54 protein-coding genes, 2 pseudogenes and 1 riboswitch (1 of these 57 running past the window's edge) are annotated in these 56,672 nt (G+C 62.1%); of the genes and pseudogenes, 21 read left to right on the top strand and 35 right to left on the bottom strand.

Features of this window, described 5'->3' with window-relative positions:
- On the top strand, positions 1-70 hold the 3' portion of the coding sequence (locus SB772_RS23305) for a hypothetical protein (RefSeq protein WP_410835556.1). Its footprint begins 974 nt before the window's first position; 70 of the gene's 1,044 nt are visible here — the last part of the coding sequence; the start codon falls outside the window, past its left edge; it ends in the stop codon at positions 68-70.
- Positions 71-253: 183 nt separating this feature from the next.
- The gene (locus SB772_RS23300) at positions 254-1,309 is read left to right on the top strand and encodes a Cj0069 family protein (RefSeq protein ID WP_410835555.1); all 1,056 of its coding nucleotides are present in this window, start codon (positions 254-256) and stop codon (positions 1,307-1,309) included.
- A gap of 58 nt (positions 1,310-1,367) precedes the next feature.
- Here SB772_RS23300 and SB772_RS23295 read toward each other — a convergent pair.
- A pseudogene (locus SB772_RS23295) lies at positions 1,368-1,493 on the bottom strand (anti-sigma factor); the annotation flags it as partial.
- 13 nt (positions 1,494-1,506) lie between these two features.
- Here SB772_RS23295 and SB772_RS23290 point away from each other — a divergent pair.
- Positions 1,507-2,262: a hypothetical protein gene (locus SB772_RS23290; protein ID WP_410835554.1), complete on the top strand. Its 756-nt coding sequence runs from the start codon at positions 1,507-1,509 to the stop codon at positions 2,260-2,262.
- Positions 2,263-2,408: 146 nt separating this feature from the next.
- Here SB772_RS23290 and SB772_RS23285 read toward each other — a convergent pair whose 3' ends face one another.
- Positions 2,409-4,892, bottom strand: coding sequence for a putative bifunctional diguanylate cyclase/phosphodiesterase (locus SB772_RS23285; protein WP_410835553.1), 2,484 nt, complete (start codon positions 4,890-4,892; stop codon positions 2,409-2,411).
- 270 nt (positions 4,893-5,162) lie between these two features.
- Positions 5,163-5,429 (bottom strand): hypothetical protein, encoded by a 267-nt coding sequence (locus tag SB772_RS23280; RefSeq protein WP_410835552.1) that lies wholly within the window; start codon positions 5,427-5,429, stop codon positions 5,163-5,165.
- 1,576 nt (positions 5,430-7,005) lie between these two features.
- Here SB772_RS23280 and SB772_RS23275 point away from each other — a divergent pair.
- Positions 7,006-9,294 carry a hypothetical protein gene (locus SB772_RS23275; RefSeq protein ID WP_410835551.1) on the top strand — a complete coding sequence of 763 codons (2,289 nt, stop codon included), beginning with the start codon at positions 7,006-7,008 and terminating at the stop codon, positions 9,292-9,294.
- A 99-nt stretch (positions 9,295-9,393) separates the two neighbouring features.
- On the opposite strand, the gene SB772_RS23270 is transcribed toward SB772_RS23275, so the two are convergent.
- The 3 genes from SB772_RS23270 to SB772_RS23260 all read right to left on the bottom strand — a co-directional run bounded on the left by SB772_RS23270 (position 9,394) and on the right by SB772_RS23260 (position 12,100).
- Complete coding sequence (locus SB772_RS23270) at positions 9,394-10,557, bottom strand: patatin-like phospholipase family protein (RefSeq protein ID WP_410835550.1); 1,164 nt, start codon at positions 10,555-10,557, stop codon at positions 9,394-9,396.
- Between the two features lie 128 nt (positions 10,558-10,685).
- A complete protein-coding gene (gene chrA / locus SB772_RS23265; protein WP_410835549.1) occupies positions 10,686-11,921 on the bottom strand; it encodes a chromate efflux transporter in 1,236 nt (411 codons plus the stop codon).
- Between the two features lie 53 nt (positions 11,922-11,974).
- Positions 11,975-12,100 (bottom strand): hypothetical protein, encoded by a 126-nt coding sequence (locus SB772_RS23260; protein ID WP_410835548.1) that lies wholly within the window; start codon positions 12,098-12,100, stop codon positions 11,975-11,977.
- Between the two features lie 309 nt (positions 12,101-12,409).
- On the opposite strand from SB772_RS23260, the gene pstS reads away from it, so the two are divergent.
- Positions 12,410-13,447, top strand: coding sequence for a phosphate ABC transporter substrate-binding protein PstS (gene pstS / locus SB772_RS23255; RefSeq protein ID WP_410835547.1), 1,038 nt, complete (start codon positions 12,410-12,412; stop codon positions 13,445-13,447).
- Positions 13,448-13,463: 16 nt separating this feature from the next.
- Here the strand turns inward: pstS and SB772_RS23250 are convergent, their stop codons facing one another.
- Genes SB772_RS23250 through SB772_RS23240 form a run of 3 tightly spaced genes read right to left on the bottom strand, consistent with a single transcriptional unit; the run spans position 13,464 to position 15,764 of the window.
- The gene (locus SB772_RS23250; protein ID WP_410835546.1) at positions 13,464-14,357 is read right to left on the bottom strand and encodes a DMT family transporter; all 894 of its coding nucleotides are present in this window, start codon (positions 14,355-14,357) and stop codon (positions 13,464-13,466) included.
- Positions 14,350-15,165, bottom strand: a complete 816-nt coding sequence (locus SB772_RS23245) for a DUF2182 domain-containing protein (protein ID WP_410835545.1) — start codon at positions 15,163-15,165, stop codon at positions 14,350-14,352. The genes SB772_RS23250 and SB772_RS23245 overlap by 8 nt, the downstream gene beginning before the upstream one ends.
- A complete protein-coding gene (locus SB772_RS23240; protein ID WP_410835544.1) occupies positions 15,162-15,764 on the bottom strand; it encodes a DUF1326 domain-containing protein in 603 nt (200 codons plus the stop codon). Before SB772_RS23240 ends, SB772_RS23245 begins: the two co-directional genes overlap by 4 nt.
- Before the next feature lie 368 nt (positions 15,765-16,132).
- Between SB772_RS23240 and pdhA the strand changes: the two genes are divergently transcribed.
- Genes pdhA through SB772_RS23225 form a run of 3 tightly spaced genes read left to right on the top strand, consistent with a single transcriptional unit; the run spans position 16,133 to position 19,311 of the window.
- Positions 16,133-17,221 carry a pyruvate dehydrogenase (acetyl-transferring) E1 component subunit alpha gene (pdhA, locus tag SB772_RS23235; RefSeq protein ID WP_410835543.1) on the top strand — a complete coding sequence of 363 codons (1,089 nt, stop codon included), beginning with the start codon at positions 16,133-16,135 and terminating at the stop codon, positions 17,219-17,221.
- The gene (locus SB772_RS23230; RefSeq protein ID WP_410835542.1) at positions 17,214-18,194 is read left to right on the top strand and encodes an alpha-ketoacid dehydrogenase subunit beta; all 981 of its coding nucleotides are present in this window, start codon (positions 17,214-17,216) and stop codon (positions 18,192-18,194) included. The genes pdhA and SB772_RS23230 overlap by 8 nt, the downstream gene beginning before the upstream one ends.
- A 4-nt stretch (positions 18,195-18,198) precedes the next feature.
- A complete protein-coding gene (locus tag SB772_RS23225; protein ID WP_410835541.1) occupies positions 18,199-19,311 on the top strand; it encodes a dihydrolipoamide acetyltransferase family protein in 1,113 nt (370 codons plus the stop codon).
- Between the two features lie 36 nt (positions 19,312-19,347).
- On the opposite strand, the gene SB772_RS23220 is transcribed toward SB772_RS23225, so the two are convergent.
- On the bottom strand, positions 19,348-20,184 hold the full coding sequence (locus SB772_RS23220; protein ID WP_410835540.1) for a DUF2182 domain-containing protein: 837 nt from the start codon (positions 20,182-20,184) through the stop codon (positions 19,348-19,350).
- An 8-nt stretch (positions 20,185-20,192) separates the two neighbouring features.
- Positions 20,193-20,963 carry a DUF899 domain-containing protein gene (locus tag SB772_RS23215; protein WP_410835539.1) on the bottom strand — a complete coding sequence of 257 codons (771 nt, stop codon included), beginning with the start codon at positions 20,961-20,963 and terminating at the stop codon, positions 20,193-20,195.
- A gap of 130 nt (positions 20,964-21,093) precedes the next feature.
- Here SB772_RS23215 and SB772_RS23210 point away from each other — a divergent pair, with 130 nt between their 5' ends.
- Both SB772_RS23210 and SB772_RS23205 read left to right on the top strand, forming a co-directional pair.
- Positions 21,094-22,314, top strand: coding sequence for a helix-turn-helix domain-containing protein (locus tag SB772_RS23210; RefSeq protein WP_410835538.1), 1,221 nt, complete (start codon positions 21,094-21,096; stop codon positions 22,312-22,314).
- 45 nt (positions 22,315-22,359) lie between these two features.
- Positions 22,360-22,992: a DUF5074 domain-containing protein gene (locus tag SB772_RS23205; RefSeq protein WP_410835593.1), complete on the top strand. Its 633-nt coding sequence runs from the start codon at positions 22,360-22,362 to the stop codon at positions 22,990-22,992.
- On the opposite strand, the gene SB772_RS23200 is transcribed toward SB772_RS23205, so the two are convergent.
- The 9 genes from SB772_RS23200 to SB772_RS23160 form a co-directional block, all read right to left on the bottom strand.
- Complete coding sequence (locus tag SB772_RS23200; protein ID WP_410835595.1) at positions 22,932-23,285, bottom strand: hypothetical protein; 354 nt, start codon at positions 23,283-23,285, stop codon at positions 22,932-22,934. The genes SB772_RS23205 and SB772_RS23200 overlap by 61 nt on opposite strands.
- The gene (atzF, locus tag SB772_RS23195) at positions 23,282-25,087 is read right to left on the bottom strand and encodes an allophanate hydrolase (protein WP_410835537.1); all 1,806 of its coding nucleotides are present in this window, start codon (positions 25,085-25,087) and stop codon (positions 23,282-23,284) included. The genes SB772_RS23200 and atzF overlap by 4 nt, the downstream gene beginning before the upstream one ends.
- Before the next feature lie 20 nt (positions 25,088-25,107).
- Positions 25,108-28,707 (bottom strand): urea carboxylase, encoded by a 3,600-nt coding sequence (uca, locus tag SB772_RS23190; protein ID WP_410835536.1) that lies wholly within the window; start codon positions 28,705-28,707, stop codon positions 25,108-25,110.
- Between the two features lie 174 nt (positions 28,708-28,881).
- A complete protein-coding gene (locus tag SB772_RS23185) occupies positions 28,882-29,523 on the bottom strand; it encodes an urea amidolyase associated protein UAAP2 (protein WP_410835535.1) in 642 nt (213 codons plus the stop codon).
- A 15-nt stretch (positions 29,524-29,538) separates the two neighbouring features.
- Entirely contained in the window at positions 29,539-30,243 is a 705-nt protein-coding gene (locus tag SB772_RS23180) for an urea amidolyase associated protein UAAP1 (protein WP_410835534.1), read from the bottom strand.
- Between the two features lie 16 nt (positions 30,244-30,259).
- Positions 30,260-31,051 (bottom strand): ABC transporter ATP-binding protein, encoded by a 792-nt coding sequence (locus SB772_RS23175; protein WP_410835533.1) that lies wholly within the window; start codon positions 31,049-31,051, stop codon positions 30,260-30,262.
- Positions 31,048-31,863, bottom strand: coding sequence for an ABC transporter permease (locus SB772_RS23170; protein WP_410835532.1), 816 nt, complete (start codon positions 31,861-31,863; stop codon positions 31,048-31,050). Before SB772_RS23170 ends, SB772_RS23175 begins: the two co-directional genes overlap by 4 nt.
- A 34-nt stretch (positions 31,864-31,897) precedes the next feature.
- A complete protein-coding gene (locus SB772_RS23165) occupies positions 31,898-32,968 on the bottom strand; it encodes a putative urea ABC transporter substrate-binding protein (protein WP_410835531.1) in 1,071 nt (356 codons plus the stop codon).
- Positions 32,969-33,026: 58 nt separating this feature from the next.
- A riboswitch (guanidine-I (ykkC/yxkD leader) is annotated at positions 33,027-33,126 on the bottom strand.
- Between the two features lie 188 nt (positions 33,127-33,314).
- On the bottom strand, positions 33,315-34,259 hold the full coding sequence (locus SB772_RS23160) for an AraC family transcriptional regulator N-terminal domain-containing protein (protein WP_410835530.1): 945 nt from the start codon (positions 34,257-34,259) through the stop codon (positions 33,315-33,317).
- A gap of 185 nt (positions 34,260-34,444) precedes the next feature.
- Here SB772_RS23160 and SB772_RS23155 point away from each other — a divergent pair, with 185 nt between their 5' ends.
- Together SB772_RS23155 and SB772_RS23150 are read left to right on the top strand one after the other, a co-directional pair.
- Positions 34,445-34,906, top strand: coding sequence for a (2Fe-2S)-binding protein (locus tag SB772_RS23155; RefSeq protein ID WP_027776065.1), 462 nt, complete (start codon positions 34,445-34,447; stop codon positions 34,904-34,906).
- Between the two features lie 2 nt (positions 34,907-34,908).
- Positions 34,909-37,119, top strand: coding sequence for a molybdopterin cofactor-binding domain-containing protein (locus SB772_RS23150; RefSeq protein ID WP_410835529.1), 2,211 nt, complete (start codon positions 34,909-34,911; stop codon positions 37,117-37,119).
- A gap of 144 nt (positions 37,120-37,263) precedes the next feature.
- On the opposite strand, the pseudogene SB772_RS23145 reads toward SB772_RS23150, so the two are convergent.
- The 6 genes and pseudogenes from SB772_RS23145 to SB772_RS23120 all read right to left on the bottom strand — a co-directional run.
- Positions 37,264-37,473, bottom strand: a pseudogene (locus tag SB772_RS23145) (SDR family oxidoreductase); the annotation flags it as partial.
- A gap of 193 nt (positions 37,474-37,666) precedes the next feature.
- The gene (locus SB772_RS23140; protein WP_410835528.1) at positions 37,667-38,155 is read right to left on the bottom strand and encodes an NUDIX domain-containing protein; all 489 of its coding nucleotides are present in this window, start codon (positions 38,153-38,155) and stop codon (positions 37,667-37,669) included.
- Positions 38,156-38,512: 357 nt separating this feature from the next.
- Positions 38,513-38,680: a hypothetical protein gene (locus tag SB772_RS23135; protein WP_410835527.1), complete on the bottom strand. Its 168-nt coding sequence runs from the start codon at positions 38,678-38,680 to the stop codon at positions 38,513-38,515.
- Positions 38,681-38,895: 215 nt separating this feature from the next.
- Positions 38,896-39,924: an alpha/beta hydrolase gene (locus SB772_RS23130; protein WP_410835526.1), complete on the bottom strand. Its 1,029-nt coding sequence runs from the start codon at positions 39,922-39,924 to the stop codon at positions 38,896-38,898.
- A gap of 34 nt (positions 39,925-39,958) precedes the next feature.
- Positions 39,959-40,384, bottom strand: a complete 426-nt coding sequence (locus SB772_RS23125) for an organic hydroperoxide resistance protein (protein ID WP_410835525.1) — start codon at positions 40,382-40,384, stop codon at positions 39,959-39,961.
- Between the two features lie 171 nt (positions 40,385-40,555).
- A complete protein-coding gene (locus tag SB772_RS23120) occupies positions 40,556-41,122 on the bottom strand; it encodes a TetR/AcrR family transcriptional regulator (protein WP_410835524.1) in 567 nt (188 codons plus the stop codon).
- 247 nt (positions 41,123-41,369) lie between these two features.
- Here SB772_RS23120 and SB772_RS23115 point away from each other — a divergent pair, with 247 nt between their 5' ends.
- The 4 genes from SB772_RS23115 to SB772_RS23100 all read left to right on the top strand — a co-directional run bounded on the left by SB772_RS23115 (position 41,370) and on the right by SB772_RS23100 (position 45,126).
- Positions 41,370-42,260 carry a LysR family transcriptional regulator gene (locus SB772_RS23115; RefSeq protein ID WP_410835523.1) on the top strand — a complete coding sequence of 297 codons (891 nt, stop codon included), beginning with the start codon at positions 41,370-41,372 and terminating at the stop codon, positions 42,258-42,260.
- Between the two features lie 168 nt (positions 42,261-42,428).
- A complete protein-coding gene (locus tag SB772_RS23110; protein ID WP_410835522.1) occupies positions 42,429-43,595 on the top strand; it encodes a CaiB/BaiF CoA transferase family protein in 1,167 nt (388 codons plus the stop codon).
- Positions 43,592-44,356: an enoyl-CoA hydratase gene (locus SB772_RS23105; protein ID WP_410835521.1), complete on the top strand. Its 765-nt coding sequence runs from the start codon at positions 43,592-43,594 to the stop codon at positions 44,354-44,356. Before SB772_RS23110 ends, SB772_RS23105 begins: the two co-directional genes overlap by 4 nt.
- A gap of 86 nt (positions 44,357-44,442) precedes the next feature.
- Positions 44,443-45,126 carry an MFS transporter gene (locus SB772_RS23100; protein WP_410835520.1) on the top strand — a complete coding sequence of 228 codons (684 nt, stop codon included), beginning with the start codon at positions 44,443-44,445 and terminating at the stop codon, positions 45,124-45,126.
- Between the two features lie 173 nt (positions 45,127-45,299).
- Here the strand turns inward: SB772_RS23100 and SB772_RS23095 are convergent, their stop codons facing one another.
- The 3 genes from SB772_RS23095 to SB772_RS23085 form a co-directional block, all read right to left on the bottom strand.
- Entirely contained in the window at positions 45,300-46,787 is a 1,488-nt protein-coding gene (locus SB772_RS23095) for a sugar ABC transporter ATP-binding protein (protein WP_410835592.1), read from the bottom strand.
- Positions 46,788-47,940: 1,153 nt separating this feature from the next.
- Positions 47,941-48,213 carry a hypothetical protein gene (locus SB772_RS23090; RefSeq protein WP_410835519.1) on the bottom strand — a complete coding sequence of 91 codons (273 nt, stop codon included), beginning with the start codon at positions 48,211-48,213 and terminating at the stop codon, positions 47,941-47,943.
- A 64-nt stretch (positions 48,214-48,277) separates the two neighbouring features.
- Entirely contained in the window at positions 48,278-48,400 is a 123-nt protein-coding gene (locus SB772_RS23085) for a hypothetical protein (RefSeq protein ID WP_410835518.1), read from the bottom strand.
- A gap of 323 nt (positions 48,401-48,723) precedes the next feature.
- Between SB772_RS23085 and SB772_RS23080 the strand changes: the two genes are divergently transcribed.
- On the top strand, positions 48,724-48,936 hold the full coding sequence (locus SB772_RS23080) for a GDCCVxC domain-containing (seleno)protein (RefSeq protein ID WP_410835517.1): 213 nt from the start codon (positions 48,724-48,726) through the stop codon (positions 48,934-48,936).
- Positions 48,937-49,228: 292 nt separating this feature from the next.
- The gene (gene pal, locus SB772_RS23075; protein WP_410835516.1) at positions 49,229-49,798 is read left to right on the top strand and encodes a peptidoglycan-associated lipoprotein Pal; all 570 of its coding nucleotides are present in this window, start codon (positions 49,229-49,231) and stop codon (positions 49,796-49,798) included.
- A gap of 100 nt (positions 49,799-49,898) precedes the next feature.
- Here pal and SB772_RS23070 read toward each other — a convergent pair whose 3' ends face one another.
- Together SB772_RS23070 and SB772_RS23065 are read right to left on the bottom strand one after the other, a co-directional pair.
- Positions 49,899-50,138 carry a hypothetical protein gene (locus SB772_RS23070; protein WP_410835515.1) on the bottom strand — a complete coding sequence of 80 codons (240 nt, stop codon included), beginning with the start codon at positions 50,136-50,138 and terminating at the stop codon, positions 49,899-49,901.
- 35 nt (positions 50,139-50,173) lie between these two features.
- Complete coding sequence (locus tag SB772_RS23065) at positions 50,174-50,308, bottom strand: hypothetical protein (protein WP_410835594.1); 135 nt, start codon at positions 50,306-50,308, stop codon at positions 50,174-50,176.
- On the opposite strand from SB772_RS23065, the gene SB772_RS23060 reads away from it, so the two are divergent.
- The 3 genes from SB772_RS23060 (at position 50,258) to SB772_RS23050 (ending at position 52,256) form a co-directional block, all read left to right on the top strand.
- Positions 50,258-50,407 (top strand): hypothetical protein, encoded by a 150-nt coding sequence (locus SB772_RS23060; protein WP_410835514.1) that lies wholly within the window; start codon positions 50,258-50,260, stop codon positions 50,405-50,407. The genes SB772_RS23065 and SB772_RS23060 overlap by 51 nt on opposite strands.
- 251 nt (positions 50,408-50,658) lie before the next feature.
- Positions 50,659-51,507, top strand: a complete 849-nt coding sequence (locus SB772_RS23055) for an urea carboxylase-associated family protein (protein ID WP_410835513.1) — start codon at positions 50,659-50,661, stop codon at positions 51,505-51,507.
- A 74-nt stretch (positions 51,508-51,581) separates the two neighbouring features.
- Positions 51,582-52,256, top strand: a complete 675-nt coding sequence (locus tag SB772_RS23050) for a GntR family transcriptional regulator (RefSeq protein ID WP_410835512.1) — start codon at positions 51,582-51,584, stop codon at positions 52,254-52,256.
- Positions 52,257-52,307: 51 nt separating this feature from the next.
- On the opposite strand, the gene SB772_RS23045 is transcribed toward SB772_RS23050, so the two are convergent.
- The 4 genes from SB772_RS23045 to SB772_RS23030 form a co-directional block, all read right to left on the bottom strand.
- Entirely contained in the window at positions 52,308-52,709 is a 402-nt protein-coding gene (locus SB772_RS23045; protein WP_410835511.1) for an ectoine synthase, read from the bottom strand.
- 87 nt (positions 52,710-52,796) lie between these two features.
- The gene (locus SB772_RS23040; RefSeq protein ID WP_410835510.1) at positions 52,797-54,134 is read right to left on the bottom strand and encodes an amidase family protein; all 1,338 of its coding nucleotides are present in this window, start codon (positions 54,132-54,134) and stop codon (positions 52,797-52,799) included.
- Between the two features lie 53 nt (positions 54,135-54,187).
- A complete protein-coding gene (locus SB772_RS23035; protein WP_410835509.1) occupies positions 54,188-55,693 on the bottom strand; it encodes an amino acid ABC transporter permease/ATP-binding protein in 1,506 nt (501 codons plus the stop codon).
- A 76-nt stretch (positions 55,694-55,769) separates the two neighbouring features.
- Entirely contained in the window at positions 55,770-56,615 is an 846-nt protein-coding gene (locus SB772_RS23030; RefSeq protein ID WP_410835508.1) for an ABC transporter substrate-binding protein, read from the bottom strand.
- Positions 56,616-56,672 lie beyond the last annotated feature (57 nt).

Below are 56,672 nucleotides of genomic sequence, written 5' to 3'. Positions count from 1 at the left end.
CCGCGCCTACTTCCCGCTCAGAAATGTTCACGGGCGTGCGACGTTGCGCATTATGGCGCCTCAAGACTGAGGCCGTGGCGCGCTCGTGGCGGTCAAATACTTCGGCGGATGGCGGAATCGCTCACTGCACCCGGAAAGACAGGCAAGCGGCGGTAAAGACAAGGGAGTCGGAATGCGTAGTGCCAACCCGACTGATCGCGAAGTGGTTCGCGCCTAAGTGACGTCCTGGATGCAGGCGAGTGCGGAGGATGAGATGAGTCAAACTGAAACGGCCAGGGTGGCCGTACTGTGGCGCGGTGATCGTGAGGCGCGCAAAAGTGCGACACCGAGGAATAATCGCTTTTATCGTATCTTCGAAGAACTGGCGGCGATCGGTATCCAGGCGCAACCCGCCGTCTATTCCGACGATATGGTTGACGAAGTGCGTGATCAACTCCTGAACGTTGATGGTGTACTGGTATGGGTCGATCCGATTCACGACGGGCAGACCCGCACAGTTCTCGACGCAATGTTGCGGGAGGTGGCGTCGCGCGGACCTTGGGTCAGCGCCCACCCTGACGTTATCCTGAAGATGGGCGTCAAGGAAGTTCTATATCGCACCAGGCATCTCGGCTGGGGAACGGATACCCATCTCTATCCCAACAGATCTGCGTTCCAGTCCGAGTTCCCACGCCGGCTAGAATCGGCAGGGCCGCGCGTGCTCAAACAGAATAGGGGAAATGGTGGTCAGGGGGTCTGGAAAGTCGAGCAAATCTCACCGCCGGGCGGCGATGCCGTATTGGTTCGAGTTCTGCATGCACGCCGTGGAAGCGTGCCGGAAGAGACAACGCTTCACGATTTCATGGCGCGCTGCGAAGCATACCTCACACCCGATGGTTGCATTGTCGATCAACCTTTTCAGTCACGCTTGCCCGACGGCATGATTCGCTGCTACATGGGAAGAGAGAAAGTTGTCGGGTTTGGACACCAGTTCATCAAGGCGCTGATACCGCCGCCACCCGAAGGGCCCGACTCTGACGCTGCACAGCCTGGCCCGCGCATCATGCACCCCGCCTCAGCGGAACCGTTCCAGGCGCTGAGGGCGAAAATGGAATTGGAATGGACGCCGCAGATGATGGACGTCCTGAAAATCGACATCGCTTCGCTGCCGATTATCTGGGATGCTGACTTTCTTTATGGGCCGCGTACCGAATCGGGCGAGGATACCTACGTACTCTGCGAGATCAACGTCAGCTCTGTTTTCGCCATACCAGACCAGGCACCGGCAGCCATTGCTCGCCTGGTGAAGGAATGTCTGCGTAAAAAATAGCCATCGAACTGCGTTCCAGCAGATGGCAGGCATGATTTGTGCGGCCAAAGTTGTCATCGAATTGCGCGGCAGGGCCGGACTCGCCGGGCAGCAAACGACCGCCAATCAGCCAATACCCGTATTCCCGAAGCGCGAAAGATGGAATAGACGCCCCCGCGGAATCGTTTAGACGACATACGAACCAACGGCAGACTTCGATGAGCACTCGACAACAGCACGTCATCCGTTCTGTCAGCGCAGGGCTGCTAGTTGCATCCGTTGCGTTGCTCGCTGGCTGCGGCGGCGGAGGAGGCGGTGGTAGCACAAGCAGCACGTCGATGATTTCGATCGCCGGCACGGCGGCAACTGGCAAGGCACTTGCGAATGCGACAATCAGCATCGACTGCGCGCGAGGCTCGATGTCAATCGCAGCAGATGCGAACGGAAACTACCACGCGACGTTCGGCGCAGCGTTGCCGTGCGTGATCACTGCGACTTCGGGCGGGACGATGCTGCATTCCGCGGCGTTTGCGGGCGGCACGTACAACGTCACGCCGGAGACGGATCTGTTGCTGTCGTATCTGGCGGCGCAACTCGGTACGAATGAAAGCGCGCTCATCGCCGGCTTTGCGGCGAACACGCATTTTCAGCAGACGCTGCAGAATCAGACCGACGTTCTGACTGCGCAGGCCGCTGTCGTACAGAATCTGCAGCAAAAGTACAGCGTTACGCTTTCCACCCCCAATTTTCTGACCACCGCATTCACTGTCGGCCAACCAGGCGAGGACAACGATCTCGAAGCGCTCCTCGCTCTCGGCGCAATCGACGCCAACGGCGAACCGGACGCAGTCGCCGTCACACTTATGGCCATGATGGGAGCCGCACATCCGATTGCGACATCGCCAGGTGCCAGCACAAGCGGGACCGGTGGGGCCGGCGTGGGTGGCACTGGGAGCATGGGCGGCATGATGTGAGACGACAACACAGATGATGCCCGTGGATCGCCATTCGACGCATCTGAAACCATGGGTCTTGTCACGCCGTACGCATGGCGGTTCGTGAGATCGCGATGCGGCAGAGGTGACCGATACACGCTCAACCTGCAGCACCCGCTCATCGGTCAGAGCAGTTCCGTGGCGAAGTCCCCCGCGGAATGGCTGCGGCCGTAACCGGGAGAACGCGGACGAAACAGGGCGGTGAACTCCTCTGCAGGCAGAGGCCGCGAAAAAAGATAACCCTGTCCAGCCTGGCAGGACCATTCCCGAAGGAGCCTTGCCTGGTCGCTCGTTTCAATGCCCTCCGCCGTGACGGACAGTCCAAGCGACTGCGCCATGGAAATGATGGCTCGAACGATTGCGTCGTCCTCGGCACTCGTGCCAATGCCCTGAACAAAGGATCGGTCGATCTTCAGCACATCCAGCGGCAGCTTGCGAAGATAACTCAGCGATGAGTAGCCTGTACCAAAGTCGTCGATTGCGATCGTTACACCAAAATCTTTCAGTTTTCGGAGCGTCTCGATGCTCTTTGCCGTGTCCCGCATGATCAGGCCCTCTGTGACCTCTAGTTTCAGCGAGGCAGCGCCGATGTGAGCACTGGACAGCGCCGCAGCCACGTCGGCAACGAGGTTGGGATCATCGAACTGCCGAGACGAGAGATTGACGCTGATCTGCAGTGACGGCTCTGTTGGGAACTCCCGCTGCCAGCGGGCGACTTGCTGGCAAGCCTCTTCCAGTACGTATCGTCCGAGCGGAATGATCAGGCCGCTTTCTTCTGCAATCGCAATGAACTCGGACGGCGGCAACAAACCTCGCGTGGGGTGCTGCCACCTCACGAGCGCTTCCATTTCCCGGCACCCTGCCGACTGAAGCTGCATGATGGGCTGAAAATACACGCGTAATTCGCGATGCTCGATCGCGTAACGCAGGTCCGTTTCAATCTCCAGCTTTTTGACTGCTTCAGCGTGCATGTTCTCTTCGAAAACCACGTAGCGGCCCTTTCCGCCGTTCTTGGCCCGGTACATGGCGACGTCGGCGTCCCGCAACAACGTGTCAGCATCGCCGCGGCCGCAGCCAGCTTGTGCGAATGCCAGCCCGACGCTCGCGCTGACGATGTACTGTTTGTGGTCGAGATCGAACGGTTGACTGAATTGCGCAAGAATGTTGTCCGCGACCAGGGTCCCTTCGCTCGTCGCTTCACTGCCCAGGTGTTCCAGCAGGATGACGAACTCGTCCCCACCCAGCCGCGCGACGGTGTCGGTCGGGCGAACGCATCCTTCGAGGCGCTTGGCCGCTGCGATCAGCAGCCGGTCTCCCACGTGATGCCCGAGACTGTCGTTCACCCGCTTGAAGTTGTCCAGGTCGATGAAAACGACGCCGATCATCGCGTTACGTTGACGCGCGCGTGCTTCGGCCTGGCTAATGCGATCCAGCAGCAGTGCGCGGTTCGGTAGCGAGGTGAGCGTATCGTAGAACGCCCGTCGCGCGAGTTGCTCTTCGAAGTTCTTTCTTTCGGTGGTGTCGCTCGCTGTCGCCACGATTGCGCCGACAGCCGGTTCGTCGAGCAGATTCGTCAAGGTAAGTTGAATATAGCGCCACGCATCGCCCTCGCCTCGAGTACGGACCTCGATGGATTTCGTGGATTGAGCCGTCGACGACACGGTCTCCAACAGTCCCTGCAGCGTGGGACGGTCAGTGGGATGGATCGGATCGAGCAGACTGGTGCCGACGAGCTGGCCCATGTTGTTCAAGGGATCCGGTCTTCGCGTCGGCGCCTCGTAGGTCACCGTCCCGTCGACGTCGGAAACGAGTATCGCATCCGACGTGTTGGCCACAAGCGCCTGAAGCCTCTGTTCGCTCGTGCGCAGCGCGTCCTGGGCCGCCGCATCGGCGTTCTTGCGAATACGCCGCAGCATCTGAAGAAACAGCAGCGTGAGCCCCACGCCGATCGCCAGGACCACAGGGGTCGATATCAGGACGATCCGTTGCACGGCAACGAGCCGGTCGAGTTGCATCGTCGCATCGTCGCGGTGCCGTGCCGCTGCTGCGAGGACTTTTTGCTCGATACCGTCAAAGAGCGGATCGGCCGAATCCTTGTCGATCTCATTGGCTCTTGCGATGTCGTGATCGTCGACGGCCTTGAACATCGGCTTGGCGAACGATTGATACTTCGCGTGCTTCTCCAGCAGGCCGAGCAGCATCGTGCTGCTGCCAGGTTCAAGTGCCATCGCCTTCTTCAGCGCCGCATCAAGTGCCTGGCCGGCCTCGCGGTGCTCGCGTAGAACCTCCGGACGTGGGTCCAGGAAGTACTTGCGTTCGGCCGATTCCTCCCAGGCGACGCAGTAGCGGGCTTCCTCGAACGCTTTATCCGCCTCGTTGGCAGCTTGCGCGGCGAAACCCGCGCTCAAGCTTTCATAGGCGCCCCAGAAGGCCAGAAGCGGCACGCTCAACAGAACGAGCACGAGACCAAATATTGCGGTGCGCCGCGCGGGGTGCACGTTCAACGGCGTCTGCTCAACCTGGTCTGCTCCTGCGTTGCGTCGCCACAGGTATCGACGCCTTGGGCTACCTTTCTGTCTGGCCACGATTGCTCCGATGTGGAACAGCACGTCGACGGGGTGATCTGTTCGAGCAGATTGGGCAGAAGGAAACTGGAGAGGTCAGTCTGCCCGTAGACGACGTGCGCATCCGGAAGTCGTGGCCCAAAGCATGGCTCGGTTCGTTGGTTGACCCCGAACCGTGTAATTGACGAACGACTCCGATCCCGGTCCACGTTTTGTTGGACCACCGCTTGTTAACGGCACGCTCTGGTCTTTCTAAAGGTCTCGCGCGGGTGGATTGCAATGGCTGGCGTGTCGTCCGCCTGGAGCCTCCCCACATTACAGATCATCGGCCGAAAGCATTATCCGCTCGCCGCTGCCAGGTAACGCTTTCTTCGCAACCGCGTTCAGGAGTCGGCGCTTGCCAAGTTCAAAGGCGAGCATCAATTGTTTCGGGGTCTCGTTCGCAGCGCCGAGTTTTTCGCAAACCACCTCAGCGGGCAACTCAAAGGCACTGTATCCCCAGCCGAAGCCATACGCCGAAAACCACACAGCCGCTTCCGCGGAAAGGATGGGTGCCGTGAGGTTGGTACCGGGTTTATCCATGGCTGTCACCGTCCTGTCCGATCAGAGCAAGCCTGAATTTTCGCACAGTCAGCGACTGGCCGGGACGCCTCGGCGACAGGCGGCAACCATCCGTGAAGGGGCAGCCGCTTTGATACGCCGCCAGAACGCGGCAAATTTGCGCGGTTCGTAGCATGCGGCGCGGGTATGGCGTCGTAGTGGATGCGCGCAATCGCTGCGTCCGGATGGCGCTAATCAAGATGCAACACCTCGAACATCAGGAATCGATCTACCCAGTGGGTTTATGATCAATCAGTTCGCTTATATGAAGTAGTCCTATCTACTTTACATCGGGTAGCGCGAAAAAAAGACGTCGTGAAAACCTTGGACTTCATTCCCGGCTTGCTCATCGTCGCCTTCGGCGCTTGCGGCATCATGCCAAGTTCGTTTTTCCGCGACGCGCTGATCGAGCAGAGCATGCAGGATTAATGATGCAGAGGGATTATGTTGATCTCAAAACGGTCGATTAGTTAGACGATCGGTTGCAATAAATGATCTGATGAAACACGATGTGAAGCGCTTTATTGAATTCATACTCTTCCATCACGACTACAGATTTACCAGGCGTGTACGTCAATTTATATTAATAATACGAAACACGCGTAAATGTTGCTTGCTTCGGTCAAGTTATCGCCATCCCTCAGATAAAAATAAAGATCTGCCTTTTCCGCGTACAGATGGGGGCAGCTCTTCCGTTTTCCCTCGTTTCGGAAAACTCTCGGACGCGTACTGCGGACGATTCTTCGAATTATTACTTATCGTTACCAGCCGCCACCACGTTACGCAAATGAAACGTTTATAATTCCTCTGCCGAAACAGCCCGTAACTAATGCCGAGCGCGTGCTGGCGTTCTGCCGATCCAGTAGGAATTGCATGGACAGGCGCGGCGCCGGGTAAACCCTTCCTTTAGGCGAAACGGGTTGGCGATCGAACCGGGTTGTCAAGAGTGAAGAATGACGGATTTGGCCAAGCTGTCAGGTGTCCTCAATTTCCTGATTGCTTGTGTTGAGCGAATGTCTGTTTGTCACATATAGGGTGCGCTGGACTGCCAGCGCGATCCTTACCAAGTGTTGCTGTCGCGTCGTCTGCATGTCATGACCCCTTGTGCCGGTTTTTTGGCCGTGCGCTCGAAGGTTCGTTTGAAGCTAGCTGGGAAGTCGACTGAGCCCTTCATGCATTGGGTGCCTGCGGTCGACGCTACATGCTGCGCTTGATGCCCGGCGTTGCAGATCCAAGGGTGTAGTCACTGGTAGCGCTTTGCATAGTGAAACTTTCGAAGTAATTAGTAAGGAATACGTAATATTAGTGTGCTTCGCCGGTACCGCATCGAAATGTTGAACTCGCTGTCGTCTGACAGCGGTCAGCGCAGCTTCGAATATCCAACGGTATCTGCTGCCGGGTAACGGCACATCGAAGCACCAGCTTCATCAGCAATGAACGCAATCAGCGCGTTCTCAGGTTCACCTCTCTCTGTACTCAACAACGCCAAGGCCGGACGACGTTGATCGATCTTGCTGCCTCCTCGGGGAAAACCTGCTTTTAGCGATACATGCGGATAATGATGAGATATTTGAAATTACTAGGGATTGCATCAGCAACGATGTTGGCATCGTTTGGTGCGGAAAACGCGCAGGCTCAGGCCAGCACGATCACCGTCGCAGGCCAGCAATACAAGTTGTGCGGAGTAGAGAATGGCAATTGCTCATTCCTCGGAACAGGCTCGGTGGTGTTCGGTGCGGTTCCGCCTGACGCGCCATCGGCGATGTTGACAACGCCGCGTACCTTTAGCAACGGAGTCGGTTGCTATGTCGGCGCGGTTTCGCAGGCAGATCCCGCATTCGGCTACGGCAAGGCATGCTGGGTCAGAGCGGTTGCCGGCACCCCGACTCCAACCCCGACCCCGGCTCCGACACCAACCCCGACACCAACCCCAACCCCGGCTCCGGCTCCGACTCCGACTCCGACTCCGACTCCAACCCCAACCCCGGCTCCGGCTCCGACACCAACTCCGACACCGACTCCGACTCCGACTCCGACACCGACCCCGACCCCGACTCCGACTCCCGGCAGTTCGACCATGTCGTGCAGCGCACCGACACAAACAGCTGGCGGAAATGCCAGCGGGTCGATCAGCGCCGACACCCCCACCACCGACGGCTTGCGCGTTTTCCAGAACAACGCACCGTTCAAGCTGGCGATTACGACGAACGCACCGAGCGCGGATACGGTCGTCTGGTCTGTCGCGGACTCGAATGGCGCGATCAAGACGCAAGGAAGTTTTGCGGTTAAATCCGGCGTGCAAACCAGCACGATTCCGTGCACCTCGACGTGGTCCGGCTATGGCGCGCTTACCGCGACGCTGCGCTCGAGTGGCGGCACGTTGCCGAGCACCGGCACGCGTCCGATGGGCATTGCAACGTTCGGTGTGTTGCCGAACCTCGCGCCCGTGCTCGGCACCGTGATCTACGCGCATCAGGATCAGCACCGCTTCGGCATGCAAGGCTTCAACGGCAATATCGCCGCGCTGCACGCACTCGGCATCTCGTGGACGATCGACGACCGTCAGCAGTCGACGATGGAGCCCAACGGTCCCAACTCGTACACGCCGAACGTGAACGACCTCGATCCGTTCTACAAGGCCAATCCTGATCAGATGCGCATTGTGCGTCTTGATGGCCTGCCTGCCTGGGATTCGAAGACGGGCCAGTTCAACGACAGCTACTATGCACCGTCGAACATGCCTGAGTTCCAGAGCTTCATGGCCAAGGTCGGTACCGATACGAGCCTGATCCGTGCCGCAAACTACCCGAACCAGCAAAAGAACTACTACCAGGTGACGTGGGAGCCGAGCCTCGGCTGGGCCGATAGCGACGCGAACTTCGTCGCCATGTACAAGGCGGCTTACCAAGGCATTCATTCGACCGATCCGAATGCCGTCGTGATGGGCACCGGCAACCCGTTCGCGTCGAATTGCGGCACCTGTACAACCGGCTATCTGCAGAAGTTCGGTGCGCTGGGCCTGTGGAATTACATTGATGCAGTCTCAACGCATGGCTACTGGAATGCGGGCACCTTTCCGGCTCATCCGCCTGAATTGCAGGACTCCGATCCGGATCCGGCGAACCAGGCAAACGCGCTCGACAACCAGATGACGCAGTTGCGCTCGGTGATGCAGGCGGGCAAGCCGAACATGAAGCTCTTCTTCACCGAAGCAGGTACGAGCTACGATCCGGGTCTTAACTACGGTCCCACGGTGCCGTCGCAGAACCAGTTGTTTGCTCATGCCGCGGTTGGCGTGCGATCGCACATTATCGTGCTTGGCGGTGGCGCACAGTTGACGACGCTTTTCTATGGTCCTGACTATCCGGGCGAAGTGGGATACGGCTCATTCTTCGACCTGAACGACGCACAAGGCGCGTTCGGCGCAACGAACCTCTCGCCGAAGCCCGAAGCGATGGCCTTCGCCACGATGACCCGTGCCCTCGACGGCACGAATACCTTGGGCCGGGTCACAGGTACGCCGTCCGGAACCTTTGCGTATGCGTTCCAGCAACTCGGCAACGGCAAGGTGGTGACCGCTGCGTGGGCGCACAACAATGCGCAGTGGCCTGCGAGCAATGGGCTGTATAGCCAGACGTACTCGACCACCTATTCGCTTCAGGTCGACAACGCCGGCACGTCAGGCAATGTGACGAAGATCGACGGTTACGGCAATACCAGCACGGTTGCCTATACCAACGGTAAAGTCACGCTGACCCTTACCGAGGTGCCGCAGTACATCGTGTCGAGCAACGCGACGGTCGCCAAGGCCAATGCGACTGTTCCGCTCGGCTATACGGGGCAGTAAGCACTGGAGACTATCGACGCGCCGCCGAAAGAATAGCGGCGCGTCGATAAGCCTTTTAACCGGCAGAACTGCCGTGTCTGATTGTCGTGATGACGCGAGTTATCTCTGGCCTTCCACAGAGGCCATTCGAAAGACCGAAATGCCCTCCATAGGGTCCAGTGTTTCGCGCCAGGGCGCCCGCTCCAGCAAGCGGGTCGTGTCTTCATAACCGGCGGCCCAGCGCTGCTCGATGCCATTCGACGAAAAGTCGATATCCTTGTTCAAGTCGTCGTTATTGAATGCCGGCGCATCGAGTTCCAATACCTGCATCGTCGTGCCACAGCCCCAGCCCATGAGCTGCTGAACCTCCGGCGTATCGCGTTTCTCTTCGGGGATGTATTGGCTGAGTTCGCGAATCACGTGACGCAGCCGGTGAATCTGCTTCTGCCGGTCGAGGTGGCTTTCCGCGCGACTCGAATACTGAATGTCGCGCTGCCGGCTCATGACCTGCAAGATAGATTCGGGTTCCGGACCGCTCGAGGGCCACAGCTGCACCGCAAAAATCACCGAGCTGCGCCGCGGACGGTCGTCGAGCACAGCCTCGAGCGGCGTGTTCGAGTAGATGCCGCCGTCCCAGTAGGATTCGCCTTCCAGTCGCACCGAAGGAAAGCCAGGTGGAAAAGCCGCGGATGCCATCACGTGTTCGACGTCCATCGGCGCGTCGCGATTGGTGAAATACCGCATACGTCCGCTGCAGACGTTGACCGTGCCGACAGTCAATCGCGTCATCTTCCGATTCAGGTAATCGAAATCGACCAGTGAAGACAAGGTTTCACGCAGTGGCCCCGTCGAATAGAATGCCGCCCGGTCGGCGCCAACGTGCGCTTGAATACTTGCCCAGGACGCCAGCTGTGGTGTGAAGAACGACGGCACGCCTCGAGTGACGATCGCCAGGTCGCGCGCCCAGTTTGCGAGTCCCGGCCAACAGCTTGCCGCATCGACGCCATGACGCGCCACGCCGTTCCAGAACTGGGTTAATCGCGCAATGCGGTTCTCGGGCGGATTGCCGGCGATGATCGCGCCGTTTATCGCGCCGATCGACGTGCCGATCACCCAGTCGGGTTTGACTTTGCCGTCATGCATCGCCTGATAGACACCCGCCTGGTACGCGCCGAGGGCACCGCCTCCCTGAAAGACCAGCACAACCTGACCGGGAATGTCCGGTGCGGCCTCCGACCGGCCGGCCGCGTTAGCGTCGCGTTCGCCGTGCGTCTTGTTGCCCATATCAGGTCTCCCGGACGAATGCTGCCGTGCCGCTGATTTTGCCACGGGCACGGTTGGCGTGGCGTGAAAGCCGATTTTGTGGAGAGTGCGCCGCGTGGTCGGCGCGCCAGGCAACGAAACGCATCCGCTCAGTGAAGTGCTCCCTCGGCAATCCCGGCCAGCGCACAGAGCACGACGACAGCAAGCGGTGGAATCTTCCACCGCGTCAGCAGGAAAAAACACACACCTGCGATGGCAAAGTCGAGTTCCGAGAGAACCGCGCTGGTCCAGACCGGCGAGTACAGCGCGGTCGCCAGGAGTCCGACGACCGCGGCATTCACGCCGGCAAGCAGCGCAGCCATCGACGGGCGGGCACGCAGCGCTTGCCAGTACGGCAGCGCCGCAAGCACGAGAAGCAGACCTGGCAGGAAGATGCCTGCGGTGGCGAGCAACGCACCGGTCCAGTGATTCGGCGCTTCGGCCATCGTCCAGCCGAGAAATGCAGCGAACGTGAACAGGGGCCCCGGGACCGCCTGCGCGGCACCGTAGCCCGCGAGAAAATCATTCGACGAGACCCAGCCGGTCGCGACGGTTTGCTGTTGCAGAAGCGGGAGCACGACGTGTCCCCCACCAAACACCAGAGCGCCCGACCGGTAGAACGCCTCGAAGACCTTGACGGCCTGGCCCGCGTGGAGTCCGACCAGCGCCGGAAGCCCGAACAGCAGGACACAAAAGAGGATCAACGCGATGACACCCACCGTGCGGGAAACGCGGAATTCGTGAGCGTCTTGCGCCGCGCGACCGGTGTCTGACGATGTCGTTGTCCGGCACAACGCGAGTCCGAGCACCGCACCGAGGCCGATAACGACGAGTTGCGCATAAACGGTGGTCAGCATGCTGAGTACGGCAATGGCGATGAGCGCGATGGCAGCCCGGCGGTGATCTGGACACAGGCGCCGCGCCATGTCCCAAACCGCTTGGGCGACAATAGCGACCGCGACGAGCTTCAGGCCATGGACCAGGCCGCCGCCGACCGGGCCGCCGAGACGCGGGGCGATGGCCGCAAAGCCGATTAGCAACAGGACTGAAGGCAGCGTGAAGCCGCACCAGGCCGCGAGTCCCCCAAGCCACCCTGCGCGCAAAAGTCCGATCGAGAATCCCACCTGGCTGCTGGCCGGTCCCGGAAGGAACTGACAGAGCGCGACCAGATCAGTGAACGTTTCGTCGTCCAGCCAGCGGCGGCGCTCGACGAACTCGCGCCGGAAGTAACCCAGATGGGCGACGGGACCGCCGAAGCACGTCAGCCCCAGCTTGAGAAAGACCGCAAGAACCTTCGGCGCGTGACCCAACCGGGTCGAGTGCGGTGAGGCGATACCCGTTTCCATAAATTGCCAGTTTTCCAGATTGAGAAGATCAGCACATCCGCATGATCCGACGGTTACCCGACTTCGAACAGCTCGCCGAAAAATTCACGAACCTCGTGCTTCGCCGCGATCAAGACCCGGCGCCCCGGCGCGGCGATGCGATGCGATGCGATCGCGACAGACGTGGCGGCCGCTTCCACCCGAGCGTTCTACCACGGATTTCAGATTCCCCTCCAGTCTTCAGCAGCAGTAGAACATCCGCCCCGCTCAGGTAAAGGCCCTTCGCAAAAGTCAGGATCATCGGACCATCCTGGAGCGCCCCGCGATAGTCCGATTCAATTGGCATCCAGACTGCCATCGTCCTGTAATGGGTGTACCCGACCATTCCTGAGGCATAGGGGCGAGCGGGGACGATGCCGAAAAGTCCGCCGACGCACGCGCCCTCTCCGGGACTCTTCACTTGGCGACGCTTGCTCAGATGTCCCATAACAACTCAAAGGGAGATTGTCGTGAGACCATTGCCAATATTGATTGCCGGCCTGACTGGCGGGCTTTTCGTCCTCGCCGCCCACGCCATCGATATCACCGGCGCCGGCAGCACCTTCGCTGCTCCCCTTTACACCAAATGGGCCACCGGATACCGGAAGTCTGGAGGAGGCAAGGTGAGCTATCACGCCATTGGCTCGTCCGAAGGTATCAAACAACTCCTGGCAAATGAGGTCGACTTCGCGGGGTCGGACGCACCGCTCACGGACGATGAACTGAGAAAGGGCGGGTTACAGCAGTTCCCGACGGCTATCGGCGGTGTGGTGCCGGTCGTCAACCTGCCGGGCATCAAGCCGGGTGAGTTGACGCTGTCGGGTCCGGTACTTGCCGACATCTTCCTCGGCAAGATCCGGTTCTGGGACGACGCCGCGATTGCTCAGCTCAATCCGAAGGTCAAAATGCCTGACACCCCCATTGCCGTGGTGCACCGTCAGGATGGTTCCGGCACCAGCCTCATCTGGACGCACTACCTGGCGCAGGTCAATCCCGAGTGGAAACACAAGGTCGGTGAGGGCACCAGCGTGCACTGGCCCCTTGGTATTGCCGGGAGGGGGAATGAAGGTGTCGCCACTTTCGTCGGATACCTGCCCGGCGCCATCGGCTACGTCGCATGGGACTTTACCAAGCAGAATCACCTGACGTACACGGCCATGAAGAATGCGTCAGGCACCAGCGTCGAGCCTGGCCCGCGAACATTCCAGGCGGCTGCCGCCGGTGCCGATTGGTCAAGGTCGCCCTATCGGATCCTGACCAACCAACCGGGCAACGACGCGTGGCCGGTTACGGGCGCCACTTACGTGCTGCTGAACACGACGCGGGACAAGCCGGATCACAGCGAAGAAACGCTGAAGTTCTTCGACTGGGCATTCACGAATGGTGTACAGACAGCGCAAGACCTGGACTACATCCCATTGCCCGACTCCGTTGTGACGGAGACCCGCTCACAATGGCATGCCAAAGCAGCGGATGACGCGGTGCGCAAGCCAGTTCTCGGGCAATGATTCGATAGCCTCATCTTTAAGAGTTCGGCAGTCTCTTGGAGCGCGGCCGCTGCGCTCTGCTGAACAGCACCATCGCAATGCCGCCGAGGATCGCCGCGGACGCGGCAGCCAGGCGCGGTGTGATCGCTTCCGACAGGAACACCACGCCGCCAAATGCAGCAATCAGCGGCACCGACAACTGCACGGTGGCGGCTCGCATTGCGGAAAGCTTGCTCAGCGCGGCATACCAGAGGACATACCCGATGCCGGACGTGAGTGCACCGGATGCAATGGCCAGGGCGACCCCGGCTGCGTTCGCATAAGCGTTGGCGACGAAAAGCAAACTCAGCACGAGGGCGAGCGGCGCCGCCCGTAAGAAGTTGCCTGCCGTGGCGGCTAACGGATCGGCCACGCTGCGACCGCGCAGCGAATACACGCCCCACGCCACGCCGGCGATCGCCATCAACGCAGCACCGAGTGGCGCAGGCGCAGCGACACCCGGCGACACCAGGTAGACGAGTCCCGCGACAGCCAGAGCGAGACCAAGCCATGCGATGGATCCGAACATCTCGCCCGAGCGCAAGCCCCCGCCTAACATCGTCAATTGAACCGCGCCGAACAGAATCAATGCGCCCGTGCCCGCGGGCAAGGTTAGATATGCGAAGGAGAAGAACGCGACGTACGCAAACAGCATGGCCGCGGCGCGCCAGTCGGCATGGCGGGGCGAGGACCGTTCCGACCTGAAGCGCATGATGACGGCGAGCGCGATCGCTCCGGACACCAGCCTGATGCTGGCGAAGCTGGCCGGATCGATGCCTCGTTGCTGCAAGGCGAGTCGGCACAACAGTGAATTGCCCGCGAAGGCGAACATCGCCGCCGCGGTCAGGACGATCGTCTGAAAGGTGGGCAAGCCGCTGCGCGCTTCATGCATGGCTCGCCACCAGGACGACGGCCCAGGACAGCAGTGCGACACCGAGCGGCTTGCCGAGCCGCCGGCCCCATGGAACGTTTTTTTCGATCGCCATCACGGCCGCAAGCAGGAGCATCCAGCCGAGACTGCCGGCGCCGAGTGCGAACATCAACAGCATCAGCGCCCAGCAGCATCCGACGCAGAACAGGCCGTGCTGCACGCCAAGCACGAACGCGTGCCGCGCTTGCGCACGCCCACGCCAGTGCTCGATCACGAAACTCAATGGCGTGCGGCACTTTTCCAGGCACTGGTACTTGAGCCGGCTGAACTGAAATGCGCCGGCCAACGCAATGGTCGCGGCGCCGATCACCCAGCCATGCCAGGCCAATGTGGGTGCGCTGGCGAGCAGGGCCAGCACGGTACTGTGAAGTGCATGCGCCAGCAGCCCGAAGGCGCCCCACACCGTCATGTAACCGAGAACGAGCAGCATGAGGAGGCGCCCATGGTCCGGGCGCTGGGCCGTCAACCGGTCGAAGATGTCGAACAACGGCAAGATGGTGGGCAGCATCATGGCCGCAGTCATGAGTATCCATGCCGCGGCGTAGAGCAACACAGGCACGATCACATCGCCGCCGGGAACGGCATGGCACAGAAGCGCCGCCGGCCCTGACGCGGTCCAGTCACCGTGCTCGAGATAGCGTCCGTACGGGCTGCGCGCCCATGCCCACAACGTCAGCCACGCGAGCGCGATCAGCACGGCCAGTACCGGCACGAACACGTGATAGTGGCGCGACGCGCCGGGCGGCAGCGCGGCTGGCGTCGGGCTCATGCGTCGAACACGAACGTGCTCTGCAGGGCGTTGTGGTTCTTGATGTCGAGGTCGATGCCGAGGGCGGCGTTTTTAGATCGATAGCTCGGGGCCTTGCCGACAAACACCGGAGCCCCCGGTACCGTCGAGAACACTGTCTCCGAGAGGGTGGTTTGGCCACCGGTCGGGCCGAGATAGGGCTCGAGTTCGGCGTAGTAGTTCGTGCCGATCTCGAGTTCGCCCTTGCCTGCGACTACGGTGAAGCGGATCGGCGCCCGCTCCACCGAGACGACCTCGCCGATCAGCTTGGCGAGTTCGGCGACGGGTCCGCCGGCCTGCCCGGTGTACACCTTCAGCAGTGCCTCTTCCTGCGCCTTGGAGGCCTGATCGTCGACGTAGATCGCGGCGGTCCAGTTGCCTTGCAGGATGTTGCCAGGCACATGAGCCACGGCTGCGATGGTCGTGCCGGCCACATCGACACCTTCGATCGTTCCCTTGTCCACATGCCACGCGACGATGGTGTCGCAGGTGCCGTTGTCGGGATCCTCGCCGATCCAGCAGGGGCATAGGACGTTGCAGTTACAAACCTCGAGCAGACGACCTTCCAGGTGATAGCTCATACGGACCTCCGTTGAAGGCACGCGCGCACCCACTCGTCGCCGTCGGTCACGGCAACGGTGCACACGTCATTTCCCCAGAAACAATGGCTTTGCTGCGCGGTAGGTTTCAGCCGGACAATCACAACTGAAAGCATAGTTAATCTAATCCATCTATCAAGCTATCAAGCCGGATGCGCTCAGGCGCGTCTCTTATGTCAGACGATAGGCGGCGTCCTCGTCGCGCCGAGGTGGAAAAGCGGGACCTTTGCGTGCGCTGCTGTTCGAGTGCGTGAGCACAGCAGTGTTCGTGCGGTAACGCTCGTGCGGTAACGCTCGTGCGGACCGGCTCCCGCGCGTATACGATAGCTAGATGAACATGGAGGTCGGTCATGAGCACGGCTGCCAGTTTTCATATCGGCTGCACGCAATATCTTGGCCCCGACGGCGAGCCTGCTCAGCCGTTGCCCGCGTTTGCGCGGGACCCGACGGCGCTGATTCCGCTCTATCGCGCGATGGTGCTGACGCGCGCGTTCGACACGAAGGCGGTTGCACTGCAACGTACCGGCAAGCTCGGCACCTTCGCGTCGTCGGTCGGGCAGGAGGCGATTGGCGTCGGCGTCGCCAGTGCGATGCAGTCCGACGACGTGCTGTTTCCTTCCTATCGCGATCACGCCGCGCAATTGCTGCGCGGCGTCACGATGACGGAAAGTCTGCTGTATTGGGGCGGCGACGAGCGCGGCAGCGACTTCAGCGTGCCCCGCCACGATTTCCCGAACTGTGTGCCGATCGGCACGCAGGTGTGCCACGCCGCCGGCGCGGCCTACGCGTTCCAGCTGCGTCACGAGCCGCGCGTCGCGGTGGCGATCTTCGGCGACGGCGGCACGTCCAAAGGCGACTTCTACGAGGCGATGAACATGGCCGGCGTCTGGCAGGCGCCGCTTGTACTCGTGGTCAACAACAACCAGTGGGCGATTTCGGTGCCGCGCAGCCGCCAGAGCGCTGCGCAAACGCTCGCGCAAAAAGCGATCGCCGCGGGAATCGACGGGCTGCAGGTCGACGGCAACGACGTGATCGCGGTGCATCATGTGGTCCACGCGGCGCTCGCCAAGGCGCGTCGCGGTGATGGCCCGACGCTGATCGAAGCGCTCAGCTATCGCCTCGGCGATCACACGACAGCCGATGACGCGACGCGCTATCGCGACGCCGAGGTCCTCAGCAAGCAATGGGAATACGAGCCGCTGCTGCGGTTGCGCACTTATCTGATGCGCGCGAACGTCTGGGACAAGGCGCAGGACGAGCAACTCGGCCGCGCGTGTCTTGCGCAGGTCGAGCAGGCCGTCGATGCGTATCTGGCGATACCGCCGCCGGACACGTCCGCCATGTTCGATCACCTGTACGAGACCTTGCCGCCGGCGCTGCGCGAGCAACTCGCAATGGCACAGCGTTTCGCACCGGCTACGGGGAACCGCCATGGCTGACCTCAACATGGTCGAGGCGCTCAATCAGGCGCTCGCCTACGAACTGGCGCACGACCCGGCCGTCGTGCTGCTCGGCGAGGACATCGGCGTGAACGGCGGCGTGTTTCGCGCGACGGTCGGGTTGCAGGCTCGATTCGGCGCGCAGCGGGTGCTCGATACGCCGTTGGCCGAAACGGCGATTGCCGGCACCGCGATCGGCATGGCGGCGATGGGCCTGAAACCGGTCGCGGAGATGCAGTTCAGCGGGTTCATCTATCCGGCCATCGATCACGTGCTGAATCATGCGTCGCGTCTGCGGCATCGGACACGCGGACGACTCACCTGCCCGCTCGTGATCCGTGCGCCGTGCGGCGCAGGCATTCACGCACCGGAGCATCATTCCGAAAACCCTGAAGCGTTGTTCACTCACATACCCGGACTGCGTGTCGTAACGCCGTCCTCGCCGGCACGCGCGTACGGCTTGCTGCTTGCGGCAATCCGCGATCCGGACCCGGTGATCTTTTTCGAACCGACGCGACTGTACCGGCTCTTCAGGCAACCGGTGGAGGACAACGGCGAAGCACTGCCGCTCGACAGTTGCTTCACGCTGCGCGATGGGTCCGACGTGACCCTGGTGAGTTGGGGCGGCGCGGTGCAGGACGCGCAGGCCGCGGCCGATCTGCTCGCGCAGGAAGGCGTGATGGCCGAGGTGATCGACGTGGCGACGCTCAAGCCGCTCGACATCAACACCATTCTCGCGTCGGTCGCGAAGACCGGCCGCTGTGTAATCGTGCACGAGGGCGCGCGCACCGGAGGAGTGGGCGCGGAGATTGCGGCCAACATCGCCGAGCGTGGACTGTATTCGCTGCTCGCGCCGGTACAGCGCGTCACCGGATATGACGTGGTGGTGCCGCTGTATAGACTCGAGAATCAATATATGCCGGGCGCGGAGCGCATCGTCGCCGCGGTCAGGCAGGCTCTGGAGGCGTCGTGAGGCCATGAAAATCTTCAAACTGCCCGATCTCGGCGAAGGCTTGCAGGAAGCGGAGATCGTCGAGTGGCACGTCAGGAGCGGCGACGAGATTCGCACGGATCAACCGCTGTTGTCGGTCGAAACGGCCAAAGCGATCGTCGAGATTCCATCGCCTCAATCCGGCCGCATCGCGAAACTGTTCGGACAGCCAGGCGACATCGTGCATCTGGGCGCGCCGCTCGTCGCCTTCGAAGGCGCGGACGACGAAGCCGATGCCGGCACCGTGGTCGGCCATATGGAAGTCGGCCAGCATGTCGTGCAGGAAGCGCCGGCGGCGGGCGGCGGCATCGGCGCGGGCGCCGGCGTGATCAAGGCGATCCCGGCAGCGCGGGCGCTCGCGCGCAAGCTGGATGTCGATCTGGCGATGGTCACGCCATCGGGTCCGGAGGGTGTCATCACGGCGGCCGACGTGCAACGCGTCGCGAAGGTCCTTGCCGAGCTCGGGCCGCCCGAGGTGCTGCGCGGCGTGCGGCGTGCGATGGCGCAGAACATGGCGCGCGCGCAGAGCGAAGTGGCGGCGGCGACCGTCATCGACGATGCCGACATTCATGCGTGGCCGCCGCATACCGATGTCACGATCCGCCTGATCCGCGCGCTGGTGGCGGGATGCCGCGCCGAACCGGCGCTCAACGCATGGTTCGACGGACATGCGGGACGGCGCCACGTGCTGCAGAAGATCGATCTTGGCATCGCCGTCGACTTGCCGGATGGCCTCTTCGTGCCGGTGTTACGCAACGTTGCGCTGCGCGACCCGGCGGATCTGCGCGGCGGGCTCGACCGGATGCGCGCCGACATCCGGGCACGCAAGATTCCCCCGGAAGAGCTGCGCGGCAATACGATCACGCTGTCGAACTTCGGCATGATCGCCGGTAAATATGCGGCTCCCGTGGTGGTGCCACCGACTGTCGCGATTCTCGGAGCAGGCCGCATTCACGAGCAGGTCGTGGCGGCAGCCGGCGTTCCCGCCGTGCATCGGATCTTGCCGCTGAGCCTGACGTTCGATCATCGCGTTGTTACGGGCGGTGAGGCGGCGCGTTTTCTTGCCGCCACCATTGCGGATCTGCGGATGGCGCAGTAGCCGTGCCCGTCTGTTCGGATGCTTGCGCACGACGAATCACCCGAGCCCGACTGCTCGCGCGATCATGAACATCCCTGCCCCGACGACAACAACTCCGATGGCTCGCGCGACGCGCTCACCGGCCGGCGCGAGACGTTCGACGGTGATAGCAGCGGTCACGAGCGCCATCGCGCGCAGGTCCATCATCCCGACGACGAGCAAAATCGCTGTCAAGCCGGCACAGCAGTAACTGCAGTGGACGCCGAGGCGCAAGCCGTGCCGCCAGGCCGAGCCGGCGTCCGCCTGCAATGTGCGGCCGCACCCCGGTGCCGCCTGGCAGCAGGCAAGGTGATGCGCCTTCCACGCGGTGAACTGGAGCGCGCCGCCGATCAGAACGACCACACCTGCCGCAACCGGTACGGCGCGCGCCAGCGCCGGGACCTGCATCTCGAGCGTTGCCAGCGCGGCGCCCAGTGCAAAGGCGGCCAAGCCGAACGCGGTCCACACGACGAAGTACCCCACGCCCACCAGCACGGTCAACCGACCCAGGCGCGTCTCGCCTTTCCTGCCGACAGCCCGGCGATAGCGCCACAGCATGGGCGTGAGAGACGGCAGCATCATCGCTGCCATCATCACGATCCACATGCCGAGGAACGACGCCGCGACGCCCGGCCATGTCTGCCCGCACATCCGCATCCACGCCATCGACATCGTCCAGCCGCCGGGCATCGGCATCCCACCCATCGCCGACATGGACGCGCACCAGACGATCGTCGCCGCTGCGCTGGCAGCGAAGAGCAGCGCCGAGACGCCGAAGAAGGCTCGCTGGGAAACACGCTGGGAAACCCCATTTCGCGAGATCTCCCGTCCCCCGGTTGCGCTAACGTCACCCATGACCCGGCTCAACCTTTGTCGTACTCGTCGTGGCGCTTCCACCAGACGCCCGTCTCGTTGCGCCCCTTGGGCGCGCGGTCGAGCCACTGGTACATGCCCCAGATGCCGTCCACGCCGCGCGCGTAGGTGGAATACGCGTGGTAGACGACGCCGTCCTCGAGTACGAACGTGCTCAAGCCCGGCCTATCGCGCGTGTATGTCGCCGCGTCGGTTCCGCAGGTAGCCGCGAACTGGGCGACCGGCTCCGGGACCTGGCTCGTCGCATCCATCGCGTGGCCGCCGCGCTCGTAGTTGTATTCGATGCTCCCTTCGCGCTGTTGCTCCTCCGTGAACGCGATGTTGAAGTCGAAGTTGAAATCGCTGCCATATGAGGATGCCCAGGGAAACGTCCACCCCATCCGGCGTTTGTACGCTTGCAGCTTCGCAAGCGGCGCCCGCGATACCGCCGAAAGCATGACGTCATGGTTCGCCAGGTGCACGACAAACCCGTCGAACCCGTCCGCGATCGCCGAGCACGACGGGCACCCCGCCTTGTAGTCGGGCCCGAACATGAAGTGGTAGACGAGAAGCTGCGAGCGTCCTTTGAAGAGGTCGGCCAGCGAGGCGCTTCCTTCATCGGTCTCGAACCGGTACGTCTTGTCGATTCGAACCCAAGGCAGCGCCTGCCGCTGCCGGGCCAGCTCGTCGCTCTGCCGTGTCAGCGCCTTCTCCGCCTCGAGCAGCTCGAGCCGCACGGCGAGCCACGCTTCACGTGAGCCGGTCATATGTGTCGTCATCATGCTTTCCTCCGTTAGGTGTCCTGCGTCGTTCGTTCAGTTGTCGATACGACGTACGGGTGGGTGGTCGTGCTAGATTAGTACCGGACATCGGACAGTGGGAGTGACAAGTGTGGCGGGATTTAAATAGACGATGGACTCGCTGATCACGGCCGCGGCGCGTGCGCTCGCGGCGGGGGACCCACTCGGCGCGCTGAACCGGGTCGCCTTGCGCGACGACGCGCCTGCGCTCGCGCTTCGCGGCATCGCAATGGCGCAGCTCGGCGATTTCGTTCGAGCAAAAGCCCTCGTGCGAAGCGCGGCGCGCGCGTTCGGCCCGAAAGAGGCCGTGGCCCGCGCAAGGTGTGTGGTCGCCGAGGCCGAGATCGCACTCGTCTCGCGCGACCTGAGCTGGCCTGAGAAGGCGCTCGACGCAGCGCGGGCGACGCTCGAAGCGCACGGCGACCGCGTGAACGCCGCGCATGCCCGATATCTCCAGGTCCGGCGCCTCCTCCTGATCGGGCGCCTCGACGAGGCCGAGCATGCGCTCGCCGAGCTCGCCCCCGCGCCTTTACCGCCCGCGTTGAGGGCCGCCCACGAGCTGGTCGTTGCAGGAATTGCGATGCGCCGCCTCCGGACCAGGACTGCGCGGCCCGCGCTCGCCCGGGCCGAGCGCGCGGCGCGCCACGCAGGCATCCCTGCGCTGACGGCGGAGGTCGAAAGCGCGTCCCTCGTCCTGAACACGCCCGCTGCGCGCCTGATCGCATCCGGCGAGGAGCGGTTCCTCCTGCTCGAAGAGGTCGAAGCCTTACTGGCGTCGAGGGCGCTCGTCGTGGACGCGTGCCGTCATGTCGTGCGTGACGCAGGCACGGTGGTCTCGCTCGCCACGCGTCCGGTGCTGTTCACGCTCGCCCGCGCGCTGGGCGAAGCGTGGCCGGCGGACGTGCCGAGGGACATGCTCATCGCGCGGGCGTTCCGGGCGAAGCACGCGGATGAATCGCATCGCGCCCGGTTGCGAGTCGAAGTCGGGCGGCTTCGCACGATGCTTCGGACGTTGGCCGGCGTGAGTGCGACGAAGCGAGGGTTCGCACTGGTGCCGCGCCGCGCACACGAGGTCGTCGTGCTGGCGCGGCCGGTCGAAGGAGAGCATGCCCCTGTGCTCGCCTTCCTCGCCGACGGTGAATCGTGGTCGAGCTCGGGCCTCGCGCTCGCGCTTGGCGCCAGCCAGCGCACCGTGCAGCGGGCACTCGACTCGCTGGCGGAAGCAGGCAAGGTGCAGTCGTTTGGCCGCGGGCGGGCGCGTCGCTGGATGACCCCGCCGGTGCCCGGATTCACGACGACCTTGTTACTCCCCGCGCCACTGCCGAGTGATTAGGATAGGAGCATGAATCGTCCAAAATCAAATAACCAGGATGGAACCATGAAACGATCAACAGCTGAAATCGTCCGTGAATATGGACCCTTTCCGGGTGTCGACCAGGTGGGTGGCGTCACCTATGACGGCCAGCAAGTCTGGTTTGCTACCGGAAACAAGCTGAACGCCCTCGATCCGGCAAGCGGGAAGACGCTGCGCTCGATCGATGTCGCCGCGCATGCAGGAACGGCCTTCGACGGCCAGCACCTGTTTCAGATCGCCGAGGATCGCATCCAGAAGATCGATCCGCAGACCGGCCGGGTGCTTGCCACGATCCCGGCGCCCGGCGGCGGTGCTGACTCGGGGCTCGCTTGGGCCGAAGGGACACTCTGGGTGGGGCAGTACCGGGAACGGAAGATCCATCAAATCGATCCCCAAACAGGAGCGATTCTTCGCACCCTCGAGTCCAACCGCTTCGTCACCGGGGTCACCTGGAGCGACGGAGAACTTTGGCACGGCACCTGGGAAGGGGACGAGAGCGAATTGCGGCGAATCGATCCTCGGACCGGAGAGGTCCGGGAGGCGCTCGACATGCCACCGGGCGTGACCGTATCGGGACTCGAGGCCGATGGCGGCGATCAGTTCTTCTGCGGCGGCGGAAACAGCGGGAAGTTGAGAGCCGTTCGCCGCCCCAAGTGAGGCACCGGAACGCGCAACCGACCCGCATTGCCGGCAACCGTCAATTGAAAGTCATACCACTGGCTGCTGCATGACAGGTCCCAGTGCGCCTCCATTTGCGTGCCGGTGTTGGCGAACGTCAGCGCATACCCTTGCGCCTGCAACTGACCGTTCACATGCAGTTCGTACGGCAGCGCTCGCGCGGCCTGCGCCGTCGAACGCGCGCATTGCATATCGGCCTGAGAGACGTACGTCTGAGTGCTCGGCAACGGATGAGCGCCGCCGCCTGCGTGTCCGGCCGAGTTGCGCGTCATGTTTGCTCGCTGGCGAGCCATGCTCGCCAGCCGCCAAACTCCGTGATGTCGGTCCCAGACTCCAAGCCATAAAATTCGCACACAAAGCCGGTCACCCACGCACCATTCGCCAGTTCGATCTTTCCAAGCGCAAGCGGAGAGGGAATGGTTGTGATGAACGAGCCCAATTCCAGACTGGGCATCTCCCAAACCTCAATCGCGATCGCCGTGCCGCCGTCCGACGCTCGCCGCATGCCGGGCCGCCTCGTGCCATCCGGTGTGGCTGCCAGAGCAGACAACCGATAATGCGGCGCAGTTTGCGTAGCCTCTACCAAGCGTGCGCCGCGGCAAACCAGGTCACGATTGAGCGGCAAACCCTGCATATGGGCGCCGCACACCGCGACCCGTACCCAATCGTTGACCGCCTTCGGTTGGTCGCCCGCATCGGGCTTGCCGCCCCCGACGCATTCGATTCCGCTCATCCGTTGCAATGTGTCCGCCACGCTCAACAAATACTGATCCGTGAAAGCGCGGCCGAACACGGTGACGCCCCACGGCAGACCATTCGCCATGAACGCGGTCGGCGTCGCGACGGCGGCATAGTCGAGCAGATTCATGAAGTTCGTGTAGTAGCCGAGCAACGAGTTCGGCCGGATGGGATCGCGTTCCAACTCTGCCAGCGTGACGGGACGCGGATACGTCGGCGTAAGAACGAAGTCGAGTGACTCGAGCGCCGCGTCGCAGATCACCTTCAGTGCTTGCAGGCGATACTGCGCACGAAAAAGTTCGACTGCGCTCGCCCTTGGCGCCTTCGCCAACACATCGCGAATGACCGGCAACACGGCGTCCGGGTTCGCTTCCACCAGTTCGCCCACGACGCTATAACGCTCCGCGACCCATGGGCCTTCATAAAGCAGGTTCGCCGCTTCGACGAACGGCGCGAAGTCGATCTCGACGGCCTCGCCGCCTGCCGCTTCGAGCATCGCGCGAGCCTTCGCAAACAACGCAGGGCTTTCAGCACAGCCCGCGAATTCGAGTTGCGACGGCACGCCGAACCGGAATGGGGCGGGTTTGCCGAACGCGCGTGCGTCGTTCCATTGCGGGTTCTTGCGACTGTATGCATCGCGAGGATCGGCTTGCGCGGTGAGTGCGAGCAGTTCGCTGGCTTCGCGCGCGGTTGCCGTGAAGTACGTCACGCAATCGAGCGTGCGACAGGCCGGCACGACGCCAGCGGTCGACACCAGACCTTTGCTCGCCTTAAGGCCAACGAGGTTGTTCAATCCTGCCGGCACGCGGCCCGAGCCCGCGGTATCAGTGCCGAGCGCGAAGCTCGCGACGCCCAGCGCGACGGCCAGCGAAGAACCCGCGCTCGATCCGCCCGATGGATAGTCAGGATGTACGCTGTTGCGGCACTTGCCGTACGGTGAGCGCGTGCCGTTAAGGCCAGTGGCGAACTGATCGAGATTGGTCTTGCCGAGCGGCACGGCGCCTAGCGCGATCAACTGCGCGACGAGCGTCGCCGACTCGGCCGGCGTATAGGCGAACGCGGGACAGGCGGCCGTTGTCGGAATACCAGCCAGATCGATGTTGTCCTTGATCGCGAACGGAATGCCGTACAGCGGCAATGTTTCGATATCCTGTGTTTCCAGGCAATCCAGATACGGCGCGACTTCCGCTTCGCTCAGAAGGTGGATGAACAGATGAAACTCGGGATTCAGCGCAGCGGCTTTCGCAAGCAACTCGCCGATCAGCTTGCGCGGCGTGAGCGTCCCGGCACGGTAAGCGGCGCGCAGCGCGGACAGGCGCAGATCGAATGAAGACATGAGTGTTTTCCCAGGAAAAATCAAAGGCGGTCGATGATGGCAACGCGCTGCCCCGCGCGCACCGGCGAACCGGGAGCCACGTGAATCTCGCCGACCGTTCCCGCACAGGGCGCGCACACGGAGATTTCCATTTTCATAGACTCGATGACAAGCAGCACGTCGCCTGCCTCGACCGTATCGCCGGGCGCCACCCGCACTTGCCAGAGGCTGCCGGCAATCTCGCTGTCCACTGCAATTTCACCCTCTTGCAGCGGCGCCAGTTCCGCGCTCTCGGTGACCGGCGCGTCGAAACTCTCCTCCGCTGTTCCCGCTTCGCGCCAGCGCTCGCGTTCGGCCTGAAACGCGGCTTGCTGGCGTGCGCGGAATTGCTGGATGCCAGCGGATTCGCGCGTGAGAAACGTTTGATAGTCGGCCAGCGACAACTCGGTCTCTTCGATCTTCAACGGATAGCGCCCGAGCGGGAAATCTGCGCGGATACGCAGCAACTCATCGGGAGGGACTTCGTAGAAGCGGATCTGATCGAAGAAGCGCAACAGGTACGGCCGCCCCGCGAAATCCGCGACTTCGCGATAGCGGTTCCACATCTGTAACGTGCGGCCAACGAACTGATAACCGCCAGGCCCCTCCATCCCATACACGCACAGATACGCGCCGCCGATGCCGACGGAGTTCTCCGCCGTCCACGTGCGTGCCGGGTTGTATTTGGTCGTCACCAGCCGGTGACGCGGATCCATCGGCGTCGCGACCGGCGCGCCGAGATACACGTCGCCGAGTCCCATCACGAGATAGCTGGCATCGAAGACGATCTGTTTGACGGCGTCGATCGAATCGAGGTCGTTGATGCGGCGGATAAACTCGAGATTGCTCGGACACCAGGGCGCGTCCTTGCGCACCGTGGTCATGTATTTGTCGATCGCGAGCCGGCACGCGGGATCGTCCCATGACAGCGGCAAACGCACGATCCGCGACGGCGCGCGCAAATCCTTCTGCAACAAAACGTCCTGCCATGCGCGCGCGACGATCGCGAGCAACTTCGACAGCGGCAGGCTTTCAGGCTGATAGTGAATCTGCAGTGAGCGGATGCCGGGTGTCAGATCGATCACGCCAGGCAGGGCCATCGCTTCTAGCGACTGCATCAGTGCATGGCCCCGGAAACGCAAGACGAGATCGAGTTCCGTCGGGCCGATTTCGAGCAGCAGGTGCGTGTCGCCGGAAACACGCGCGACGAGCCGCTCGTGATCCGTGCCCGTATCGAGGGCGATCGGCGATGTGAGCGCGGCTGCCTTCGTGATTGCCGGCTTCCCCTCGAATTCGAGCGTCTGCAATTCGCGCAGACGTTGGCGTGCTGCCTCACGCGCTTCATCGATCTGCACCGGCACGAAGCGCACCTTGTCACCGGCCTTCAACTGGCCGATTTGCCAAAGATCTGCCTCGATGATCGTTACCGGACAAACGAAGCCGCCAAGGCTCGGACCATCGGGTCCGAGAATCACGGGCATGTCGCCGGTGAAATCGACGGCGCCGACCGCATACGGGTTATCGTGAATGTTCGACGGATGCAACCCCGCCTCGCCGCCGTCCTCGCGCGACCACTCGGGCTTCGGTCCAATCAGACGCACGCCGGTGCGGCTGGAGTTGAAATGGATCTCCCATTCGGTGTCGAAAAACTGCCCGATATAACGCGGGCTGAAGTACTCCGGCGCGCCGTGCGGACCGTAAATCACGCGCAGCGTACGCACCGTTTCCAACACAGGGACGTTGGCGAGCACCGCACCCGCACGCTCGTCCTGCAACGGGGGAAGATGCAGGACATCGCCCGCACGTAGCGCTCGCCCCCCATGTCCGCCGAACTGGCCGAGCGTGAAGGTGCTGCGGCTGCCGAGATACACCGCGACGTCGAAGCCGCCGCGCACGCACAGGTAAGCACGCGCGCCCGCGCCGCGAATCGTGCCGAGCGCGAGCGTCGAACCCGCGGCGATGAACAGGGTCGTGTTCAACGGCTGCTCGATATCGTCGAGCAGCGCGGGCAGATTCGCGCCCGTTATGGCGACGACGGCGTCCGCGTTAAAGCGCAAGGTCGGTCCACTCATTGTGATCTCGAGCGCGGCAGCGTCGGCGCCGTTGCCGAGCAGCCGGTTGCCGATCCGCAACGCACGGTCGTCCATCGGACCGGACGGCGGTATGCCGACCGCCCAGTAGCCGAGGCGCCCAGGATGATCCTGCACGGTCGTCTGCGTGCCGCCGCTGACGACTTCGATCGTGCTCGCCCGATACTTGAGCCCTTCGAGGCAGCGCGTCCACGGCTCGCCCGAGGCGAACGGATTGTCGTCGAGGATCTGCCGCAGGTAGTCGCGGTTCGTCTCCACGCCATAGAGGCGCGTGTTCTGTAACGCGTCAGTGAGCGCCTGGCGCGCCGCGTCGCGTGTCGACGACCATGCGATCACCTTCGCCAGCATCGGATCGAAATAAGGCGGCACTTCGCAGCCCGCCTCGATCCACGTATCGATGCGCAGCGTGCGGCCGTCCGCGCGCGGAAACGCCACGTCGGTCAGCAAACCCGGGCTCGGCTTGAAATCGCGGCCCGGGTCTTCGGCATAGAGGCGCGCCTGAATCGCGTGACCCTGCGGCGTCAATCCCGCCGCGAGTTCCTGCAGCGGCGCGAGCGTGCCCGCCGCCAGTTCGATCATCCAGCGCACCAGATCCACGCCCCAGACCTGCTCGGTCACGCCATGCTCGACCTGCAGGCGCGTATTCACTTCGAGGAAATAAAACCGCTGCGCAGCGCTATCGTAGACGAATTCGACGGTGCCGGCGGAGCGGTAATTCACCGCCTTCACGAGCTTCACCGCCGCGTCGCACAAGGCGGCCGACTTGCCGTCCGGCAGGTTGGGCGCGGGCGTCTCTTCGAGCACCTTCTGGTTGCGCCGCTGCACCGAGCAGTCACGTACGCCGAGGGCGATCGCGTCGCCGCCGCCGTCGCCGAAGACCTGCACTTCCAGATGCCGCGCCCGCTCGATGTACTTTTCGAGGAACACACCGGCATCGCTAAAGTTGTTCTGGCCGAGGCGCTTTACCACTTCGAAATGCGCGCTCAGTTCCTCGACGTTCCAGCACACCCGCATGCCGATACCGCCACCGCCCGCCGTGCTTTTCAGCATCACCGGGTAACCGATCGACGCCGCTGCATCGAGCGCTGCGGGCAGATCGTCGAGCAAGCCCGTGCCATTGAGCATCGGCACGCCCAATTCCGCCGCGATTCCACGCGCTGTGTGCTTCAGGCCAAAAGCGCGCAATTGCGCAGGCGTCGGTCCGATGAACGCGATGCCCGCGGCTTCGCACGCTTCGCCGAAGGCCGCATTCTCCGACAGGAACCCATAGCCAGGATGGATCGCCTGCACGTTTTCGCGGCGGGCGATCTCGATGATTTTTTCCGTGTCGAGGTAGGTGGCGGACGCCGGACCGTCGCCGAGGCCGTGCGCGATGGGCGCCTCGCTCACGTGAAGGCTCGCACGATCCGCTTCCGCATAGACAGCGACACCTGTTACATCGAGTTCTCGCAGCGTTCTGAGGATGCGGCACGCAATGGCGCCGCGATTGGCGATCAGGATTTTCTCGAACATGATGGGGAGTCGATTCGTGGGCGGGCCGTCCCGCCACGTGGGAAATGCATGCCGCGGTCGTCCGCGGCAGAGGTCCGTGTCAGTGATCTGCGTGGGTCAGTTGTTCGCGCGTGCGGATGCAGCATCGTCCGGAGCGAACCAGCATGACGAAGTAAAGCCAGTTGCGAATACGCTTCAGTTCCATATCAGCAGCTCCGCGGGCGTGGGGTTATAGGCGTTGCACGGATTGTTCAATTGCGGGCAGTTGGAGATCAGCACGATTACATCCATTTCAGCGCGCAATTCGACATACTTGCCCGGCGCCGAGATGCCGTCTTCGAATGTCAGACCGCCTTCGGACGTCACCGGCACGTTCATGAAGAAGTTGATGTTCGCGCCGATATCCTGCTTCGACAAACGTCCGTCGCATGCACAGGCGCGCAGGTAATTGTCACGGCAGCTGTGCATGTAGCGCTTTTCCAGCGCGTAGCGCACCGTGTTGCTCTCCTGCGCGCAAGCGCCGCCGAGCGTGTCGTGACGGCCGCAGGTATCGGCGACGATCGTCAGCATCGGATTGCCAAGGTTCGAATACAGCACGGTGCCTGTTGTCAGGTACAGGCTTTTCTGCCGGCGCAGCGTGCGTTGCGGGTCGAAACGCTCACGCGGATCGGCGAGACTGTAGAACAGCGTATCGACAGCCTGATTGCCTTCCAGATCGAGAATGCGCAGCGTTTGGCGGGCTTTCAGTTCGTGAAGCCACGGTTCACCGGCCGCGAGTGTCTCGCGAAAGACCGCGTGTTCAGGGCGTTTGTCGCTGACTGTAAGCGTGGTTGTCATGGTGTCAGGTTCCGCTCAAAGAAAGAAGCGATCGGTGTTGATAAAACCGCGCACGTTTTCTTCGCATGAGGTTCGGCAAAGCTCGGCGACGTCGCGCTCCGCGCGGTTCAACGCAAGTTTGACCGGCTTGGGCGCGTATTCCGGATTGGGATCGAGCGGATGCTGGATCGCGGTGAGCACGACGAGCGTGTTCATCGGCGCATACAGTTCGACGTAGTCGCCTGCCTTCGAATTGCCGGGCACGAAATTCAAGGCACCCGCATCGGTGACGTCGACACGGCTAAAGAGATTGAGCGTCATCAGCAGGTCCGAAATGCCAAGACCCCACTTGCCCATCTCGACGAGCAGGTTGTCGGTGCCGTTGCGATAGAACGCATTGCGCAGTTCCTGATAGCGGCCTGTACCGTAACGCTCCTGCACTTCTTCCGCATTCGACACGCCGCCGATGCTGTCGTGCCAGCCACAGGTGTCCGCAACGATCGCCGCGAGCACACGGCCCATATCGGAGTACAGACAATGACCGGCCGTGAGTTTCGCCGTGTGCTGGCACTTCAGCGTATCGGGCAGGTTGAGCCGTTCGCTCTTCTCGGTGGCGTTGATCAACATCACGCTGACGTTCGCGCCGCCGCGCAGGTCGGTGACGCGCAACGACTGGCCGCGCTTGACGATCAGCGATGCATGGCCACCGCCGGGGATCGCTTCTTCGAGTAGCAAATCCATATTGTTCAGATTCCCATTAGGCTGACACCGCTTCGACACGCGATGCGCCTTCCACCACGGCACGGGCCATATGGATGGACGACGCGCAATCGCGACTGTGGTCGAGCGGAATGTTGTAGGTGATGCGCGCGCCGTAGGCGCCGGGCGCTTGAGGATCGACACGGACCTTGTCGAACACCAGCACGCGGCTGCCAAGCGTGAAGCCTTCCTTCAGATCATGCGTGACCATGAAGATCGTCAGCTTCGATTCGCGCCACAGGCCCAGCAGCAAGTCGTGCATGTCCTTGCGGATGCCGGGATCGAGCGCGCCGAATGGCTCATCGAGCAGCAACACGCGCGGCTTCATCATCAACGCCTGGGCAATCGCGAGACGCTGTTGCATGCCGCCCGACAGTTGCTGCGGATATTTATCCAATGCCGCGCCGAGGCCCACGTGCTCCAGCATCGCGACTGCTTCGTCACGCGCCGCACGCCGCCGTGCACCGAACAGCCGGCCCGTGAACTTCGCGCGCGGCAATTCGAGTCCCAGCATCACATTGCGGACCACGCTCAGATGCTCGAACACCGAATAGCGCTGAAACACCACCCCGCGATGCTCATCGGGTTCACCCGGCAAGGGTTCGCCGTCGAGCAGAATCTCGCCGCGCGTCGCGCGCTCCTGGCCGAGCAACAGCCGCAGGAATGTGGACTTACCGCAGCCCGATGCGCCGACCATCGAACAGAACTCGCCCTCATCGATGCGCAAGTTCAATCGTTCGAGCACGACCTGATCGCCGTATTCCTTCCAGACGTTACGAACTTCGATCATCGTGAGCCTCCGCCATACCAGGGAAACGACCAGTGCGTCAGCCGGCGCAGCAGCTCGTCGGTGAGCCACGCGAGCAGCGTGATCCACGCGACGTAAGGCAGAATCACGTCCATCGCCAGGTAGCGGCGCACCAGAAAGATGCGGTAGCCGAGACCGTCTGTCGAAGCGATCGCTTCCGCGGCGATCAGAAACAGCCACGCCGCGCAGAGCGAGAGACGCATCGCCACCAGTAAGCGCGGCAGCAATTGCGGCAGCACGAGACGCAGAATCAAGGTCCAACTGGTTGCGCCAAGCGTCTGTGCCTTGACCCACAATTCGGCTGGGATCTCGCGAGCCCGCGCGTGCAGATCGCGGATGATCATCGGCGCAATGCCGACCACGATCAGCACCACCTTCGACAACTCGTCGAGCCCGAATACGATGAATAGAATCGGCAGCACCGCGAGCGGCGGAATCATCGAAATCACCGTGATGAACGGTGAAAAGGTTGCGCTCATCAGCGGAAAGGCGCCTGTCGCAATGGCCGCCACCAACGCAATCACGGCACTCACCACGAGGCCGATGCCGAGCCGCCGCAGGCTCGATATCGTGTCGGCCCACAGCAGATACTCGCCCGTGCGCTTGTCCTCGTTGAAGGCGACCTGCTTGATGGCATCGGTCATTTGCATCGCGCTCGGCAGCAGCTTGTCATCGGGATTGATCTTGAGCCGCATCGACGACCCGGTGAAATAGACCGCCATCAGCACGATGAACGGCAGCAACAGCAGCATCAGGCCGCCGCTTCGGCTGGGGTGTCGATTGATGAGTCGCATGGACGCCTGCCTTATGAAATGCGTGTTGTTCGGCTCACAGCTTGCCGGCAGCGGCCATTTCCACGTAGGTCGGATCGAAGCGCAGCTTGACGTTGCTCTTGTTGCCGATCACGACGCCCTTATCGAACGCCATGCCGACCACGTCCGCACTTTTGGCGTCCTGTCCGAGCAGACCGTGATCGAACGAGAACTTCGCGACGCGCGTCATGATCTTCGGCATGTCGGGGCTGGTGACGAAATCGACTGCGGCCTTCGGCGTATAGAACAGCGCAGTGGTCGACAGTTGGCCCTTGAAGCCCGCGAGATCGGTGCCCGATGCCTTCGCCATTGCGGTGAGCGCGGCGGTACTGTCGGCGTTATTGGCTCGCATCAGCGCGACCATCTCGAACCATGCACCCGTCAGCGCCTTGCCGAGCGCCGGGTTGTCATTCAAGGTCTTCGTGTTGACGACCATCATGTCCATGATTTCGCCGGGTATCTTGCTCGAGTCGAAGACTTCGGTGACGTTCGGCTGCGCCTTCAGGTCGGCAAGCATCGGGTTCCACGTCACTGCGTTGTGGACGGCGGGCGTGGCGAACGCACCGGAAATGTCGGCGTCGGACGTGTTCACCACTTTGAGGTCGCGCTCGCTCATATGCGCGCTTTCGAGCGCGCGCGCAAGCAGGTAGTGCGATACCGAGAACTGGACCAGATTGACCTGCTGGCCCTTCAGGTCGGCAACCTGCTTGCCCTTGCCCTTGATGAGCACGCCATCGTTGCCGTTCGAATAGTCGCTGACGATCAACGCCGTCGAGTCGACGCCGCCCGAGGCCGGGATGGTCAGCGCGTCCATGTTGGTCATCGCGCAGCCGTCGAACTTGCCGGCGGTGTACTGATTGATGGATTCGACGTAGTCGTTCAGTTGCACGACATCGACGTTGATGCCGTATTTCCTGGCCCACCTGGAGACGATGCCCTGGGTTTTGGCCTGGCCCCACGGCATCCAGCCCGCGTAGATGGTCCAGCACACCTTGAAGTCGGTGCGGCCAGCGGCAAACGAGGAGGTTGAGGTGAAGGCGGCGAGAGAGACCGCGGCGATGCTGAGAAAGCGAACAAGCTTGCGCATGAGGTTGACCTCGGAAGGGACGGTTAGCGACGGCAGGGAGCAGCGCAAACATCGCGTTCTCTCCCGGGCTTTTATCCCGCCGTGTAACCTCGCCTGAGGTCGACAGCTCTCGGACCAGCACCTGCGTGAAGCAGGCCGGAACCCTAGCCGTCCATTTCCAGATTGTGTTTTAAACCGGATGATTCGCCGGCTCCTTGCAGTTCTTCCTCAGCGAGAAACGTGCCAAGCGAAAATCGCCGCAATTTCGACCCGGCGAAGCAGGTTTCCGCCCCGCTCCGGTGACGGCGCGCACCTAGGCATGCCGAATCGGCACCTTATCTGTGCATTGATTAAAAAGCACGCAGCCCTACTCTCCAAAGCCCACCACGTTCCGGCGCCTCAACTGCACCACATCGCGAAGTGGCGGCGCCCCAAATAGCCGGCTATATTCGCGGCTGAACTGGGAAGGGCTGTCATACCCGACCCTGATCGCCACCGACCCGACATCCCCGTTCTGTCCGAGCAACAATTTCCGAGCCTCGTGCAGCCGCAGTTGCTTCTGGTACTGCAGCGGACTCAGCGTCGTGACGCTCTTGAAGTGATGATGAAACGACGACACGCTCATGTTCACCTCCTGCGCCAGTATCTCCACCCGCAAAAGCTCGGTGTAGTGATTCTGGATCCACTCGATCGCCCGCGCGATCCGGTACGTCTGGCTCCCGTTCACGGCGATGTGCCGCAGTCGCTTCCCCTGCTCGCTTGTCATCAGCCGGTAGAGCAATTCCTTCTCGATGAGCGGCGCGAGAACAGGGATGTCACCCGGAGTATCGAGCAATCGCACGAGCCGCAGCGCCGCATCGAAAACCGGTGCCGGCAGCGAGCCCACGGCGATGCCTTCGCCCGCCGACACGGCACCCGGTTCCGGCAGATGCAGTTGCGTCGCCAGTTCGACGATGCGCTGCGGATCAAGCGTGAGCTTCACGCACAGATAAGGCGCGTCGGACGACGCTCGCGTAACCTGCGACGTCATCGGCAAATCGACGGACGTCACCAGGCAATGCAGATGATCGTAGTCGTAAGCCTGCCCCGCGACCACGACCCGCTTGGCGCCTTGTGCCGCGAACACGAACGCGGAGCTCGTCACGCCGCAGCCGAGATCGGCGGGCGCCGAGTATCGGTAGAAGGTCAGCGAGGCAATCGCCGTCTGATGCGCACCGTCCACTGGCGCGAAGCGGCCGATGAGCGCGGCGAGTTCGCGGCGTGCCGTTTCGCGCGACGCCGAAGGATCGAGCCCGGAAGAATTCTGTTTCATGTGCATTGAACTCCGTTGACGGAATCGAGCATACCCAACCGCTACCGGGCAGCCACGGCGGGCCCGCTCAATTTGCAGCATTGTTCAATATTTTTGCAGGATTGTGTAAGCGCAACGGCAGGCGGTCGGTCACACTGCCCCGTACACCCGGCGCCAAGTTCGGGCTTTCCCCACGGAGAGGTTCCATGTCTACATCGTTTGTCCTCAACGGCAAGAACGTTACGCTCGATGCCGATCCCACTACGCCGCTCCTCTGGGCGATCCGCGAGAACGCGGGTCTGCACGGCACGAAGTTCGGCTGCGGCATGGCGCAATGTGGCGCCTGCACGGTTCATCTGGAAGGCGAAGCCACCCGTTCGTGCGTGCTGCCGCTCGCCGCCGTCGCGGGCAAGCGCATCACGACCATCGAAGGCATCGAAAGCCGGCCCGCCAAAGCCATTCAGGCCGCATGGGTCAAGCTGCAGGTGCCGCAGTGCGGCTATTGCCAGTCCGGACAGATCATGTCCGCGACAGCCTTGCTCGAACATAACGCCACGCCCACCGACGCCGACATCGACGCCGCGATGAACGGCAATCTTTGCCGCTGTGCGACCTACACCCGGATTCGCGCGGCCATCCACGAAGCCGCTGCCACCCTGAAGGCCTGACCATGACGACCGATCTCGATCTCACGAATGCGGTACACCCGTCGCGCCGGACCTTCCTGAAAGCAGCCGGCGCCGTCGCGGCAGTCGGCCTCACCGTCGGCTTCGAGTGGGCGGGCACGGGGCGCCGCGCGCTCGCTGCCACGATGCCCGAGGCGACGTTCGCGCCCAATGCGTTCCTGCGCGTCGCGCCCGACAACAGCGTCACGGTCATCGCCAAGCACGTCGAGATGGGCCAGGGTGCGTACACCGGCATCGCGACGATCGTCGCAGAAGAGCTGGATGCGAACTGGCAGGACGTGCGTGTCGAAAGCGCGCCAGCCGACGCGAAGCGTTACGCGAATCTCGCCTTCGGCACGATCCAGGGCACGGGCGGCAGTTCGGCAATGGCCAACTCGTGGATGCAGTTGCGCGAAGCCGGCGCGAAAGCACGCGCGATGCTGCTCTCCGCCGCCGCCGCGCAGTGGAAGGTGCCCGCGTCCGAGCTGACGACGCGCGACGGCAGCGTCCACCACGCGGCCACGAACCGGACCGCGACCTACGGCTCGCTGGCGTCGCCCGCAGCCCGCTTGCCGGTGCCGGACAAGGTCACGCTCAAGTCGCCGAAGGATTTTCGTTTGATCGGCCATCAGCTGCCGCGCGTCGACGTGCCGCCGAAAACCGACGGCACCGCGCAGTTCACGCTCGACGTGACGTTTCCCGGCATGCTGGTCGCACTGCTGCAGCGTCCGCCGCTCTTCGGTGCGACGGTCAAGTCGTTCGATGCGTCAGCCGCGAAAGCGGTGCCGGGCGTCGTCTCGGTCGTGCAGGTGCCGGGCGGCGTTGCGGTAGTCGCGAAGGGATTCTGGGCGGCGAAGCAGGGCCGCGATGCGCTGAAGATCGAATGGGACGATTCGAAGGCCGAAAAGCGCAGCTCGGACGCGATCATGGCCGAATACCGGCAGCTCGCCGAGCAGCCTGGCGCATCCGCCCGCAAGGAAGGCGATGCGACGCAGGCGCTCGCGGGCGCGGCGAAGAAAATCTCCGCCACCTATGCGTTCCCGTATCTCGCCCACGCGCCGATGGAACCGCTCGACGCGGTTGTCAAGCTCACTGCTGACCGCTGTGAGATCTGGGCCGGCGACCAGTTTCAGACCGTCGACCAGGGCAACGCTGCGCGCACGGCCGGGCTCGATCCGCAGCAGGTGAAGATTCACACGCTGTATGCGGGCGGGAGCTTCGGGCGGCGCGCGAACACGCAGTCGGACTATATCGTCGAGGCCGTGTCGATCGCGAAGGCGCTGGGTGCGAACGGCACGCCGGTCAAGCTGCAGTGGACCCGCGAGGACGACATCCACGGCGGCCTCTACCGGCCGATGTACTTCCACAAGCTCGACGCGGGCCTGACCGCCGACGGCAAGCTCGTCGGCTGGCGGCATCGCATCGTCGGTCAGTCGATCCTTGCCGGCACGCCGTTCGCAAGCGTGATGGTCAAGAACGGGATCGACGGGACGTCCGTCGAGGGGGCCGCTAACGTGGCCTACGCGATTCCGAACATCTCGGTCGAACTGACGACCACGCAGACCGGCGTGCCCGTATTGTGGTGGCGGGTCGTCGGCAGCTCGCACACGGCATTCGCGGTCGAGGCGTTCATCGACGAAGCCGCGCACGCCGCCGGCAAGGACCCGTTCGTCTTCCGCCGCGATCTGCTCGCGCACGAACCGCGCATGCGGGGCGTGCTCGAACTCGCTGCGCAAAAAGCGGGCTGGGACCCGGCCAAACCGTTGCCGAAAGGCCGCGGGCGCGGCATCGCGGTGGCCGAGGCGTTCAAGACGTTCGTCGCGCAGGTCGCGGAAGTCTCCGTCGATAAGGACGGTAACGTGAAAGTGGAACGCGTCGTCTGTGCGGTGGATTGCGGCACGCCGATCAATCCCGACGTCATCGCCGCCCAGATGGAAGGTGGGATCGGTTTCGGCCTCGGCGCGGCGTTGCACAGCGCGATCACGCTAAAGGACGGCAAGGTCGAGCAGAACAACTTCGACGGCTACCAGGTGCTGCGGATTGCCGAAATGCCGAAGGTCGACGTGCATATCGTGCAGTCTGGCGAAGCGCCGACCGGCGTCGGCGAGCCGGGTGTCGCGCCGGTCGGGCCGGCGGTCGCGAATGCGATTTTCGCGGCCACTGGCAAACGGCTTCACAGCTTGCCGTTTCCGGCCGCTGCGGAAAAGAGCGCCTGACGGTCGTTTCTTCAGGACCGTTCGACATGCGCCGTACCCCGCCGGGGACGGCGTTTTTTGTCGGGCATGCCGCTGACGAGCCAGGTTGCGATACCGGTCAGACCGTTGGCGGTTGCGACTTCGTTCTTGCCAAAGAGAGTCAAACTACAGCGTGGCGGTCACGCCCCCATCCACATACAGAATGTGGCCGTTCACAAAGTTCGAAGCGTTGCTCGCCAGGAACACTGCGGCGCCGACGAGATCCTCCACGTCGCCCCAACGCCGCGATGGCGTGCGTCCGATCAGCCAGTTGCTGAAGGTTTCGTCCTTGACGAGCGCCTCGGTCAACTCGGTTTTGAAGTAACCGGGTCCGAGGCACACGCTATCCGCTTCAGGACACCGGCGTGAACTTGAGCTGGTCGATCGGCGTGACCTTGTCGGTACGGGTCAGGCCATACGGCGTCTTCGGTCCCAACAACGATGTCGCCCGGATTGACCACCATGCCGCCGAGCGGCTGCTTTGCCGTTACCAGGACCCGTCGAGATGTCCCGAAAGGAAAAGGGCCGACTAACAGCAGAGATCTCTGCCGAGATACGCAGCGACCGCCCCCGTCAGCGCGATGCCGGGCAATTCCTCCGGCGATGCCAGATGCGCGGCGATAATCTCACGATTATCAAGCCGCAGCTCGGGTATGCAATCGAGGTGCAGCTCAAAGAAATGCACCCGGTCTCTTCGTCCGTCCCAAATGCCGCAGACGCTGCCCGAGGGGAGTAATGGGTACGACGAGAGACCAATCTCCTCCTCCATTTCGCGCTGCGCCGCTGCATCGGGCGTCTCACCGGGCCGGATACTACCGCCGGGAAAACTCCACTCGGTCCGGTACGATGACTTCACCAGCAACAGCGCCTGCCCGACGTAGATTGCTATTAGCGCGCCCTCATGGCGAGGCCGTCGAAGGTGCCACCAGGCGCGAGCGAGCGGAAATCCGAGGCGAAGCACCATGCGCCAGACAGAGTCGACAAGCGAAGTCGATCGCGCTCGCTCAAGGCTCGGCATGAGGTCTCTCCTTTCCTTTCATAGTCAGAGGATCTTCCGGTTCGCCGCGTTCGTGCGGCTTGGATCATTCAACGTCTGTCACACCACTGCCTGGAAACCGTAGTTTAGCCTGAGGCTGCTCCCGCTCGGGATAGCGGTTGCCAACAATTCAGGGGAAAACACGCTCGCGATCATGAAATGGCGCCTCAGCCAGACTGCGCCATCCGACCGGTGGTACCCGGTGCTGCAAACCTGGCGGGGCGAGTGAACGGACTGGGCGGGAACGCAGGCTCGATCGAACCTTCGCCGCTCGGCGTGCCACCCAAACCGGCTCACGTCCACATCGAGCACGCTCTCGAATTTACCGGCAAGGTCTCTTCACTCGACTACGATCGCTTCGGTGACTTCGATGGCTTCCGGCTGCTTGCCGAGGATGGTTGCGAGCATACGTTCCGAAGCCACGAGCACGCCGTCGAAGACGTGGTCCGGTGCGCGTAGCTCGAGCGCGACGTCGTCACGGTAGTCGTGCATCGCCACGAACCGCATGTTCCGGTATCGATCGTTCTGCGGCGCGCGCCGTGCTCACGTAGCGATACGGCTCACCTGCCATCACCGATTCGTCGAAAAGCTCGTATCACCCGTCTCCGAAGATGCCGTCTGCGTGGATATCCGGATGCCCTGCATGAACGTGAAGTCAAATGCCCTGATAGCCGCGGCACGATGCTGTTACGCAAGTGCGCCGCGGCCGGGGTTTGCGCGGCTTACTTCAGACGCGCTTGCAACGCGTTGGCAAGCTGCCTGGTTGCGGCTTTGGTCGGCGCGTCTCCAGCGAGTGCGTTGAGCAGGCCGAAGTCGTGAATCGTACCGTTGTAGCGGGTCGTGGTGACTTCATTACCCGCAGCATCGAGTTTCCGACCGTAGGCTTCCCCTTCATCGCGCAGTACGTCGAACTGCGCTACCTGGATCAGCGCCGGCGGCAGACCTTTCAACTGATCCACCGAGCCACGCAATGGTGAAGCGTAAATCTCGTTGCGCTGCTTCGGATCCTTTGTATAAGCGTCCCAGAACCACTTCATCATCGGTCGGGTCAGGAAATGGCCTTCCGGATAGGCGTTGTACGAGCCGTCGCTGAAATTGACGTCCGTCACCGGCCACATCAGGCCTTGAAAGCGGATTGCGGGACCCTGCTTGTTCTTCGCCATCAGGGACACAACCGCGGCCATGTTGCCGCCGACGCTGTTGCCCACTACCGCGAGGCGGCTACCATCCACACCGACTTCATTGCCATGTGCAGCGACCCACCTGGTGGCCGCGTACGCCTGGTTGATCGCCACCGGGTAACGCGCTTCAGGCGACGGCGTGTAATTGACGAAAACTGCCACTGCCCCGGATTGCACGACGAGGTCGCGCACCAGCCGCTCGTGGGTCTGGAAGTCGCCAAGGATCCAGCCGCCGCCGTGGAAGAACATGAAGACCGGCAGCGTACCCGTTGCGCCTTGCGGCCGCACGATCGTGATCGGCACGGTGATGCCATCCTGCTCGATGGTCTTGTTCGACACATCAATGCCGGACAGATCGACCTTCACGCTGTTCTGCGCGTCGATCAGCACCTGGCGCGCCTGCGCCGGTGGCAACGTGTTGATTGCCGGTCCTGTGCCGCTGTTCAGCGCATGAAGGAACTGGCTGGTCACCAGATCGGGCGAGGCAGGTGTTGCTGGGCTTGCGGCGATGGCGAGGGTGGCGCTGGCCGCAAGAACGGCTGCGAGCAGCAAGGGCTTGAGGGTCTTCATGGCTTATTCCTATGCGAGTCGGTTGGACGCGTGATTAAACGATCGTGAGGGTGACGTCGATGTTGCCGCGGGTGGCGTTCGAGTACGGGCAGACGACGTGCGCCTTGTCGACCAGTGCCTGTGCCGCTTCGCGTGTCATGCCGGGCAGCGAGATTTTCAGTTCGACTTCGATGCCGAATCCGTTCGGGATCGCGCCGATGCCGACGCTGCCGTCAATTGAGACCTCCGCGGGGATGGCGATCTTGTCGCGCGCGGCCACGAACTTCATCGCGCCGAGGAAGCAGGCGCTGTACCCTGCGGCAAAAAGCTGCTCGGGATTGGCGCCTTCGCCGCCCGCACCGCCCAACTCCCTGGGCGTGGTCAGCTTGAAGTCGAGATTGCCTGCGGGGACGACAGCACGTCCATCGCGGCCGCCTGTGGCGTGGGCATGGGCGCGGTAGAGGACTTTTTCGAGTGACATGTGAAACTCCTTTAAAGAGAACGGTAATCAGATTTTGCTATCTACTACTAGATAGATTTGTCCGTAAAAAAACCGGACGATTTCGACGAAACACCTACCTTTTGCCTATCTATGCAGAGATAGACAAAAGGGCCAAACAAAGAGGTGGCTCACCACCTTACATCGACTGCGTTACCGCGCAATTCTCACCGAAGCCTCGACATCCTCGAGTCGAGCCTTGGTGTGAAACAGCCGGCTTGCCAGGACACTGCCCTGAAAGGCCGCATAGAGGGCGCGCGCCGCGTTTTCCGGTTTGCCGTTCACCGCCAGCGTACGTTCCTGCGCGCCTAGCGCCAGAACCTTGGCCAACCAGCTTTCGTTAGCCTTGAAAAACGCCTGCACCGCGTGCCGGATGTTATCCGGCAGCGACTCGATATCGGCAGCGAGCATGCCGCACAGGCAGATCTGATCGCCGTCACCGAGGGTCCTGCCGAACATCTTCGCGTACTTGCTGAGCTTTGAATCGGCCGGCAACGAAGCGTCGATTGCGTGGACGGCGTTGAGTACTTCGTTGCTGTACTCGTTGACCGCTTCCAGAACCAGATCGTCTTTCGACGGAAAGTAGTAGTGGATGCTCGAGGTCTTTACGCCAACCAGACTGGATAGATCACGGTAGCTAAACCCGTTGTAACCACGCAGCATGATGAGCGTGATTGCATGGTCGAGGATCTGTTCGCGCACTGTCGTTGTCGTTTCCATGGATCGAACTATATCTACTCATAGATAGACTGTCAAGTGACTCGGTCGTCTGGACTCGCATGAACCGTCGACCTGTTGCGATGTCGTCGTGCCGGACCTGCAGATTGCCTGGCATCTGCACAGACGTCAACACACGCTTGCACGCCGCCCGCCCGATATCATGTCCAAAATCGAGGCAGCGCCAGCCGAGCCCCCTTCGTCCAGCGCCCGTCCCCACGCCGCCAACTCCTTACAACCCGGAGCCTCCGTGAAATTCGACACCACCATCATCCGACTGATCCTCGCCATCGCTGAGGAAGGCAGCATCTCCCGCGCCGCCGACAGACTCAGTCTGGCGGTGGCGGCCGCATCCCGCCGCGTGACGGACCTGGAAGATCAACTCGGCGCCAAACTCTTCAAGCGCGTACCGCACGGAGTCGAAATCACCGAATCGGGCGTCAAGCTACTCCAATACGTCCGGCAGATCGACAACCTCATCGACCGTCTCGAAGGCGAGGCGCAGGCTCTCAATCAGGGCCTCGACGGCCGCATTATCATCGGCGCGCCCAAGGCCGTCGTCATCCAGTTCCTGGCCCGCGAGATTTCCGACATCCAGCGCAAATATCCCGGCATCTCCTTGAAGATCGTCGAGGAGAACAGCAAGATCGTGCAGCAACTGCTGCGCGACAAAGTGATCGACGTCGGCATCTACGAGATGAAAAGCGGCTTCCTGGATCTGACGAAGTCCCCGTACAAGGAGGACCGCCTGATGCTGGTCTATAACCGCCCGCATTTCCAGTTTCCCGACGGCCCCGTCGGAATCGACGATATCCTCGATCTCCCTATCGTGAGTCTCGGCAAAGGCTCCGCGGTCCTGTCCGCCGTGCAACGCGCGTACCGCAGCCGCGGGCGGCTGTTCCCCAACAATTTCACCGTCAGCGGTTTCGACACCATGCTGGCGATGGTGCGCCATGGCCTGGGTGTCGGCCTGATGCCGCCCGACGTCCTGCGCAGTTTTCATCCCGAGGAATCGCTGGCATCGGCCGAGCTCAAGGGCGACTGGCACCAGCGCAGCTACGTTCTGTCCTGCGTCGAGGGACACGCTCAGGAGCAGACCCTGCGCAACGTGGTGACCGAGCTCCTCGGTAGACCGGCCTAGTCCCCAGGGGGAGGCGCGCCGCCCGGTTTCGCAACGCGCGAAACCAGACATGATCCAGGCGTTCTTGCGGCGGCCTTGTCTGTAGCGGACAGTGAGAGCAGAAGACCGCTGGCCATGCCCGGCATGGCTAAGCGGTCCCACTCACACCTTCTACAGAGGAGACTCGGGATGAACGAATCGAAGCATCTGCCGCTGCAAGGCATCCGTGTGCTGGACGTCAGCCAGGTCATGGCGGGCCCGTTCGCCTGCATGCTGCTGGCCGACATGGGCGCGGACGTGATCAAGGTGGAGCCGCCCGAAGGCGACCAGACCCGCGGTGCGATGGGCTTCAAGATGAAGGGGCCAGACAGCATGGGCTTCCTGAACATGAACCGCAACAAGCGCTCGCTGACGCTCGACCTCAAGAGCGACGAAGGGCGCGGGTTCTTCTACAAGCTCGCCAAGACTGCCGACGTGATCGTCGAAAACTACCGTCCGGGCGTGGTGCAGCGTCTGCGCATCGACTACGAGTCGATCAAGGCGATCAATCCGAAGATCGTCTACGTCAGTATCTCCGGCTTCGGCCAAAGCGGACCGTGGGCGTCCAGGCCCGGCTTCGATCTCATGGCGCAGGCCATGTCCGGCGTGATGAGCGTGACCGGCTACAAGGGCGGCAAGCCCGTCAAGGCCGGGGTGCCGGTGGCGGACATCGGCTGCGCGCTGTTCGCGGTCTACGGCCTGCTGTCGGCCTACATCGGCGCGCAGAAGACCGGCGAGGGCCAGCACATCGATGCGTCGCTGTTCGATTCGGTCATGGCCTTCTCGATCTGGGACATGTCGGAATACTGGGGCACGGGCGTGCCGCCGACGCCGCTCGGCACCAGCAACAAGATGAGCGCGCCCTACCAGGCCGTGAAGGCGCGAGACGGCTACTTCGTGATGGGCGCTACCAATCAGAAGCTCTGGACTAAGCTGTGCGAACTGCTGGAGCGCCCGGACCTGGTCGCTCACGCCGACTATGCGAGCGTGTCGCTGCGGCTGAAGAATCGCGAGGCGCTGATCGAAGCCCTGGAGCAGGAATTCGCGAAGCGCGACAGCGCCGCCTGGGTCGACGCGATGCTCGCCGCCGGCATTCCGGCCGGCCCGATCCTGTCCTATCCCGAGGCGTTCGAGAGCGGGCACGCTACGCACCGTCGCATGTGCATGGAGATCGAACACCCGAACGAAGGCAAGGTCAAGAACATTGGCTTTCCCGTCAAGATGCTGGGCACGCCGCAGACGGTGCGTCGTCATCCGCCGCTGCTGGGCGAGCACAACGACGAGATCTTCGCCGAGATCGACGGGACGGCGCCATGAGCGAACTCGTCAGTCTCACTATCCATCAGTCGGGCGCAGCGGAGATCGTGATCGACCGCCCCGAGCGGCATAACGCGATGACGCTCGATATGTATGAGGCGCTGTTGGCGCTGATCGCTCAGTGCGCAAAGAACAGCGGCGTGGGCTGCGTCCTGTTCCGGGGCGCGGGCGGTAAATCCTTCATTTCAGGCACCGACATCGCGTACTTCAAGAACTTTCGCGACGGCCGCGATGGCGTGGCCTATGAGGCCTTCGTCGAGCGAGTGATCGACACGGTCGAACGCATTGCGGTGCCCACGGTTGCCGTGATCGACGGGTGGGCCGTCGGCGGCGGCCTGGCACTGGCAACGGCCTGCGATTTCCGGCTCTGCAGCGACGGCTCGCGCTTCGGCGCGCCGATCGCGAAGACGCTCTCTAACACGCTGTCGTCGCGCAACATCGCGCGGTTGCATGCGGCGCTCGGCGTGCCGCAGGTCAAAAAGATGTTACTGCTCGCCGAATACCTCACTGCGCACGAAGCGCTGGCGTGCGGCTATGTCTATGACGTGTGCTCGCAAGACGCACTGCAAGACGACGCCCATACGCTCGCACAACGGCTCATGGCGCTTTCACCGGTCACGCAGAAGGCCGTGAAGGAAAGCCTGCGCCGCATCGTCGTCGAACAGCGGCTCGACGACGAAGATCTGATCGAAGAGGTGTACTGCAGCGCCCGTTTCACGGACGCCGTGGCCGCCTTTACCTCGGGATCGTCGAAAAAATAACAACGAACAACACCGAAAAGCCGGCGGGTCATCCGCGCATCACCGCTGCGGAAATTGAGAGCCTGCCGCCGCCAAGAGTTCGTCCGGTGGAAGTGCCCGGCACCTGGGCGCGTCTCTATCGTCGCTTGGTGCCTGTCTCCGCCGTGTACTTCTGCTACAACTGGATCCTCTGGTTGATGCTCGACTGGATGCCGCTCTACTTCATGCATAGCTTCCATCTGAACATCAAGAAGGCGGTGATTTTCACGTCAGGTGTGTTCATCGCCGGTGTGTTCGGCGATCTGATCGGCGGCCTCATCAGCGATAAGCTGCTTCGACGCACCGGCAATCTGAAGCTCGCGCGCAGCGTCCTGGTAGCGTTCTGCATGACCATGACCGGGTTGTCGCTGATCCCGGTGGTGTTGATCCACGAACCGATGTATTCGCTGATTTTTCTGGCCGCGGCGATGTTCTTCAACGAAATGAATATCGGGCCAATGTGGGCTATTCCGATGGACATCGCTTATGACCGCTCGGGTACGGCCAGCGGCATTATGAGCGGCACGGGCTTCACGGCGGCTATCGTCAGCCCGGTTGTGGCGGGCTATCTGATCGACCGCCTGGGGAATTGGAACGTCACCTTTCTGCTGTCCATCGGCGTGATGGCCTGCGGCGTACTGCCGACTTTTATCATGAAACCGGATATGCCGTTTGTCGCCAAGCTGAAGCGAGCGGCGCCTTCTGAGCACGCAGATCGAGATGCTGCGTTGCCGATTGTCGATCAAAACTGAAAACGCGTAGATGCCTTAGGGGGCTTGTAGCGGGAGTGGATGGGCAAGAGCGCCTGAATGCCCCGGTCGGGCACTCGATACTCGATGGCGCCATCACTAAGCCAAACCGCGGAATGCGGGGCGTGAACGCGTGCCGGATGCGGCGTCTGAAGCGAGAGAGGATGTGCCGGGTTTCATCGATGGATGTGAAAAGTCAGGTCGGTAGTCGGTGTGCGTTCGAGCGTCGCGCGATCGAAGCGCACGACGCGATCCGCGATCTCGAACGCCTCTTCGAGATCGCTGACGAATACGAGCGTGGCGCGTTCATGTGCGTGCCGCCGCAGCGTATCGGCGATGTCGGCGCGCGCGCCGGCATCGACACCCTGAAACGGCTCGTCGAGCAGCAACAGCCGTGCGCGTTCCGCATGCCAACGGGCAAGCACGACCTTCTGCTGATTGCCGCCGGACAGGCGTGTGAGGCGGTCGTCGGGGCCGGTGCAGCGAATGCCGAAATTCGAAATCGCTTCGATGGCGGCATCGCGCTCCCGTTCGCGGTCCACCGCGCCACGCTTGAACCAGCGTGACAGGAACGGAAAGCTGAGCGTGCCCGCAATCGACGCGAACGGCACGCTATCGGGAAACAGCGACGTGCGCCAGCGATCCTCGCCGGCAAGGAACACGCCTGCGCGAATCGCATCGGCGGGCGAGCGCGGACGCCATGGCTGGCCGTTCAGCATCATCGCGCCAGCGGCCGCGCGTGTTGCACCGAAGATCGCACACGCAAGGCGCGACTTTCCTCCGCCCACCGGGCCCGCTATCGCGACAATCTCGCCGCGCTGCACGTCGAGATCGAACGGGATGCTGTGAGGCGTCAGCTGAAAATCGCGCACGCTGAAGCAGGGTTCGAGCGACGCCGCGTCTGCCGCATATTGAGCGCGATCTTTGGGTATAGGCCGCCCGATCATTGTCTCGACCGCGGCATCGAAATCGATGGGTGGCTTCAGGTCGGCGACGATACGTCCGTCACGCACGATCGTCACCCGATCGGCGATACGCCGCAGATCGCCGAGTCGATGCGATACCACCAGGATCGCCACACCCTCCTCGCGCAGCCGGTCGAGCAGCGTGAAGAGCCGTTCGACTTCCGGGGCGGACAGGCTGGCGGTCGGCTCGTCGAGAATCAGCAGCGTGGGATGCGAGGCCAGCGCACGCGCCAGCGTGACGAGTTGCTGAGCCGCGAGCGACAGCGACGCGAGCGGCGCCGACAGATCGACATCCAGCCCGACTCTTGCAGCAAGCGGCCTGGCGGCGTCACGCCGCGCCGCAGGCGGCACGCGCCACGGCGACGCTGGATCGCACAGCCGGTCGAGCAGCAGGTTGTCGGCGATCGACAGCGCCGGCACGACCGCGTCGGCGATCGATTGATGCACCGTCGCGATGCCGAGCTGTTTTGCTGCCTGAGGAGAAGCTGGCCGATACGGTTCGCCGCGCAACGTCAATGTCCCGCTGTCGGGCAGATACACGCCGCTCAGGATCTTGACGAGCGTCGACTTGCCTGCACCGTTCGCGCCCATCAACGCAACGACTTCGCCGGCACGGATCGAGAGATCGAGTTTCGACAGCGCGACGGTGGGACCGAAGTGCTTCGTCACGGCAGCGGCGGTCAGGATCGGCGACGACATCGTGAACCGGCTATCGGGGGTAGTCAGGCTTGTTGAAAGCTGGGAAGCGTTCGTCCACGACGCGCCTGGACTTCGCCGACCGATAGCGCCGCGTGGCGTGCCCATCTGGTTCTCCTCGTGAAGGGCGCGTCGCAACGCTACCCGTTTCCTGTGTGCGATAGCCGACAAGATTACGGAGGCGCGCGGCGCCGGGGAACCAACGATTTTTCATTTGGATTCTTTCGGAACGCCGGATCAGGTCGTTCGAACACGTTTCTCGATGCTTCAGCGGCCTAAGGTACGCGAGCCTCATCAACAAAGAGGGATTGAGGCCAGTAGCCATTCCTATATATCGCCCCCTGGCCAAATCCGCCAAACGGCCGGCGTTTAAAGATCGACTGGCGTTAAAAGCAGCTTGCGAGTTCACGGACTGAGTTCGACGCAAATATTCACTACCGCTTCGGCAACGCACGCCCTATAACGTACTTGCAGGGCGATTATTACGTGCCGAGGGTCCACAAAATCCATCGACACTGCCAGTTCGCACGCCACCTTGCGCCCCGGGACCTCGGCTCGGCGCACTGCTACACCTTACATTTCCGACGACCTAGAACTTTGGCATCGGCCGGTTGGCCCGCTGACCCGAAGAGCGCTTTCGCGCGCCCGAAAATCCCGTTTGGATGGCAACTTCGGGGCACATGAATAGCAAAGCGAATGGACGGAAAATCCAACGTAACTAAGGAGCCAATGTGAAATCGCGACTATTGATCGTTTCCACCGCAGGGTTGTTTGTCATCGGCGGCTTTGCACATTCGCAAAGCATGCCGGAGACGCCACAACCCGCCCCACAGGAAAACGCCGCAACTCAGGGCGCTGCCCCCGGTGCGGGGACGCAGGCGTACGGCGGTGTACCCGACACGAAGATGCAAGGCGGCGTAAAACATGCCAAGCCCTGTAGCTCGGACCCACAATGCAACATCTTTTTCGGGGGGAGCTAAAAACCAGCTAGTGACGCACGGGACTCCAACAGAAAACACAGGGTGAGCGCAGCGGCTGGGCTGACCGGCGTTGTCCGTGTTGCGGCCGCGTTCATCGGCCGCCCGTCCCTTCTATATCCCACTGGGGCGCTGAATCGCGAGCGCCGCGATTCAGGGCTGCGAACTTGCGACCGTCGTCAAAGGGTGGCGACGGTTGCCTGCACGACAGGACGCTCTGCGGCCAACTTCCCCCTGTTGGCGGTGGGTGGGAATACGCACCAGCTGCCGTCGTCGTGCCTGAAGAAGAACAATGCGCGAACTCCGGCTGGTGACGACATCTCGACACACACGCAGCGCTGGCCATTCCATCTGGTTCGACTGAATCTGGTGACATGAACGGCTGTCGCGGGCGCTGGCGCGAGCCACTTTTCGACCTGCGAACGCAGGGATTGCTGTTTCGTGCTCTTCATGTCCCACTCCAGCAAATCTGAGGACAACCGACGTTGGAGAAAGCGTAGGCCGCCAACGGCAGTGCTATACCTTGGCTACCGCACGGCGTGGGTGCGTCGCATTCCAGCTCGTTTGCGCCGACGCGGTGGCCGCGAATGACAAGGCCAGTGCTGCAATAGCGGCGAGTTTGTAGGCAACGTTGTGCATGTTCGTCTCCAATTCAGTTGAGGGGACAGCTTCTGGCCATTCATCTCCTTAACGTCTCGGACGACCACCATGCTGACAGTGGAGTTGTGAGTTGTGAAACCGAATATTTCGTGTTGACTGAACTTCGAAGATCGGCGCGTGAGGTAGCGTAGGCTTTTCAAAGCGATTCCAGTTGTTTGGCTTCCCATCGGCGCTTAGTCTATTGAACTGGGGCAGCATCTGTCGGCTTCTTCGTGGTTGCCTTGCGGATGCGCTATGCCCGAAAATGCGCGGTGGGCGAAGCCTGCGCGGAGCCTTCCATCCCACGTAAAGCAGGTGCAGAAATGATTGCAGTCGTGTTGAAATCCACCATCACCTGTCCGGTGTGCGGGCACAGGAAAGACGAAACAATGCCCACCGACGCATGCACGTGGTTCTACGAATGCGAGCAATGCAAAACAGTGCTCAGGCCGAAACCCGGGGATTGCTGCGTGTACTGCTCATACGGCACCAACAGGTGTCCTCCAATGCAGGAGTCCGGCTCCTGCTGCGCCTGACCAAACTCATGCAACAGATGCGCGGCGGTCCGATGAATGCACGAGCTTTGGGCTCGGACGAACGCCGCACTGCCGGACGTTAGCAACCCGCCTTGCGTTGCCGACCGAACGCGATGCGCATGTCCAGGACCGACCAGGCGGCCGACGTTCAGTCAACACGCCCGCTGGTGTTTTTAAGCATTTCTTAAGTATGTCGGCCTAGGCTGGAATCGTCGTGGCAGGGAATAGATACGTGGTACTTGCATAAACGCCGCACCACGCTAGTCATTTCCACGTCGCCAGGAGCGATGCTATGCGAACCCGAAGTTCGTCCGGTTCTTCAGACAATTCTCCCCCAGCCGGTCCGGCGACGTCGAAAATTCCCAGACTGCTCGCGGTTCTGCTGATCGCGGTACTGACCGCGTGTCACTCGGGCGTCAAGCTCAACGAGGGCGCCAATGCAAACGGCACGGGTGGCGGCGTCGGCGCACAAACGAATCCGAACGCCGTTGCACAGGTGAACGTCGACCCCTTGAACGACCCGAACAGTCCACTCGCCAAGCGCAGCGTCTACTTCGACTTCGACGACTATACCGTCAAGCCTGAATATGAACCGCTCCTGAAGCTGCACGCGCAGTATCTCAGGAGCCATCCGCAACGCCACGTGCGCATCCAGGGCAACACCGACGAACGCGGCACGAGCGAATACAACCTGGCACTAGGTCAAAGGCGTTCCGAGGCGGTCCGCCGTGAGCTGGTTCTGTTTGGCGTTCCCGACTCGCAGCTCGAGGCGGTCAGCTTCGGGAAGGAAAAGCCGGTCGCAACCGGACACGATGAAACGTCATGGGCACAGAACCGGCGAGCGGACCTGGTTTATCGTTGATGTTGCTAACGGGGAGAGAGAAAACCTTAGCTCCCGAACCTGCTCGTCAGAAAGAGCCGGCGAATGCTTCCGCCGCAGCATACTTCTGTGCAGGATCGTTTCAGAGGCCGATGAAATAAGTCTGTACGTCCATCTCTTCAGCCCAGATCTGGACGTCGAGCATCTCGCTAAAATCGATAGCCATCCCACGATAGACGCAGCAGAACCCCTGCGCCGTCCGGTAAGCGATCACCCATTCCGGATCCGCCTCTGTTCCGGTGGACGAGCCTTTCAGGGCATCGAGATGAAGCGCTTTGCCGATGCGTTTGCAGGCAGCATCCAGCCCATGTGCCAGTGTCACTTGACGCTCCGCTACCGAGGATTGCGCCTGGCGGCCTACCCCGGAAATATCGTGATGCTGCTCGCCAGACCCGCATCGGCAAACACCTCGGCGCACGCGGCGTAATTCAGCATGACGAATTGCCTCACGCAATCGATCGTCTTGAAGCAGCGATTACCGAAGAAGCTCATGCGGAAACCGCCCTCGAGTCGCTGTACCATTCGCCGAATTGGCGCAATTATGACGCGGACGATGATCGCGGTGGACTTGCGCGGTCGCGTCCCAATTGACGTTCAGTTCGCTCGCGGAATGAGGAGAAACTCCGAAGTCCCGCGACAATCCAGTCTCGCCAGTATCTCTGTCCCACGGCTTTCCGGCCACTAGTGCGACAAAACCTCGATATCGCCATTTGCATCAGAAGCGTTTATACTCAAAACCAGCAAAATTGTTGAACAATCTAGCGCGTGTCTTAGCCGCTCATGAGCCCGCCACAAAGGGTTTGACAGGTTGAGCCGGCGCTCGAACTTCAAGGAGTTGCGTTATGTCGAACTACCCCGCCGCCTATCAGGTTACCAAGGGCTCAGTGCTCAATGTAGATAAAGCGTTCTACGACGCTATCGCCCGGCGCCAGAACGACCGCAAGCTGATCGAGTCGTTCACTGTGCCTATCCGCAGCGGCCAGGCGTGGACCGTCCCGGCTGGACACGTGTTCCGCATTGTCACGCTGGAAGGGCCACAGGTTGCCGACTTCAACATGTGGAACCTGCACAATCCACGGGAACGCATGTGGGCCTCACGCACGCGCCAGCTTCAGGCGGCGCATATCAGCACTTATGACCGCATCTGGTCGACGCTGCCGTATTTGCGCCCAATGGTGACCATTACCGACGATTCGCTGGCGGGATACGGCGTGGACGGCGACGGCGGACGCGTGCACGATCTGCTGGGCACGCGTTGCGACCCTTACGTCAACAAGCTTCTGACCGGCGAGGACTTTCATTTCCATTGCCATTCGAACCTGGTACGCGCCATAGCACCCTATGGACTGACCGAGTTCGACGTACACGACGTGCTCAACGTGTTTCAATGCACGGGCCTGAATCAGGACGACAAATACTTCATGAAGGCCTGTCCGGCCAAACAGGGCGATTATCTGGAGTTTTTTGCCGAGATCGACCTGCTGTGCGCAATGTCCACTTGCCCCGGTGGCGACTTGTCGGTTCCCATGTGGGGGCCTGACGCGCGCGATCCGATTGACGTTTGCCGTCCACTCGGCGTCGAGATTTACGCGCTCGACGATACTTTGCTGAAGGGCTGGTCGTCACCATCGGTCGCGCCGTACAAGGGTCTGCACGGTATGCGGCCCCCACACGCCGACTGGCAGGACTAGACGGCTGTTTAAGGTCAACGTGCAGCACCACCGAGCCCCGGTCTGGGCTGCACATCAAGGAGCAGACGTCGAGCATGGCAAGCGAAGAAGCAGGAAGACTATCCGTATCGGACCGGATCAGCCATCAATTGCGGGAAAACATCATCAGCGGCAAGCTGCCGCCCGGTACGGGCCTGATCGAAATGGATCTGGCCGCCGAATACAGCACGTCGCGCAACACCTTGCGCGAGGTGCTGCATCAACTGGGACGCGAAGGCCTGGTCACGTTCGTTCGGCACAAGGGTGTCGTGGTCCGTACGCTCGAGCGCAAGGATGTGCGTGATCTCTACGTGGCACGCCGCACGTTGGAGTTGCAGGCGCTAGCGACCGGAGAATTGCAGCAGCCGGCGCTGCTCGACAAGATGCTGGCCGCAATCCGCGCGGCGGAACGTGCGCTACTCAAGGAAAACTGGCAAGCCGTCGGTACGCAGAGCTTGCGATTTCACCAGCACATCGTATCGCTGCTCAAGAGCTCGCTACTCGACGAATTCTTCCGCACGATTTCTGCACAATTGCGGCTGGTGTTCGCGTCCGATCCTGACGAGAAGCGCATTCAGACACCTGACTGGATTCAGCGTGAATATCATATCTGCGAATTGGTGATGAACAACCGGCGCAGCGAAGCGCTTACCGCAATGACCCGCTACCTCGACGATTCGGAGCGCATGCTTCTCGAGGCCATGTCTCGCGTCAACCGGAGCTTCAGGTAAGCAGCATTTTGCTGTGCAAGGGACGCGCCGGTGAAGCGCGTCCTTTTTTTATCAGGTGTTTTCGCTTCCCGCAGGCAGCGCATAGCTACCATCTGGCTGGTGCGTTTCAAGCCCCGTCAGGGCCGGATTGAACACGCACACGAGGTGGAGATCGCCCTTCGTGGCACGGAGGACGTGCGGATCGTTCAGATTCAGTGCATACAGCGTGCCGGGCGTGATTTTGTGGACCGTGCCCGTTGCCGTGTCGACCACTTCCCCTTCGCCCGCCACACAGTAATTGGTCTCGTAGTGATTCTTGTAGTGCAGGTGCAGTTCAGCACCTTCGTGAACCCGCGTTTCGTGAAACGAGTAGCCCACTCCGTCCTGTTTGACGATCATGCGCTTGCTGTCCCAGCCGGGGCCCGACGCGTGACGCGATGTATTGGCGATGTCTGCGGATCTTACGACGATCATGAGAACCTCAGGAAATGGTAGAAAGGAAAGAGGAAGAGCGAGGCATGCCTCGCCGGTAAAGGGATTCGGGGCGAGTTCAGGCTCCGTTCATGTCATGCTCAGGCAAGCTTCGATCCGAGCGGCGGCGTCGAGCAGCCGCGCGTCATCGCCGCGCCGTCCTGTCATCAATAAACCGACTGGCCGCCGCTTATGAAGATCGCCGGGCAGGCTGATGCTCGGCAGATCGAGGCGATTCGCGAATTCGGTCAGCCGGAACGATCGTGCGTTCGTTGCCAGATATGCGTCTTCGTTATCCAACTCGCGGATTGTCGGCGGCAACATGGGTACTGTTGGCGTGAGTACCGCATGCGCTTCGCCGAGTTCGGCGTGATATTGCGCGGCCAGGGTTTGCAGTCTGGCCAGCGCGGCCACGTAATCATGCGCCAGCACTTGCGCGCCGGCGGCAATGCGCGGGCCGACGCGCGGATCGTAAAGCTCACGGCCGGCTTCAAGCGTCGCGCGGTGAAGAATGAATGCTTCGGCGGCAATGATGCCGCCTGCGCGGGCAACGGCCCCAGCCTCCGCAAGACAGGCAAGCGGTTTGCACACGATGCGCGCCCCCAGCGCAGAGAGCCTGCACACCCAATCGTCGAAGGCACGACAGACTTCGCCGTCGACACCGTCGCTTGCGAAGCGTTCCGGCACGATGAAGCACAGGTCTCGCAGTGACGCTGCGGCGTGCGGGGATTCAACGCGGCCGGTCAACGCGCCGTCGACCTGCCGGCAAGCCGCAGCGGAGGTCGCGAGAATGCCGGGTACGTCGAAGGTCGTCGAAAGATAGCGCATGCCCGCATCCGGATAGCGGCCGCGCGATGGCTTGAATCCGGCCACGCCGCAAAAGGCTGCGGGAATCCGCGCCGACCCGCTGGTATCGGAGCCTAGCGAGATATCCGCGATGCCGAGCGCGACAGCCACTGCGGCGCCGGAACTGGAGCCGCCGGCAACCCGTTCGCCGCGGGTGTCGAGCGGCGTGGTCGGCGTCCCGAAGTGGCTATTCACGCCCAGTGCGCCATAGGCGAATTCGGTCATATTGGTCTGCGCGATCAGCACCGCGCCCAAGCGGCGCAGCGCCGCGAGCAATGGCGCATCCGTGCCGGCGGGCGCGGCACCGGCCAGCACGCGCGAGCCCGCGTGGGTAATCCATCCTGCGCTGTCGAAGCAGGCCTTTACCGTCAGAACCCTGCCCGCAAGCGGTGCGGACACCGCGCCGCGTTGCAGCGTGTCCCATGCCACAGCGTCGGCCAATGCTGCATCGTCGCGGCGCACAAGTAGCGCAACGTCGGCCTCGGCAGCATGCGCATCGGCGCGCGTGAGGCATGCACGAAGATGACTTGCACAGCCCTGTGCCGCCGGATCAACGGACGGCCTGTCTACCGTGTGATTCATCTATGGAATTTCCGGGCTTGGTCTGTGTTGCGAGAAACGATCTTGTGAGCGCCTCACGCAGCAACATGAACGTGACGAAGAAAGTCTCTGACCCGTGCATCTTCGCTGCCGAGAATTTTCTGCGGCGCGACGTCATACAGAATCTTGCCGTTCTCCATGAACACGATGCGGTCGGAAACCTTGAATGCGAAGTTCATCTCGTGGGTGACAATCAACATTGTCATCCCTTCCTTCGCAAGATTCTCGACGACCTTCAGCACGTCGCCGACCAGTTCCGGATCGAGTGCCGACGTCGGTTCGTCGAACAGCATGATCGACGGCTGCATCGCCAGCGCGCGGGCGATCGCGACACGTTGCTGCTGACCGCCCGAGAGCTGATGCGGATACTTGTTCGCGTGTTCAAGCATGCCTACCTTCTTCAACAGCGCAAGGCTCTGGCCGCGAATCGTCCCGGCGTCTGCCTGATGGTGATAGCACGGTGCCATCATGACGTTCTGCAACGCGGTTCGATGCGGAAACAGATTGAAGCTCTGGAACACCATGCCGATGTCGAGGATACGGTCAGCCGGCACGCGCGGCGCATGGCCGACCGAAGCCCGGATGAACGGCTTGCCATAGAGGTGGATCTCCCCTTCGTTCAGCGGCGCGAGTCCGTTGAGGGTGCGAATCAGGGACGTCTTGCCCGAACCGGACGGACCGATGATCGACACCACCTGGCCAGGCCGGACATCGAGGTTGATGTTTTTCAGCACCTCGTGCCGGCCATAGCGCTGCATTGCGCCTTTCACCTGAAGCGCGTATTCGGCGCTTGCCTGGCGCCGGGCCGGGACGGGCGTTGCCGAAGCAGCCAGCAAGCCATCCGCATCGGCGGATTGGGCGGGCGTGCGCCTGCTCACGTCGAGGTGCCGCTCGAGATAACCCAGCAGCTTGCTGAACAGAGTGACGATCAGCACATAGTAGAAAGCGACCGCCAGCATCGTCTCGAAGACGAGGAAGTTCTGCGTATACAGGCGCTGGCCCACTAACAGAATCTCAGCGAGTGAAATCACGGAAACCAGCGACGTCAGCTTGACGATCGTGATGAACTCGTTAGCAAGCGTAGGCAGCGCGATGCGGATGGCCTGCGGCATCACGATCATGCGCTGGATGCCGGTAAAGCGGATGCCCAACGCGCGGCCTGCTTCGATCTGGCCTCGAGGCACCGCAAGAATGCCGCCGCGATGAATCTCCGCGAAGTACGCAGTTTCACTCAGCACCATCGCGACTAGCCCCGAGGTGAACGCGTTGGAGAGCAATACGCTGGTGGACGGAACGACCTGCGGCAGGTTGTAGATGAAAACCAGCAGTACAAGCAGAGGAAGACTACGAAAGAACCAGATGTACAGGCTTGCCAACCGGCTCAATACAACGTTCCGGGACTGTCTCGCGAGCGCCAGTGGGAAGCCGAGGATAACCCCGGCCACCCATACGCTCACGCTCAGCTTGACCACCACCAGGCAGGCATCCCAGAAATCCTTGTCCCACAAAAGCCGCAGGGCGTAATGCCAATCGAACTGCATCAAGAAACTCCGGTACAAAGAGAGCCCGTGCCCGCCTGAGGCGGGCATGGCGATCCATCAAGAGAACGGAAACCAATTACTTGGCGGGAACACCGAGCGCCATGCTGACGTCGTTGGCGCTCGGCTCCTGGAGGCCGTATTTCTTGAGCAACTGCACGTATTCGCCGCTGCTTTTCGCGCCTTGCAGCGCGGCTCCGAGCGCATCCAGCAAACGCGCGTCGCCCTTGGTCACGCCAAGGCCGATTACGATCGGATAGAGCAGGCTCGTGGAACTGACCTCGACCCGGCCATTCGTTTGCTTCGGAATCGCCTGCGCAACCGCAGCGTCCTCGATCTGGACATCGACCGCTCTTGCCATCAACGCGGAGCTGGTTTCCGGCGAGGTTGGAAACTCGAGAATCTGGATGTCGCCCTTACCATTGGACTTGCAGTAGTCCTGCGCCACGAGCTTTAGCTTCGGGGTCCATGACGCCCCCTTGATGGTGCCAACCCGCTTGCCGCACAGATCCTTTGCATCATTGGGCAGATAGCTGCTGCCCTTGAGCACGAGGAAGGATGCGCCGGTCTTCAGATAGGGCACAAAGTCGACCTGCTTGACCCGTTCCGGCGTCACGTAGAGGGCAGACGCAACAACATCGAATCGCCGCGCCTTCATGCCAAGAATCAGATCGGGAAAACGCGTATCGAGAAATACCGGCTCGAGCTTGAGATGACTGGCCAGCATCCTGGAGAATTCGGCATCGAAACCTGCCGGTTGCCCGCCTTGCAGATAAGCATAGGGCGGATAAGTCAGATCGGAACCGATCGTCAAAGCGCCCGGCGTGATGGTATGAAGGGTGGCAGCCGACGCGAATGAACTGGCAAGCACCGCCGGCAGCAGCACGTAGCGGGATAAGCGGCGAAACGAGAACTTGCGGTACATATCGTGACTCCAGATTGACGTGGATGTGTCGGGAAAGAGAACGAACGGAGCAGCCCC

The organism is Paraburkholderia sp. SIMBA_030 (genome assembly GCF_046535245.1).
GTDB lineage: Bacteria > Pseudomonadota > Gammaproteobacteria > Burkholderiales > Burkholderiaceae > Paraburkholderia.
Note: the sequence above shows the minus strand (reverse complement) of the source record. Positions and strands in the feature narration are given on the sequence as shown.

Coding starts and splice junctions, on each gene's coding strand:
- chrA (WP_410835549.1), bottom strand. CDS start 11,921: ATGGAAACGGGTATCGCCTCACCGCACTCGACCCGGTTGGGTCACGCG.
- SB772_RS23035 (WP_410835509.1), bottom strand. CDS start 55,693: ATGCAGTTCGATTGGCATTACGCCCTGCGGCTTTTGTGGGACAAGGAT.
- SB772_RS23055 (WP_410835513.1), top strand. CDS start 50,659: ATGTCGAACTACCCCGCCGCCTATCAGGTTACCAAGGGCTCAGTGCTC.
- SB772_RS23090 (WP_410835519.1), bottom strand. CDS start 48,213: ATGAAGAGCACGAAACAGCAATCCCTGCGTTCGCAGGTCGAAAAGTGG.
- SB772_RS23050 (WP_410835512.1), top strand. CDS start 51,582: ATGGCAAGCGAAGAAGCAGGAAGACTATCCGTATCGGACCGGATCAGC.
- SB772_RS23200 (WP_410835595.1), bottom strand. CDS start 23,285: ATGACGCGCAACTCGGCCGGACACGCAGGCGGCGGCGCTCATCCGTTG.
- uca (WP_410835536.1), bottom strand. CDS start 28,707: ATGTTCGAGAAAATCCTGATCGCCAATCGCGGCGCCATTGCGTGCCGC.
- SB772_RS23040 (WP_410835510.1), bottom strand. CDS start 54,134: ATGAATCACACGGTAGACAGGCCGTCCGTTGATCCGGCGGCACAGGGC.
- SB772_RS23150 (WP_410835529.1), top strand. CDS start 34,909: ATGACGACCGATCTCGATCTCACGAATGCGGTACACCCGTCGCGCCGG.
- SB772_RS23080 (WP_410835517.1), top strand. CDS start 48,724: ATGATTGCAGTCGTGTTGAAATCCACCATCACCTGTCCGGTGTGCGGG.
- SB772_RS23105 (WP_410835521.1), top strand. CDS start 43,592: ATGAGCGAACTCGTCAGTCTCACTATCCATCAGTCGGGCGCAGCGGAG.
- SB772_RS23225 (WP_410835541.1), top strand. CDS start 18,199: ATGAAAATCTTCAAACTGCCCGATCTCGGCGAAGGCTTGCAGGAAGCG.
- SB772_RS23230 (WP_410835542.1), top strand. CDS start 17,214: ATGGCTGACCTCAACATGGTCGAGGCGCTCAATCAGGCGCTCGCCTAC.
- SB772_RS23270 (WP_410835550.1), bottom strand. CDS start 10,557: ATGGGCAACAAGACGCACGGCGAACGCGACGCTAACGCGGCCGGCCGG.
- SB772_RS23280 (WP_410835552.1), bottom strand. CDS start 5,429: ATGGATAAACCCGGTACCAACCTCACGGCACCCATCCTTTCCGCGGAA.
- SB772_RS23030 (WP_410835508.1), bottom strand. CDS start 56,615: ATGTACCGCAAGTTCTCGTTTCGCCGCTTATCCCGCTACGTGCTGCTG.
- SB772_RS23045 (WP_410835511.1), bottom strand. CDS start 52,709: ATGATCGTCGTAAGATCCGCAGACATCGCCAATACATCGCGTCACGCG.
- atzF (WP_410835537.1), bottom strand. CDS start 25,087: ATGTCTTCATTCGATCTGCGCCTGTCCGCGCTGCGCGCCGCTTACCGT.
- SB772_RS23185 (WP_410835535.1), bottom strand. CDS start 29,523: ATGACAACCACGCTTACAGTCAGCGACAAACGCCCTGAACACGCGGTC.
- SB772_RS23065 (WP_410835594.1), bottom strand. CDS start 50,308: ATGAGCTTCTTCGGTAATCGCTGCTTCAAGACGATCGATTGCGTGAGG.
- SB772_RS23130 (WP_410835526.1), bottom strand. CDS start 39,924: ATGAAGACCCTCAAGCCCTTGCTGCTCGCAGCCGTTCTTGCGGCCAGC.
- pal (WP_410835516.1), top strand. CDS start 49,229: ATGCGAACCCGAAGTTCGTCCGGTTCTTCAGACAATTCTCCCCCAGCC.
- SB772_RS23250 (WP_410835546.1), bottom strand. CDS start 14,357: ATGCATGAAGCGCGCAGCGGCTTGCCCACCTTTCAGACGATCGTCCTG.
- SB772_RS23275 (WP_410835551.1), top strand. CDS start 7,006: ATGATGAGATATTTGAAATTACTAGGGATTGCATCAGCAACGATGTTG.
- SB772_RS23220 (WP_410835540.1), bottom strand. CDS start 20,184: ATGGGTGACGTTAGCGCAACCGGGGGACGGGAGATCTCGCGAAATGGG.
- SB772_RS23180 (WP_410835534.1), bottom strand. CDS start 30,243: ATGGATTTGCTACTCGAAGAAGCGATCCCCGGCGGTGGCCATGCATCG.
- SB772_RS23110 (WP_410835522.1), top strand. CDS start 42,429: ATGAACGAATCGAAGCATCTGCCGCTGCAAGGCATCCGTGTGCTGGAC.
- SB772_RS23165 (WP_410835531.1), bottom strand. CDS start 32,968: ATGCGCAAGCTTGTTCGCTTTCTCAGCATCGCCGCGGTCTCTCTCGCC.
- SB772_RS23215 (WP_410835539.1), bottom strand. CDS start 20,963: ATGATGACGACACATATGACCGGCTCACGTGAAGCGTGGCTCGCCGTG.
- SB772_RS23095 (WP_410835592.1), bottom strand. CDS start 46,787: ATGTCGTCGCCGATCCTGACCGCCGCTGCCGTGACGAAGCACTTCGGT.
- SB772_RS23155 (WP_027776065.1), top strand. CDS start 34,445: ATGTCTACATCGTTTGTCCTCAACGGCAAGAACGTTACGCTCGATGCC.
- SB772_RS23085 (WP_410835518.1), bottom strand. CDS start 48,400: ATGCACAACGTTGCCTACAAACTCGCCGCTATTGCAGCACTGGCCTTG.
- SB772_RS23210 (WP_410835538.1), top strand. CDS start 21,094: ATGGACTCGCTGATCACGGCCGCGGCGCGTGCGCTCGCGGCGGGGGAC.
- SB772_RS23140 (WP_410835528.1), bottom strand. CDS start 38,155: ATGCCGAGCCTTGAGCGAGCGCGATCGACTTCGCTTGTCGACTCTGTC.
- SB772_RS23120 (WP_410835524.1), bottom strand. CDS start 41,122: ATGGAAACGACAACGACAGTGCGCGAACAGATCCTCGACCATGCAATC.
- SB772_RS23245 (WP_410835545.1), bottom strand. CDS start 15,165: ATGAGCCCGACGCCAGCCGCGCTGCCGCCCGGCGCGTCGCGCCACTAT.
- SB772_RS23125 (WP_410835525.1), bottom strand. CDS start 40,384: ATGTCACTCGAAAAAGTCCTCTACCGCGCCCATGCCCACGCCACAGGC.
- SB772_RS23290 (WP_410835554.1), top strand. CDS start 1,507: ATGAGCACTCGACAACAGCACGTCATCCGTTCTGTCAGCGCAGGGCTG.
- SB772_RS23300 (WP_410835555.1), top strand. CDS start 254: ATGAGTCAAACTGAAACGGCCAGGGTGGCCGTACTGTGGCGCGGTGAT.
- SB772_RS23240 (WP_410835544.1), bottom strand. CDS start 15,764: ATGAGCTATCACCTGGAAGGTCGTCTGCTCGAGGTTTGTAACTGCAAC.
- SB772_RS23205 (WP_410835593.1), top strand. CDS start 22,360: ATGAAACGATCAACAGCTGAAATCGTCCGTGAATATGGACCCTTTCCG.
- SB772_RS23160 (WP_410835530.1), bottom strand. CDS start 34,259: ATGAAACAGAATTCTTCCGGGCTCGATCCTTCGGCGTCGCGCGAAACG.
- SB772_RS23175 (WP_410835533.1), bottom strand. CDS start 31,051: ATGATCGAAGTTCGTAACGTCTGGAAGGAATACGGCGATCAGGTCGTG.
- pdhA (WP_410835543.1), top strand. CDS start 16,133: ATGAGCACGGCTGCCAGTTTTCATATCGGCTGCACGCAATATCTTGGC.
- SB772_RS23135 (WP_410835527.1), bottom strand. CDS start 38,680: ATGCGGTTCGTGGCGATGCACGACTACCGTGACGACGTCGCGCTCGAG.
- SB772_RS23170 (WP_410835532.1), bottom strand. CDS start 31,863: ATGCGACTCATCAATCGACACCCCAGCCGAAGCGGCGGCCTGATGCTG.